The organism is Amycolatopsis sp. NPDC104819 (assembly GCF_055583145.1).
Genome location: NZ_JBVJON010000001.1, coordinates 331,718 through 387,267 on the forward strand (window position 1 = coordinate 331,718; position 55,550 = coordinate 387,267).

The following is a 55,550-nucleotide window of genomic DNA, read 5'->3' on the forward strand; positions in this document are numbered from 1 at the left end:
TCCCACCCTCCGTTTCCAGCCCCCCCCCCCCCCCCCCTCTCCCCCCCCCCCCCCCCCCCCCCCCCCCCCCCCTTTCCCCTCCCCCCCCCCCCCCCCCACAGCGGTGTTTCCGATGCCCTTTCCGGGCCTGCCAGAGGAGTGAAATGGCACTGAGCCGACGCCAGCGACGATCGGCGTTCCGGGGTGCACAGTACGTCCTGCTGCTCGTGATCGTCGTGGTCTTCGCGTTCCTGGCCAACTGGGGTCAGATCGGGCGGGCGTTCTTCGACCTGGACGTCGCCGCGCAGCAGTTCCCCGACGTCATCACGGTCGCGCTCAAGAACACCATCATCTTCACCGCGCTCGGGTTCGCGCTGGGCCTGGGGCTCGGGCTCGTGCTCGCGCTGATGCGGCTGTCCTCGGTGGGGCCGTACCGGTGGTTCGCGCGCGGGTACATCGAGTTCTTCCGCGGGCTGCCCGCGCTGCTGATCTTCCTCGCGGTCGGGGTCGGCGTCCCGATCGCGTTCCCGGACACGCACCTGCCGCGCAACGTCTCCATCATGATCGCGCTCGGCATCGTGTCCTCGGCCTACATGGCGGAGACGATCCGGGCCGGCATCCAGGCGGTGCCGCGCGGGCAGGTCGAGGCCGCCCGGTCGCTGGGCATGTCGCCGACCCGGTCGATGATCACGATCGTCATCCCCCAGGCCTTCCGGATCGTGTTGCCGCCGCTGGCCAACGAGCTGATCATGCTGACGAAGGACTCGTCGCTGGCGTTCCTGCTCGGCACGACGCCGGCGCAGCAGGAGCTCGCGCAGTTCAGCCGCCAGGCCCTGCTGGAGGCGAAGGGGCTCACCCCGATCGTCGTCGCGGGCCTCTGTTATCTCGTCATCACCATCCCGCTGTCGATCCTGCAGCAGCGGCTGGAGAAGAAATACGGCGCCGGGGTGTCCGGCGGAGGTGCCACATGACCGACGTCATCGTCGAAATTTCCGGTTTGCACAAGGCGTTCGGCCCGCTGGAGGTGCTGAAGGGCATCGACCTGCAGGTCGAACGCGGCCAGGTCGTCTGCATCATCGGGCCGTCCGGGTCGGGCAAGTCGACGCTGCTGCGCTGCGTGAACCTCCTGGAGGAGCCGCAGCAGGGCAAGATCGTGGTCAACGGCAACGAGATCACCGACGAGGACGTCGACATCGACGGCGCCCGGCGCAAGATCGGCATGGTCTTCCAGGGCTTCAACCTCTTCGCGCACCTGACCGTGCTGGACAACCTCACCGTCGCGCAGCGGAAGGTCCTCAAGCGCGGCAAGGAGGAGTCCGTCCGGATCGCCCGGGAGAACCTGGAGAAGGTCGGCCTGAGCGAGAAGGAGACGTCGCTGCCGGGACAGCTTTCCGGCGGTCAGCAGCAGCGCGTCGCGATCGCGCGGGCGCTGTCGATGAACCCGGACGTGATGCTGTTCGACGAGCCGACGTCCGCGCTGGACCCGGAGCTCGTCGGCGACGTGCTCGCGGTCATGCGGCAGCTGGCCGAAGAGGGCATGACGATGCTCGTCGTCACGCACGAGATGCAGTTCGCCCGCGAAGTGGCCGACAGCGTGCTGTTCATGGACGGCGGCGTGGTCGTCGAGCAGGGCCCGCCCGGCCAGGTGATCGGCGACCCGCAGCACGACCGCACGAAGTCGTTCCTCAACCGGGTCCTCAACCCGACGCAGAGCCTCGACGGTGAATGAAGCTGCTGCCGGCTCCGCGTCGGCAGCCCGTGCTTGATCGCCCGGCAGGTCCGTGTGGACGTGCCGGGCGATCAAATCGGCGGCTATTCCGCCGTGGTCGTTCTAGTGGTGCGTGTTGTCATACGTGAAGATCCACTTGTCGTTGCCTGTTTCCAGTTGGAAGCAGCCCTGGACAATGGTGTAGTACCGCTGGTATTCCTGCTGCGTCCGGTGGCACGAGTCGTACCAGTCGAACGGGCCGGCGACGACGACCTCATTGGTGCTCGCGGCATCGGCGAACGCCGCCGTTCCGCCGAAAAGGAACGTGCCGCTGGTCGCCAAAGCCGCCGTGACCAGCGCTCCGCGCGCGATTGTGCGCATTTCTCCACCCCTCTGGAAAAGGAAACGGCTCCTCGGGTGCTCATGCGGAGTGGCTGATCACCATGACCGGCACCGGTGCAATACGCACACTGGTCAATGGTTGCCAATTAGCCCCTCCCCCCGGGGATATTGTGAATCGATCACATCACGGATGATCGGCAGCGGCAATAGGCCAGGCCGGTGATCATCCGGTGTTATAGTCGGTGCGGGCAATGGGGTGGGGGAGACGATGACGACCGAAAACGCGCTGCCACCCCTCGACCCGTTCGCGGGCATCCCCGACCGCCGCTACGAGGTCAAGGCGTCCGACCTGCTGAAACCCGGCAACGGCGGCCTGCTGCGCTGGCGGCGTCAAGCCACCAACGCGCCGATCGTCTACGTCGAGGACGCCTACATCACCGGGACGCTCGACCTGCGCGCCGCGGACCTGAAGTACCTGTTCCGGTTCGAGCGCTGCCGGTTCGAGCAGCCGCCGGACGTGCGTGAGGCGAACCTGCTCGGCCTGGTCTTTCGCAAGTGCTGGCTGCCCGGGCTCAAGGCACGCAACCTGCGCAGCCGCAACGACGTCCGGCTCATCCGCTGCGTCGTGCAGGTCGACGGCGCCGACCGCGAGATCGAGGAAACCACCGTGCAGCGCGGCGACGACCGCGAACGCGGGATGCCGAACGCCGCGGTCAACCTCACCGACGCCGTGATCGAGGGGTCGATGGTGCTCACCCGTACCGTCATCTCGCACCCGCACGGCAAGGCGATCCAGGCCGACCGGCTCGTCCTGACCGGCGCGCTGCTGGCCTACCGGATGGTCGCGAACGGCGAAGTCCGGCTCCCGGGCCTGCGCACCGGCGGTAACGTCAACTTCTCGGGCGCCACCCTGAACAACCCGGACGGCTTCGCGCTCAACGGCAACGGCCTGCACATCGGCGGCAGCCTGCTCTGCGAAGTCGACAACTACGGGCCGGCCAGCCAGCGCAAACGCTTCTCCGCGACCGGGATCATGTACCTGCCGAGCGCCACGGTGGACAGCGACATCGTGCTGCGCGAAGCGAAGCTGACGGTGTCGCAGCACGGGCCGATCGCCGTCGACGCGTGGAAGTCCAACGACCCGTACCTCGACCCGCGGCCCGCGCTGGTCGTCGACCGGCTGCGCGTCGACGGCAACCTGGAGCTGTCGGACGGCCTGCAGGCGCTCGGCACGCTGCGCATGGTCAACGCCCGGATCGGCGGCTCGCTGCGGCTGGCCGGCGCGGAGATCACCGTGGTGCGCGGCAAGTCGCAGCCGTACTACGACCGCGCGCTGCACCTCGACGGCACCGAGATCGGCGGTGACATCGAGGCGACGAGCCTGCGGGTGCCCGCCGGGCAGCTGCGCCTGGCCGACGTCACCGTCGGGGGCAACTTCCTGGCCTGGAACTCGATGTTCCGCCACCCCGGCCGGGACGTCTTCTCCGCGCGCCGGTCGAAGATCGCGGGCAACTTCCAGCTCACCGACGCCACGATCCACGGCACGCTGCGGCTGCAGGGTGTCGAGGTCGGCGGCAGCATCAACCTGGCCGGCACCCGGCTCACCGATCCCGGCCGCCGCGCCACCAGCAGTTTCTCCCTCGACGTCCGAACCGGCCGGATCGGGCGTGATCTCACGCTGCGTGACAACAACAGCCGTCCGTTCGTCGCCGAGGGCGGGGTCAACCTCGACGGCGCCCAGGTCGCGCGGCGCGTCGACCTGCGGGGATCACAGCTCGGCTCGCTGCCGCCGTTCGCGGTGGCGCTCGACGCGGGGGACGTCGCCGCGGACGAGTTCACACTGACCCCGAGCGTGCCCCCGGCCGGAAGGGTCGTCCTGCGGCGGGCGCACTGCGGCACGCTGAACGACAACGAGGCGTTCTGGGCCGCGTCCGAAGGCATCGAGCTGGAGGACTTCCGCTACGACGCGCTCGGCAAGGGCATCCCGCTCGCCGACGACAAGGCGCTCGACCACCGCATCGAGCTGCTGCGCAAGGCGATGCGCGGTTACCGGCCGGGCCCGTACGACCAGCTCGCGCACATGCTGCGCGCGGCCGGGAACGAGGAGCACGCCTCGACGGTGGCGCTGCGCAAGCAGCAGTTCCGCTACGAGGCGCTGGCCCAGGGCTTCAAGTTCTTCGGCCCGGGTGTCCGGACGTGGAGCTGGCTGCAGCGTTCGATGGTCGGCTACGGCTACCGCCCGGTGCGCGCGCTCGGCTGGCTGTTCACGCTGCTGGTGCTGGGCAGCCTGTGGTTCGGCCTGGGCACCGACGACTGCGTCAACTGGACGAACCCGGACCCCGCGCACCAGGTCATCGCGAACGGCCGGCGGTGCGTGGTCAACCAGCAGGACACGGGCCTGCAGTGGAACCCGGTGATCTACACGGCCGACCTGCTGGTGCCGATCGTGGACTTCGGCAACAAGAGCCGCTGGTACATGCACGGCACGGACAACTGGGTGGCTGCCGGCTTCACGGCGTCCGGCTGGATCCTGGCGACCACGGTGGCGGCCGGCGTGAGCCGCATGCTGCGTCGAGAATACTGATCTCTGGCCGTTTATCGGGCTGTCTAGTGTCTGGCCAAGATTTGCCGAGAAGCGGCTAGTCGAGAAAGCGGGACCAGAACGGGATGTACCGCGGGCCGTCCGGCGGGGCCGTGCTGATGCCGCCCGTCGAGAACTCGCGGTGCAGGTAGTCCCGCAGGTCACAGCCGTAGACGATGATGTCGGTCTGGTACACCGAGAGCACCGGGTAGCCCATCGACCCGCGGACGCCGGGCAGGTAGCGGTGCCCGCAGACCGGCACCAGCTGCGGCACGTCGGCCAGGCGCCGGCGGGCCTCGCGGACCGCGTCCTCCGGGCCGACCGGGCGGGTGCCCCAGTCGGGCAGCCAGAAGCCGTTGTGCTCGACGTCGTACAGCACGCCGTCGACCGGCCAGGCCAAACGTTTGCGCAGCTGCTCGGGGTTGCCGCAACGCCAGTCGGGCCAGCGGTCGCCGATGGGCACACCGGCGGACAGGAACGTGCGGTGGTCCGCGGCGAAGCTGAAGCCGAACCGGCGCTCGACGTCGTCGAGCTCGGCTTCGCTCAGCCCGGGACGCACCGGTTCCCGGAGGTTCTCCTGCAGGTGCCGTGCCTCCTCCGGGGTGAGGGCGCCGGCCGGCTGGACTGGGGTCATGACCCGAGCCTAAGCGGCGGCTCACCCCGCCGCGCGTTCTTTTCCGCCGTCTTCACGGGCGTGAGTTTGTTCTCTCATCAGCTGGATGGGGGGAACAGAGCGTGAGCGGGTGTAGTTCACTCTTGCCGTGACCTCACCACGACCGCAGAGCCGCGTGCGCGCCCCCGAACTGCGCGGCGACACCTGGCTGAACACCGGCGGCCGCCCGCTCACCCTCGCCGAGCTGCGCGGGCGCGTCGTGCTGCTGGACTTCTGGACCAGCGGCTGCGTCAACTGCCTCCACGTGCTCGACGAGCTGCGTCCCCTCGAAGCCGAGTTCGCGGACGTGCTGGTCACGATCGGCGTCCACTCGCCGAAGTTCCTGCACGAGGGTGAGCCCGCGTCGATCGAGGCCGCGGTCCGTCGTTACGAGGTGCACCATCCCGTCGTCAACGACCCGAAGATGGAGCTGTGGTCGCAGTACGCGGTCCGCGCGTGGCCGACGCTGGCCGTCGTCGACCCCGAGGGGTACGTCGTGCACGTCGCCGCTGGTGAAGGGCACGAAGAGGCGCTTCGCCGCGTCATCGCGGAGCTCGTGACGAAGCACGAAGCGAAGGGGACACTTCGCCGCGGGGGCAGTCTGTACGTGCCGGCCGAGGAGCAGAGCGGCGAGCTGCGGTTCCCGAGCAAGGCCGTCGCCACCGCCGAGGGGCGCGTGCTGGTCGCGGACACCGGGCACCACGCGATCGTCGAGTTCGCTTCGGACGGCGAGACCGTCATCCGCCGCTTCGGCAGCGGCGAGCGCGGCGCCCAGGACGGGCCGTTCGACGTCGCGACCTTCACCGAGCCGTCCGGCATCGCGCTGCTGCCCTACGACGTCGCCGAACGCGCCGGGTACCACGCCGTCGTCGCCGACACCGCCGGGCACCGGCTGCGCGGCCTCGACCTGATCACCGGCGAGGTGACCACGGTCGCCGGCACCGGCGCGCAGTGGCGCAGCGGGCCGGACTCGGGCAAGGGCATCGAGGTCGACCTCACGAGCCCGTGGGACGTCGCCTGGTACGGCCCGGCCGGCGGGATCGTCGTCGCGATGGCGGGCAACCACACCCTGAGCGTGTTCGACCCGATCGGCGGCACGATCCGCCGCTTCGCCGGGACGACCGTCGAAGGCCTCCGAGACGGCGACGTCACCGAAGCGTTCTTCGCGCAGACGTCCGGCCTCGCGGTGGACGGCGAGAAGCTGTGGCTCGCCGACGCGGAGACGTCGGCCCTGCGCTGGATCGAGCCCGACGGCGACTCGTTCACCGTGCACACGGCGATCGGCGTTGACCTCTTCTCCTTCGGCCACACCGACGGCCCGGCGGACCAGGCGCTGCTGCAGCACCCGCTCGGCCTCGCCGTGCTGCCCGGCGACAAGATCGCGATCGCCGACACCTACAACGGCGCCGTACGCCGCTTCGACGTCTTCACGCGCGAAGTGACCACGATCGCGTCCGGGCTCCTGGAGCCGCAGGGGCTGCTGCTGCACGACGGGAACCTGCTGGTCGTCGAGTCCGCGGGCAACCGCGTCGGCCCGCTGCCCACCACCGAGCCGACGGTCGTCAGCGGTGACGCGCACGCGGTCCGCCGTCCGCCGACGGTGCTGGCCCCGGGTGAGATCGACTTTTCGGTGGTCTTCGCGGCGCCGCCCGGCGAGAAGCTGGACGACCGTTTCGGTCCGTCGACCCGGCTGGAGATCAGCGCTTCGCCGCCGTCCCTGCTGGCCGACGGTGTTGGTGCCGGCACGGATCTGACGCGCAAGATCCGGCTGGCTTCGGGTGTCGGCGAAGGTGTGCTGCAGGTGGTGGCGCAGGCCGCGAGCTGCGACGAGGGTGGTGAGCACCCGGCGTGCCGCATCACGCGGCAGGACTGGGGCGTCCCGGTGCGGCTGTCGCCGGACGGGGCGCGGGAGCTGAGCCTGGTCATGGCGGGTGAGCCGCGCTCCGGCGGGTAACATGCTGCCCGTGTCTGCCGGGCCGAAACTCGAGATCCAGATGCTGCACGACCGGGTGCTCGTGCGGCTGTCGCCGGAAGAGGGCGAGCGCCGCAGCAGCGGCGGCATCGTGATCCCCGCGACCGCGCAGGTCGCGCGCCGGCTCGCGTGGGGTGATGTACTGGGCGTGGGGAACAGCGTCCGAAACGTCAAGATCGGCGACCGAGTGCTCTTCAACCCGGACGACCAGCTCGAGGTGGAAATCCAGGGCGACGCCCACCTGGTGATGCGCGAACGCGACATCCACGCGGTGGCGACAGAGCGAACCGAGCACGGCACGGGGCTCTACCTCTAGGGCGAGCCGGCGGAGGGCGGGGGCGTGTCAGACGACGACGTGCGCAAGCGCGCCGACCCGACCAAGGCCGACCGCGAGTCGGCACCGGTCGAGCCCGCGACCACCGGGGAGATCGCGGCGGCCGAGCCTGCCGGGGTGGCGGCCGAGCCGGAGCTGCCCCCCGAGCCCGCTGGGGAAACCGCGACAGCTGAGCCCGCAGGAGCCGCCTCCGAAGCGGTGCCCGCGGAGATGATCGAGCCCGCGGAGCCAGCCGACGTGGCGGGGTCCGCGACGGTGGCCGCAGGGGAAACCGCGGCGGCAGAGTCCGTAGAACCCGAGGTGGCGGAGCCATCGACCGAGCCTGGAGCGGCCGAGCCTGCGCTCGCGCCCGCCGCGGAAGCTTCAGCGGCCGAGGCCGTGGAGCTGCCCGCCGAAACCGCGCAACCGGCCGCGCCTGCCAAAGGGGCCGCGCCGCTTCCCGAGCCGGATGCGCCCGAGTGGCCGGATGAGCCTGCGACCGTCCAAGCCGAGATCGCAGCCGCCGAAGCGCCTCCCGCGGAGGCGACCGCCGTCGGTGGGGCCACTGCCACCACCGATCTCTTTGCCGATGATCTGCTCGGGGAGCTGCTCGAAAACCCCGCGCCGCCCGTTCCCGAGACTCCCGCGCGGAAGCTGCGCAAGGGCGTCGCCCACACCATGATGGCCATCGGGCTCGCTCTCGGGCTCTTCGTCATCCTCTACGCCATCGACCTCATCGCCAGCGCCGGGGACGTTCCGCGGGGTGTCACCGTCGCGGGCATCGATGTCGGCGGCCTTTCCCACGCCGACGCGGAAGCCAAGCTGCGCAAAGAGCTCGAGCCGCGGCTGACTCGGCCTGTTGTCATCCACGGCGGGGATGTCCAGGCCGAGCTCGTTCCCTCGCGCTCCGGGCTGGGGCTCGACTGGCCGAACACCCTCGGCCTCGCCGGGCACCAGCCGCTGAGTCCGATCACGCGGATCATGTCCTTCTTCAGCAGCCGCGAGGTCGGCGTCGCCACGCGGACCGATCCCAACCAGATCAGCCAGGCCGTGCGCGCGCTCGCCGAGGGCAAGCTCAACCACGCCGCCACCGAAGGCGCCGTCGGGTTCATGCCGCTCCAGGACAGCGATGGCGGTGTCACGCCCTACCCGGTCCTGCCCAGGCAGGGCCAGCAGCTGACCGATCTCGACGCCGCCGTGCACACCGTCACCGACCACTGGCTCGACCCCGCCGGGGTCAAGCTGACCATGGCGATCACGCCGGTGAAGGCGACCGCCGCGGGCGTCCAAGCCGCCTTTCGGCAGATCGTGGTGCCCGCGGTGGCGACGCCCGTCGTCGTGCACGGGCAGGGCAAGGACGTCCCGCTCAAGCCGGACGCCATCGCCGCGTCCTTCCAGTTCGCCGCGGTCGAGGGCGGGGCCGTCGAGGTCCGCATCGACCAGGGCAAGCTGCAGGCCGCGCTCACCGACGGGCTCGCGAGCACCGAGACCGACGGCAAGGACGCCCAGATCGTCTTCACCGGCGACCAGCCGAGCGTCGAGCCGTCCGAAGACGCGCGGAAGATCAACTGGGAGAAGACCTTCCTGCCGCTCATCGACGTCCTGAAGAAGACCGGCGGGCGGGACCTCCCGGTCGTCTACAACGCGACGAAGCCCGGCGTCACCACCGAAGCCGCCGGGGCGCTCGGCATCACCGCCGTGATCGGCGAGTTCACCACCGCCGGCCTCGCCGGCCCGGCCGCGACGAACAACCGCACGCTCGCCGACCGCGTGTCCGGCACGATCGTCAAGCCCGGCGAGACGTTCAGCCTCGGCGCCCGCTCCGGCCCGCGCACCGCGGACGCCGGTTACGTGCCCGCCCCGGCCGACGAAGACGGCACCGGCCCGACCGTCGTCGGTGGTGGGGTCTCGCAGCTGGCGTCCACCTTGTACAACGCCGGCTACCTCGCGGGCCTGACCGACGGCGGCCATCTCGAGCACGACCACTACCTCGACCGCTACCCGGCCGCCCGTGACGCCAAGGCCGTCAACGCCGACGGCAGCCCCGTCGAGCTCAAGCTGACCAACGACTCGCCGACCGGGATCGCCGTCCAGGCCACGGTTTCCGGCGACTCCGTGACCGTCCGGATCTGGGGCACCCGCCACTACCGCGTCGAGAGCCAGACCGGCGCCCAGGTCCCCGGCGACCCGCCCCCCGTCCAGTTCGGGGGCGTCAGCCCGTGCCAGGCGTCCATCGGCACACCCGGCTTCAGCATCACCGACACCCGCGTGCTCTACGACGTCGGCAGCGGCGCCGAAGTCCGGCGGACGTCGCACACCGCGACCTACGGTCCGCGTCCGACCATCCTGTGTTGAGTTGTCAGCGAAGGACCATGCACCCCTCCTCTTCAAACGAGCGCAACCACGCCGGCTCGCGGAAGTTCTTGTTCCACCGCAGATCCAGCTTGTCCAATTTGGACAGTTGAGCGACCGAGTCCGGAAGTGAGACCAACGCGTTCTCCCGCAGGTCTAGCTGGCGGATCTCACTCAGCGAGCCGATCGACTCCGGCAGCGAAGTCAGCCCGTTGCCCCGGAGATGCAGCTCCCGCAACGCTCCCAGCGTGCCGATCGACGACGGCAGCTGCGTCAGCTCGTTGCGGTAGAGCCGGAGTTCCCGCAGCGAAGCCAAACCCGAGAGATCCGCGGGCAGCGCACGGATCCGGTTGTCCGTGCAGCCCAGGTACCTCAGCTTCCCCAGCCGGCACCACGCCGCCGGAAACTCGGTCAGCTGGTTGTCGCTGACGTACAGGTACTCCGTGAGCCCGGCCAGATCACCCAGCTCGTCGGGCAGCGACGGGAACCGGTTGTGCCCCAGGTCGAGCGTGTGCACCGACGTCAGCGCCGAGATTCCCGGCGGCAGCGAGGAAAGCCGGTTCGCCGCCAGGTTGAGCACCTCCAGCCCGGTGTGCTCCCACAGCGACGCGGGCACCGCCGTGAGCGAGTTCCGGTAGAGGTCGAGCCGTGTCAGACCCGCAGGCAGCGACGGCACCGAAGCCAGCTCCCGGCCGCTCAGATCCAGTGCCGTCACGACGGCCTCCGCGTCGACGGCAGCAACGCCCACGTGCGCGTGTCTTCCGGTGTGGACACCTGGATCCGCAGCCCCGGCGCCTCCGACACCGCCAGCTCGGTCAGCCGGAAGTCCATCCGCCCGGCCCGCGGGTGGTGCAGCCGCCGCAGCCGCGCCCGCGGTTCGGCGACCTCGTGGCGCGCCCACAGCTCGGTGAACTCCGGGCTCAGCGCCGAAAGCCGCCGGATGTCCTCCTCCCAGGCCGGGTCGCCGAGGTGCCGGCCGTACTCGGCCCGCATCCGCGCGACCATGTGCGGGACCTCCTCGTCGTAGTTCAGCAGGAACCGCCGCGCGCTGGGCTCGGTCACGCAGCACCACAGCAGGTTCTTGTGCAGGCACGGCAGGCTGTGCCACTCCCAGAACAGCTCCTCCTGCGCCGCGTTCGACGCCAGCACGTCGAAGCGGCCGTTGACCACCGTGGCGGGCAACGGATCCAGCGCGCGCAGCACCTCGCGCACCACGTCCGGCACCGCTTCCTCCGACGAAGGCAGCCGCGACGGCGTCAGCTCCGCCAGCCGGTAGAGGTGCTCCCGCTCGGGGTGGTCCATCCGCAGCGTGCGCGCCACGGCGTCGAGCACCTGCGCGCTCGCGTTGATCGGCCGCCCCTGCTCCAGCCACGTGTACCAGGTGACGCCGACCCCGGCGAGCAGCGCCACCTCCTCCCGCCGCAGGCCGCTGAGCCGACGGCGAGGGCCGGGCGCGAGCCCGACCTCGGCCGGGCCGATCCGCGCCCGGCACGCCTTGAGGAACCGGCCGAGCTCCTCCCGGCGGCTCGTGGGGACCTGCGTCTGGGTCATGAGGGCCATAGTGCCCGAGGGGTACGACAGTTTTGGAAGGTTCAGCGGGCGAAGCGGGTGCTCCCAGTACCAGCATCACCAGGCTCTCCCAGGCCCAGCGCCAAAAAACCCAGAGTCGACGGCATGACACTGACCACCCCTGCCCCGGCCTCGGACCGGGAAGCCCGGCCGGACCGGCGGCCGTGGTTCATGCTGGCCGTCCTGCTGCTCGGCCAGTTCATGGCGCTGCTCGACGTCACCGTCGTGAACGTCGCCATGACCGACATCCGCACCGACCTGCACGCGTCCGGCGCCGCGCTGCAGCTGGTCGTCTCCGGTTACACCGTGGGTTACGCGATGCTGCTGATCACCGGCGCCCGCCTCGGCGAGCTGTTCGGACGGCGACGGCTGTTCGTCACCGGCGTCGTCACCTTCACCGTCTGCTCGCTGCTGTGCGGGCTCGCGCCGAACCCCGCCACGCTGATTGTCGCCCGGATCGCGCAGGGCGCCGGCGCCGCGTTGATGATGCCGCAGGTCATCAGCGTCATCCAGGCCCGGTTCACCGGCGCCGCGCGGGCGAAGGCGCTCAGTGCGTACACCGCGGTCATCTCGGTCGCGTTCGTCGCGGGCCAGGTTGCCGGCGGTGTGCTCGTCGGCGCCGACCTGTTCGGCGCGGGCTGGCGGCCGATCTTCCTGGTGAACGTCCCGATCGGGGTGCTCGTGGCCGCGCTCGCGGTCAAGCTGGTGCCCGCCGGAGCGGCGAAAGCGGGCCGACGGCTCGACGTCGGCGGGCTCGCGATCGCCGTGCCGGCGGTGGTGCTCGTCGTGCTGCCGCTGGTGCTCGGGCACGAAACCGGCTGGCCCGCCTGGACGTTCGGCTCGGTCGCCGTCGGCGTGCTGCTGGCCGTGCTGTTCGTCTTGGTGGAACGCCGGGTGCGCGACCCGCTCGTCGATCTGGCCGTGCTCAAGATCCGTGGTGTCGCGCCGGGGCTGGCCACGCTCGGGGCGGGCGTCGCGTCCTACGGCGGGTTCCTCTTCTGCGTGGCCCTGCACCTGCAGTCCGGCCTCGGCAAGACGGCACTGGCCGCCGGCCTGGCGATGGCGCCGGGTGGCGTGGTCTTCGGCCTCTGCGGGTTCTTCTGGAACCGGCTACCGCAGCGGGTGCACAAGTGGCTGACGCCGTGCGGTTACGTCGGTTCGGCGGTCGCGTACGCCCTGCTCGCGGTGGGTGCGGACGGCGGCGCGCTGTTCTTCGTCGCGCTGCTGCTGTTCGGCCTGTCGATGGGACCGGCGTTCGGCTCCCTGATGGTGAACGCGCTGACGCACGTTCCGCTCGACCGCGCGTCGGACGTCAGCGGTCTGCTGACCACCACGCTGCAGCTGGGCCAGGTCGTCGGCGTGGCCACGTTCGGCAGCCTGTTCCTGACGCTCGCCTCGACGTCGTCCGCGCACGCCCTCACCGCGACGATGACCTGCGCCGCCGTGCTGCTGCTCGTCGGCGCAGGTCTCGCCGTCAGGCGCTGGTGCGGCTGCCGCCCTTGACCCTGGCGTAGATCGCCGAGGCCGCGATGACCCCGACGACGGCGGCGGCGATCTGGAAGATGTGCCGGATCCAGTCGATGCCGTTCGTGTCGCGGACGCCGAACACCCCGGCCAGCCAGTTGCCGATGAACGCGGCCACGATGCCGACGACGATGGTCAGCCAGATCGGGATCTTCTGGTCGCCGGGCGCGAACAGCCGGCCGAGCACGCCCAGGATCAGGCCCACGATGATCGTCGAGATGATGCCCCAAAGTCCGCCGAGCACGGTCCCTCCTCGGATCGTCCAATAAGGGCCACCGTGACACCGATCCCCGCAGACCGCCCGCTTTGCCCCTCGATGGGGTGACAGAAAAAGACCCGGTCCGGCGCGCCTCGAGGGCTGCGCCGGACCGGGCCGAGATACGGGGGTGTTACCTGCTCACACCACGGCGTCCGTAAGCGCCGGCGGCGATGCTGACACCGATGGCGGCGAGGACGACCTGCGTCAGGATCTCCAGCCAGTCGATGCCGTTGGTGTCGGCGTACCCGAGACCGCGCGCGATGGCCGTGCCGATGAAGGCGGCGATGATGCCGATCACGATGGTCAGCCAGATCGGGATGCTCTGCTTGCCGGGAGCGACCAGGCGGCCGAGAACACCGATGATCAGCCCGACGATGAGTGCGCTGACGATGCCGGCGACAGTCATCACTTTCTCCTCTCAAGGATCCGCGAACCCGGCCATTCGGGTTCGTCGGACTCGGAGAGCGGAGTGCCCGCATCGGGTGACCCCGAAACGCGAAAAGGGCCCTCCTCACGTGAGGAGAGCCCTTTTCGTGACCATCAGAACGCGGCTTCGTCGAGCTCCATCAGCGCGTTGTCGGCGGCCTCGACGATCGCGCGGCGGGCGGTCAGCTCCGGCAGCACCTGCTTCGAGAAGAACGACGCCACGGCGATCTTGCCCTCGTAGAACGGGACGTCCTTGGCGGACGCGCCCGCGTCGAGCTTGCCGATGGCGACCTCGGCGTGCTTGAGCAGCTGCCAGCCGATGAGCAGGTCGCCGACCGACATCAGCAGGCGGACCGTGTGCTGGCCGACCTTGTTGATGTTCTGCGGGTCTTCCTGCGACGTCGTCAGGTAGCCGATCAGCGAGCCCAGCATGCCCTGGGTGTCCTCGAGGGCCTGCTTGAGCAGCCCGCGCTCGTTCTTGAGCCGGCCGTTGCCCGCCTCGGACTCGATGAACTTCGTGATCTCGCCGGCGACGAAGGCCAGGGACGCGCCCTTGTCGCGGACGATCTTGCGGAAGAAGAAGTCCAGCGACTGGATCGCCGTGGTGCCCTCGTAGAGCGAGTCGATCTTGGCGTCGCGGATGTACTGCTCGATCGGGTAGTCCTGCAGGAAGCCGGATCCGCCGAGGGTCTGCAGCGACTGCACGAGCTGCTCGGTGGCGCGCTCGGAGCCGACACCCTTGACGATCGGCAGCAGCAGGTCGTTGACGCCGTGCGCGACCTTCTGGTCACCCTCGCCGGTCCACAGCTGGTCCTGGAACGACGCCGTGTACAGGTACACCGCGCGGAGGCCCTCGGCGTACGCCTTCTGGAGCATCAGCGAGCGGCGGACGTCCGGGTGGTGGGTGATGGTGACGCGCGGGGCGGCCTTGTTCAGCATGTTCGGCAGGTCGGCGCCCTGGACGCGCTCCTTGGCGTACTCGAGCGCGTTGAGGTAACCGGTCGACAGCGTCGCGATGGCCTTCGTGCCGACCATCATCCGGGCGTATTCGATGACCTGGAACATCTGCGCGATGCCGTCGTGGACCTCGCCGAGCAGCCAGCCCTTGGCCGGGGTGCCGTGCTGGCCGAAGGTCAGCTCGCACGTCGTCGAGGCCTTGATGCCCATCTTGTGCTCGACGTTCGTGACGTAGGCGCCGTTGCGCTCGCCCAGCTCGCCGGTCTTGGAGTCGAAGTGGAACTTCGGCACGAGGAACAGCGACAGGCCCTTGGTGCCCGGCTTGGTCTCGATGCCGGGACCCTCGGGGCGCGCCAGCACGAGGTGCATGATGTTTTCGCTCATGTCGTGCTCGGCCGAGGTGATGAACCGCTTCACGCCGTCGATGTGCCAGGAGCCGTCCTCCTGCTGGACGGCCTTGGTGCGGCCCGCGCCGACGTCGGAGCCGGCGTCCGGCTCGGTCAGCACCATCGTGGCGCCCCAGGCCCGGTCGATCATCAGCTGGGCCCAGTGCTTCTGCTCTTCGGTGCCGTTCTTGTTCACGATCATCGCGAAGTTCGGGCCCGCCAGGTACATGAACAGCGGGGCGTTGGCGCCGAGGATCAGCTCGGACGCGGCCCACTGCACCGTGGGGGGCAGGCCGAAGCCGCCGAGGTCGTTGGTGAGGCCGAGGCGCCACCACTCGCCGTCGAGGAGCTGCTGGTAGCTCTTCTTGAACGACTCGGGGATCTTGACGCTGAAGGTCTTCGGGTCGTACACGGGCGGGTTGCGGTCGGCGTCGGCGAAGGACTCGGCGAGCGGGCCGGTCGCGAGCTTGTTCAGCTCGGACAGCACCCCGCGGGCGGTCTCCTCGTCGGACTCGGCGAGCACACCCTTGCCCAGGCGTTCCTGGACGCCGAGCACCTCGAAGAGGTTGAACTCCAGGTCTCGGACGTTGCTCTTGTAGTGGCCCATGTCGTCACTCCAATGTGTTCGGCTCCCCGGCCGGGCACATGTTCGCCTTACTCGCCGGTAACTTCAGGATATTACCTGCGGGTAACTGGAGCAAGCAGATCCGCACTTCCGAGTAACGGAAATCTACCGAAAAGTGGCCCTCTAGCTGCTTGAGCGGCTCAGCGGCCGCCCGGCAGCGCCGTTGTGTCGGCGGTCACCGGCACGTGGCCGTCCTCGGTGCGGGCAACCAGTATCCCGCCCCGAAAGGCGATGGTCACCGCGTGTGTCCGGTCCCGCGCGGAGAGCTTCCGGAGGATGCTCTTGACGTGCGTCCGGACCGTCTCGACGGACAGGAAGAGCAGCTTCGCGATCGCCGAGTTCTCGAGCCCTTCGGCGACGAGCTGCAGCACCTGGTACTCGCGCCTGGACAGCGGCATCCCGCCGCGCGGCGACGGTGGGCTGTCGTGCGCGAGGTCCCCCTTCGGCACGGTCGAGCGCTTCGGCCGCGCGGTGAGCGCGGCCAGTGCCGGGTCGATGTACCGGCGCTCGCTGTGCGCCCGCCGGATCGCTTCGGCGAGCCGTCGTGAATCGATCGACCGCGGCACGATCGCATGCGAGCCCGCCGCGATGGCGGCCGCGAGGTACTGCTGGGTGCGATTCGCGTCACGGATGAGCGTGACGATGATCAGCGCCGGGTCGCCGGCGTTGAGCAGCTTCGTCAGGTGGCAGTTCGGATCCAGTGCCGAATCGAGCACCACGACGTCCGGTTTGACCTGTTCGCACAGCTGCAAAGCGGCGTGGTGGCTGGCTGCCTGCCCGGCCCAGTGCAGCCCCTGGCTGCGGTGGACGAGCGCGGCGAGGCCGTCTCGGTAGATCGGGACCGGGTCGACGACCGCCACGCCGAGACTGCGGCCGCCGGGTCCGATCGGCCCGCTGGGCCTGCGGGTGGGCTCGATGCCGTGCATCGTGGGCCTCCGTCTCTGCGCCGTCGCTACTGGGACGCCGGACGCGTCCCCTCGGTTCACGCGTTCGGCACCGTCCGGTCCCCCCTGCGGGACCGGCCAGAAGTGACTCCTCCTGCTTGGTACGAGTCGCGATTGCGCAGCTCATGACGCCAGTTCCCCCTCATGGCCCAACCGCCCGGTCACAGCAAACTCTGGGTAGAAAACCCCGTCGCGACAACGGCTCGACGGGCACGGGAATGCCCGGACGGGGCGGTGGGTGCTACTGAGGGTGGCCCGCGCCGACGGGGTGCCGTGCCGTCGGTCCGGACGCCGGAACCGGCCGTGCCTCCCCTTCCTCCCGGCCTCGTTGCGTCTAACGGGTCAGACGCCGGTTGGGTGCGGATCATTACTGGTCAGCGGGTCACAACGGCCTCCCGCAGTGCGGCGAACTCCACCGCGAGTCCGGCCGGCGTCCAGTGCGCGTTGAGCCCGCTCGGGTTCGGCAGCACCCAGACGCCGGTGTCGCCGATCCGGTGTTCCTGCCGCCCCACGCGCGCCTTCGGGAAGCCGAACGCGGTCCGGTACGCCGTGATCCCGACTACGGCCAGCCACCGCGGCCGGAACTGCTCGACTTTGGCCTGGAGGAGCTTCCCGCCTTCGCGCAGTTCGTCGTCGGAGAGCTCGTCGGCGCGAGCGGTGGTCCGGGCGACGACGTTGGTGATGCCGAGCTTGAGATCGAGGAGCTCGTCCTGCTCGCTGGGCTTGAAGAGCCGCGGCGTGAAGCCGCCGTTGTGGAGAGCGGGCCAGAAGCGGTTGCCGGGGCGGGCGAAGTGCCGGCCGAGCGCGCCGGAGTAGAGGCCGGGGTTGATGCCGCAGAAGAGGACGTCGAGGTTGGCGGTGAGGACGTCCGGGATGGTCTTGTCCTGCGCGGCGGCTAGCTGGTCCTTTGTGGGTCGGGTGCTCACTCGGCCCAGTTTCCGGCACGCTCGGGGGATGGTCACCGCGGACGGTTGTCACGTTGAGGTTTATCTGCTGCTGCCGCCGGCTGGGGAGGCGGAGATCGTGCACGCGGCGGTTCCGGCCGGGGCGTCGGTTCTCGAGCTTGGTTGTGGTGTTGGGCGGGTTACGCACGCGCTGTTGGAGCTGGGGCACGAGGTTGTTGCTGTGGACGACTCGGCGGAGATGCTTTCCCACGTGCGGGCCGAGACGGTCTGCGCTCGCATCGGCGATCTGGAGCTCGGCCGCAGGTTTGACGCGGTGCTGCTTGCCAGCCACCTGGTGAACACCGAGCGGGACGCCGACCGCGAGGCGATGCTCGCCGCCGCGCGCCGCCACCTCGCACCGGACGGGCGGCTGATCGTCGAGTGGCACCCGCCGGAGTGGTTCGACACCGCGGCGTCCGGCCAGGGCGGCCGGCTCGGCGAGGTGTCGCTCGAGCTCGCGGACGTGGCCCGGAAGGGGGATCTGCTGTCGGCGACGGTCCGGTATTCGGCTCGGGGGCAGCGGTGGGAGCAGGAGTTCACCTGCCGCCGGTTGGTGCTCGAGGAGGTCCTGACCTCGGCTGGGTTGGTTTTTGATGGCTGGCTTGTGGCCGATCGGAGCTGGTTCGCCGCGCGTGATGTCGCGTCGGTTGTGGCTGGGTAGCGGTCTTCGGCCCGCCGCAGCCGGGGACCGGGAGTTGAACTGCCGCCGCTTGGCGCTTGGTGAGGCCCTGACCTCAGCGAACCTGATCTTCACCTCCCATCCCCGTCGCTGGGGGTAGCGGATTCACCACAAACCTGCGTACCCTGTGTGATCTCCCGCACAGCGCCGTACCGAGGAGGATTTTGTGCAGCTCCCGATCGTCCTCGGGCTGGTCGCGCTGATCCTGGCCGTCGCGGCTTTTGTTGTTGTTCTCGAGGATCGGCGGGCCGCCAAGCGGGCGGCTCTGCAGCGGAAAGCGCGGCTAGCGCGTCTGGGCGAGGTGGATCCGCTCGCGCCGGGCCGGCTGCACCTCGACCGGTGAACGCCGGACCAGAGCCAGCAGCAGCGCGCCGAACACCCAGCCGACTCCGGCGCCGAACGTGTTGTTCATGAGGTCGTCGACGTCGAAGATGCGGTAGACGTACGGTGCCGTCCCGAAGTTGGCCGTGACCTGTGTGATCTCGATGAGCAGTGACGCCGTGAAGCCGATCAGCGCCGTGCCGACGAGGCCGCGCCGCCACAGGATCCGGGCGAACACGCCGAGCGGGACGAACAACAGGACGTTCAGGCACGCCTGCTGGAACGTCTGCGTCATGAACCACTGCGACCCGTGCTTGAGCATTTCCGTGTGGATGTCGGTGATCCACTGGAACGGGTGCAGCTGCACGACCTGGCTCAGCCGGCGCGTGCCCGGCCCGGGCAGCGGCAGGAAGACGACCGCGAGGGTCATGCACCCGTAGAGCAGCACCGCCGCGGTGGTGGCGATGCTCCGCAGCCGGAGACCGCCGTGGCGGGCGAGCTGCGTCAGCAGCTGCGGCACCAGCACCACGGTCCACAGCGCGAGGAAGCCGATGAAGCCGTACTGCAGGGCGGTGACCTGTGCGTTCGTCATGCCCTCGACGTTATGGATCTTGACCGGGGCACGGCTTCGGTCGAAGGGCCGGACGGCCGGGTCGCCCCTCGGCCACTTGGCCGACCCGCGGCCGGGCCGATCGGTCAGTCGTCCTCGGTGTCCTCGGAGCGGTCCGCGCGCGTCGCGCTGACCAGCGTGCCGACGATGAGCAGCACCACTACGGCCAGCACGACGAGGACAACCTCGATGCCCATCTCTTCCCCCACATGTCGTAGTGCCCGGCACATCGTGACCGCGTGAAGCGTTGTTACGGCGGTGATCGATGTCATGCCGGGACGAAGCAGTCGTAACCGGATGCGGCTTGCGCTCACGCGGGAATGCCCACGACGCTCGGCACGTCGAAGTCTTGTGCGGGGCAACGAAAGGAAAGCTCATGGCACCGGTCCGGGTCGGCATCGTCGGGCTCAGCGCGAACGGCGGCTGGGCCGCGACCGCGCACGTGCCCGCGCTGGCCGCGGTGGAGGGCTACGAACTCCGCGCGCTGAGCGCGAGCAGCGCCGAGTCGGCGCGCGTGGCCGGGGAGAAGTACGGCGTGCCACTGACCTTCGGCGACGCCGGGGAGCTGGCCCGGCACCCGGAGGTCGACCTGGTGGTCGTCGCGGTGCGGGTGTCCGAGCACCGGGCGCTGATCGAGCCCGCGCTGGCCGCGGGCAAGCAGGTGCTCAGCGAGTGGCCGCTCGGCGTGAGTCTTGCGGAGAGCCAGGCGCTGGCCGAAGCCGCGAAGAGCGGGCAGACGGCGGTCGGGCTGCAGGGGCGGTCCGCGCCGGCGCTGCGCTACCTGCGTGACCTCATCAAGGACGGCTACGTCGGCCGCGTGCTTTCGACGTCGCTGATCGCCTCCGGCGGGAACTGGGGGCCGTCGGTCCGGGCCGGGCGGGACTACCAGCTGCACCCCGAAGGCGGGGCGACGATGCTGACCATCCCGTTTGCCCACACCGCCGACGCGCTCCACATGGTGCTCGGCGGCTTCACCGAGCTGTCCGCGACCATGGCGACCGTCCGGACGCGGGTGCGCGACGAGGTCACCGGCGAGCCGGTGCCGATGACCGCGCCGGACCAGATCGGCGTCACCGGCGTGCTGGCCGGCGGCGCGGTCGCGTCGCTGCACCTGCGCGGCGGGACGTCCCCCGCGACCGACTTCCTCTGGGAGATCAACGGCACCGAGGGCACGCTGGTCGTCAACGCCGCGGATCCACTGTTCTGGATCGCGAAGCTGACCTTGCGCGGCAGCCGCACCGGCACGCTGGAGCGGCTCTCCGTGCCGACGCGCTACGAGCTGCCGCAGCTGGCCGGGCGCAGCGCCGAGCCGTCGTACAACGTCGCGCACGCCTACGCGCGCCACCTCAAGGGCGACCTGCCGGACTTCGCGCACGCTGTGCGCGTGCACCGGGTGCTGGACGTCGTCCAGCGGTCGGCCGACACCGGGACGCGGGTTCACCCGGACGCAGAGTAACTGTTACCGGCGGTAGTAGATTTTCGCCTGCACCCGACTTACTCTCGGGTAATGGACGACGTTGTCTACGACCGCGCGGGCCGGGGCGAGCCGCTGGTGCTGATCCACGGCATCGGCCACCGCCGGCAGGCCTGGGCGCCGGTGGTTCCGCTGCTCACGCCGCATCGTGACGTCATCACCGTCGACCTGCCCGGCTTCGGGGAGTCACCCGAGCCGGCCGGCGGGTACGGCGTCGAGCCCGCGCTGGTGATGTTCAAGGAGCTCTTCACCGAGCTGGGCCTGGACCGTCCGCACGTCGCGGGGAACTCGCTCGGCGGCCTCCTGTCACTGGCACTCGGCCAGGCCGGGCTCGTCCGCAGCGTCACGGCGTTGTCGCCGGCCGGGCTGTGGAACCGGACGCAGAAGATGTACGCGATCGCCACGCTCAAGGCTCACCGTGCGCTCGCCCAGCGCACACCGCCGCACGTCGTGCGCCGCATCGCCGCGACGGCGGCGGGGCGCAAGGCGCTCGTCGGGATGATCGTCGGGAAGCCGGGCCTGCTGACGGCGGATGCCGTCGTCGAGGACGCCTGCGCGCTCGCGACCGCGCCGGGTTTCGAGCCGACCGCCGCGCAGTCGCGTGGAGACTTCCGGTTCACCGGCCCGGTCACCGGCGTCCCGGTCACGATCGCCTGGGCCGAGCACGACCGGATCCTGGCCCGGCCTCGTGTCGCCGACCTGCGGAAGGTCGCTCCTCATGGGACGTTCCGGCTCCTGCCCGGTTGCGGGCACGTGCCGATGAACGACGACCCGGCGCTCGTCGCGCAGGTGCTGCTTCAGGGAAGCCGTTAGGTGACATTCGCGTTACCAATCCGACCGAAAGCAGGCGGCACGGACTGAAACGAATCCGCTCAACGGACTCGTTCCGCCGTGGCTGCCGGTCGGATTGGTAACGATCGCACAGCACGTCCGTCTTTTGACCCTGGTAGCTGACTGCTTCGCGAGGCAGAATCCTCCGCCGTGCGCCCGTTTGGGGACCTTGGGCGCGAATCGGAGGAAACACGCATGAGGCTTTCAACCCGGCTCGTGGTGCTCGCCGCGGCCGCGCTGGCGACGACCGCGGTCACCACCGCGCCCGCGTCCGCGGGTCAGCGCCCGGACCCCACCACGGACGTCCGGATCATCGGGTTCAACGACCTGCACGGGAACCTGGCGCCCCCGACCGGCTCCAGCGGCCGCGTCACGCAGTCCGACGGGACCACTGTGGACGCCGGCGGTGCCGCTTACCTGGCCACGCACGTGAAGCAGCTGCGGGCGCAGGTGCGCAACTCGTTCGTCGTGTCCAGCGGCGACAACATCGGCGCGTCGCCGCTGACCTCGGCGCTGTTCCACGACGAGCCGACCATCGACTTCCTGAACATGCTGGGCGTCAGCTCGTCCGTCGTCGGGAACCACGAGTTCGACGAGGGCTACAAGGAACTGCAGCGCATGCAGTTCGGCGGCTGCCACCCGACGGACGGTTGCCAGTTCGACAAGAAGTTCAAGGGTGCGGACTTCCCATTCCTCGGGTCCAATGTGTACTTCACCAACGGGCTGCCCGCGCTGTTGCCGTTCACCGTCAAGTTCGAGGGTGGCGTGCCGATCGGGGTCATCGGCGCGACGCTGAAGGACCTGCCGTCGGTCGTCACGCCGGAGGCGATCAAGGGCCTGAAGTTCGGCGACGAGGTCGAGGCGATCAACCGCACCGCGAACCTGCTCGACTTCCTCGGCGTCAAGGCCCAGATCGTGACCATGCACCAGGGTGACAGCACCGAGCTCGAGGGTCCGAACGACTGCCGGGTCCTGCCGGGCCCGGCCACGGCGATCGCGAAGGCGGTGACCCCGAAGGTCGACGCGATCTTCACCGGCCACAGCCACCAGCAGTACAACTGCGTGATCAACGACCCGGCCGGCCAGCCGCGCCCGGTCATCCAGGGCGCGTCGTTCGGCCGCCTGCTGTCCGTCGTGGATCTGAAGATCAACCTGAAGACGCGCGACGTCATCCGGTCGGCGACGCAGGCCCACAACGAGATCGTCACGCGCACGGTCACCCCGGACCCGGCCGTGGCGGCGCTGGTCGCCGACGCGACGGCGAAGTCGGGCCCGATCGCGAACAAGCAGATCGGCACGATCACCCAGGACCTGAAGGCGGCGGGCAACGCGGCCGGCGAGTCGACGCTGGGCGACGTCATCGCGGACGCGCAGCTCGCGGGCACGCAGTCGAACAACGCGGTCATCGCGATGACCAACCCGGGCGGCATTCGCGCCGACCTGACCTACGCGTCGTCCCCGGCGGGCGAAGGCGACGGTGTGGTGACCTACGGCGAAGCGTTCACCGTCCAGCCGTTCTCGAACATCATGCAGACGATCACGCTGACCGGCGCGAACCTCAAGAACGTGCTGGAGCAGCAGTGGGCGCCGGGCGTGAACCCGAAGTTCCTGCAGATCTCGAGCTCGCTGCACTACAGCTACTCGGCGTCCGCGGCGCAGGGCTCGCGGGTCTCGAACATCACGGTGAACGGCACGCCGGTCGACCCGGCGGCGACGTTCCGCGTGTCGGTGAACAACTTCCTCGCCGCCGGCGGGGACGGCTTCACCGAGTTCACCAAGGGCACCAACCTGGCCGGCGGACCGGTGGACCTGGACGCGCTGACCGCGTACCTGGGCGCCCACCCGAACCTGGCCCCGCCCGCGGCCGACCGGATCACGCAGCTGCCGTGATCCGGTTTTTCCAAGACGCCGTGGCGACAATGGAGCCATGACGACTTGGGAAGACGTCGTGCGCCTGGCCTCGGAACTGCCCGAGGTCGAGGCGTCGACCTGGTACCGCACGCCCGCCCTGAAGGTGGCGGGCAAGGGGTTCGCGCGGCTGCGCACCGAGGCCGAGGGCGGCCTGGTAGTGATGTGCGGGCAAGACGAGAAGGCCGCGTTGCTGGATTCCGGCGACGCGGCCTTCTTCACGACCCCGCACTACGACGGGTACGGCTCGATCATCGTCGACCTCGATCGGGTGGACGTCGATCAGCTGCGCGAGCTGCTCGAAGAGGCGTGGCGGCTGAAGGCGCCTCGCCGGCTTCTCACATGAGCTCGCCCTTGAGCATGCTCATCAGGATCATGTCGTGGCGTGTGCCGTCGTCGGCGACGAACGCTTCGCGGTGACGGCCGTCTTCGGAGAACCCGACCTTGCGGTAGACGTGCCGGGCGCGCTCGTTTTCGGCGACGACCCAGAGCGTGATCATGTGCAGCCGCATGGTGTTGAAGCCGTAGCGGCACATCAGGCGCAGTGCCTCGGTGCCGTACCCGCCGCCGCCCCGGTGGTCGCCGTCGCCGATGTAGATGTCCAGCTCGGCGTTGCCGACCTCGGGCTCGGCGTCGCGGAGGTCGACGATGCCGATGAGCTTGCCGTCGGCGACCGTTTCGATGCCCAGGACGACCAGCTCGTAGGAGTTGACCGGGCGTTCCTCGGCGCGCTTGCGGTACTGCGCGAGCGACCGCGGGTAGCCGTTGTTCATCCAGCGGCCGACCTCGGGGTCGTTCCCCCACACGTGGATCTTGTCGGCGTCGTCCGGCTCCAGCGCGCGCAGCCGGACGAGCTCCCCCTCGAGCACTTCTCCCCCTAGTCCCGCTTCAGCAGCAGGAAGTCGTCGACGTTGAGCAGGCCGAGGAACTGCCGGACCGGGGTCGGCATTGCCTGCCGCGACTCATCATGCACGAGCCGCGGTGAGTGCACGGGGTAATTTTTCCGCTGGGTGACGATGGTGCAACTCTCCGCGGCCAGCACGTTCTTCACCCAGTCGGTGTCAGGTCCGTAGGTGAGCGCGACGACAAAGCCGTCGTCCGTGCGGAAGACGTTCAGCGGCGTGCGGTACTCCTTGCCGGACTTGCGTCCTTTGTGGACCAGCAGGCCGAAGCCCGGCGCCCAGTTCACGACGTATTTGTTGATCCGGTTGGTCACCACGCGGTTGAAGCGGGCGAGTCCCTTGGGCAGCACCATGGACCCACGATATCAACAAGCGATGAATTAATCGATCGGGTGACCCCGGCTCCCGGCGCGCACCGCGCCGATGGTGGGATATGGCGCATGTCGACCGAATGGCCGCTGCGCCAGGACCCGGAAGCGCCGGTGATCATCGCCCTGGCCCTGGTCAACGATCCGGCCGCGCTGGGCTTCGTCGTGCTCGACGACGAGGACGACTGGTTCATCAGCGACGGCACCGAGCTGTCCGACGACGTGCTCGTCAACCGCGAAAGCTTCGGCAAGATGTCGGTGCGCGAGGCGTTCGAGCTGCTCCCGCAGCTGGCGGCGCTGGCCGGGCTCCCGACGGGCATGGCCGCCGACTGGGACCCCGAGCGCCGCACGTGGCTGCTCTCGTCGGTGACGGGTTCCGACGACGAGGACGAGGACATCCGGCTGCTCTCGCAGCGCCGCGCGGCCTGGAAGTTCGAGGGCTCTCCGGACGACGAAGCCCAGATCAGCACCGGCCTGACGGAGATCCCGACCGGCTCGGACGCCCCGGCCCGCGCGGTCCGCCAGGTGGTCCGCGAGCAGGACGGCACGTGGCTGTTCGTCGGCTTCGAGGTCCCGGAGGCGGAGGACTTCGAGGTCGAGGGCCTGGAGCTGGAGCACGTCGCGAACCTGTACCCGGACGTCCGCACCGTGCTGAAGGCGGCGCCGGGCCAGGTGTACGACCGCGAGACGCCGGACTCCGAGTGGGAGCTCGTCGAGGGTTAGAGCTCGATCGGCAGGTGGAAGAGCCCGCGCGTGATCGGGCTCGGCCACCAGGTGAGGTCGGTTTCGAAGGCGACGCCAGCCTGCAGTTCCGGGCCAAGGCCGCGCCGCCGATGAGGATGAGGAACGCCGTCGACGTCACCTGGACTTCGACGACCTCGGTGACCAGCCGTTCGAGCACCTTAGGGGCTTCGCGGACCTTGGAGCCGTCGGTGTCGTCCGCCGAGTCGATGACGACCGACCATTTGTCCTCGCGGTAGCGCTCGCGCACGCCGAGTAGGCGAGGTCCCCGCGCCCCGCGTTCCTCGATGATGCCGACCAGCTCATCGGTCATCTGCCAGCCCTCCATCCGGCGCGGGCCGAACGCGCCGGCGCAGGCGCGGCGCAACCGGAGGTGGTCCGGCGGATCGGTGTTGATCATGTTCGAAGCGAGCGACGGCCGGTGGTCGAGCGGCAGGCCCATACCCGAGCGCTGCCACTCCGCGTTGCCGGCGAACGGGCTCTTGACCAGGGCGGGGTGGTTGAGCGCCAGCACGGCGTCCTCGTACCGGGTGACCAGCCAGGCCCACGTGCCGGTCGGGAAGTCGAGCCGGTGCGGCGTCCCACCCTGCCCGGCAAACTTTCCCCGCGACAAGTGTCCTGGCGCGACACCGCCCGTTCGTCCTTACAGTGAGAGCCGGCGATCGGCGCCGGTCAGGACCCGTGAGGAGCAGCAATGCCCAAGTACGCCGCAATCATCTACGCCTCCGACATCGACCCGACCACGCCCGAGGCCACGGACATGATGAAGGACTACGACGAGTTCGGCGCGGCCGCGCAGGCCGTGATCCGCGGCGGCGCGGCCCTGTACCCGACGGCGACCGCGACGACGGTCCGCGTCACCGGCGGCAAGGGCGGCGACGTCGTCACCAGCGACGGCCCGTACGCGGAGACGAAGGAAGCCCTGACCGGCTTCTACCTGCTGGAATGCGCCGACCTCGACGAAGCCGTCAAGGTCGCGTCGCAGATCCCGGGCGCCTGGGACGGCGCGATCGAGGTCCGGCCGGTCGTCGACTTCGGCAAGTGACCGGCGCCGGGGACGCGGTCGCGCGGCTGGTCCGGGACGAGGGCACCCGGGTACTGGCCACGCTGGTCCGCGTCACCGGCAGCGTCGACCTGGCCGAAGACGCGGTCCAGGACGCCGTCGTGCGCGCCTTGGAGACGTGGCCGCGCGACGGCGTCCCCGGCAACCCGCGCGGCTGGCTGCTGGTCGCGGCCCGCCGCCGCGCGGTCGACGTCGTCCGCCGCGAGGCGAAGCGCCTCGGGAAGGAGGCGGACGCGATGCCGGCGGTCGACCCGCGCCCGGACCCGGTCTCGGTCCGCGACGACTTGTTGCGGCTCGTCTTCACGTGCTGTCACCCGGCGTTGTCGCTGGACGCCCAGGTGGCGCTGGCGCTCCGGACGTTGGGCGGCCTGTCGACGGCGGAGGTGGCCCGGGCCCTGCTGGTCCCAGAAGCGACGATGGCGAAGCGCCTGACGCGCGCGAAGCAGAAGATCGCGCAGGCCCGGATCCCGTACCGCGTGCCCTCGGCGGAGGAACTACCCGCGCGGCTGGCCGGCGTCGCGTCGACGGTGTACCTGATCTTCAACGAGGGTTACACGGGCCGCGTTTCCCTGCTGGCGGAGGCGGTCCGCCTGGCCCGGCTGCTGGCGTCGCTGATGCCGGACGAGCCGACGGCGCTGGGGTTGCTGGCGCTGGTGCTGCTGCAGGACGCCCGCCGCGCGGCCCGGTTCTCGTCGGGGACGCCGGTGCTGCTGGCCGACCAGGACCGTTCGGCGTGGGACTTCGAGCTGATCAAGGAAGGTGTGGCGCTGGTGGGCGTCGGCCTGCGCCGGACGCCGTCGGTCCCGAACCCGTACGTGGTCCAGGCGGCGATCGCGGCGTGCCATGACTTGGCCCCGTCGTACCCGGAGACAAACTGGGACGCGGTGATCTCCTGGTACGACGTGTTGTTGTCGATCCAGGACACCCCGGTGGTCCGCCTGAACCGCGCGGCGGCGGTGGCGGAGAGGGATGGGCCTGCGGTGGGGTTGGCTTTGGTGGATGCCTTGCCGGGGCTGGAGGATTATCCGTGGTGGCACGCGTCGCGGGCGGAGTTGTTGCACCGCTTGGGTTCCGCTGAGGCCGTCGACGCGTTGAGGCGTGCGGTGGAAACCGGGTTGCCGGAGGCCCATGCGGACCACCTGCGTCGCCGATTGAGTCCACTTTAGACGTCCACAAGGGACTCGGCGAGGATCCGGCGGGTGCCGTCCAGTAGCCGGGTCACGCTGTACCGGCCGCTCGTTCCGGCCTCGGGTGGCGCGCGGTTGAGCCACCGCTCCTCGAGAGGTCAGAGCCGCACCTGGTAGCTGTCCTGCAGGCGCAGGTGAAGCTGACCGATGATCTCAAACCGGGTAACAGTCGAGCGCAAAGAAAAACCCAGGTCCACAGTAGACACCATGTGACCTGGGCTTTTCGCTGAGAGCGGATGACGGGAATCGAACCCGCGTATTCAGCTTGGGAAGCTGATGTTCTACCATTGAACTACATCCGCAGTGCGTCGCCAGCATACACGGCGGCGTGATCCCCTTGTCCAGGACCCTCCCTCCTTGACGTCGGCGCGTCAAGTGACAACACTTGTTGTCGACCTCGGAGGTGAGTGCCATGGACGAGCCCGAGCTGTTCCGGCAAGGCGGGTTCCGGCTGGCCCAGCGGCTGTTCATCGACGGGGACATCAGGGGTGACGAGCGGCAGGTCGCCCGGCTCCGGGAGTTCGCCCAGGTCGAGGACCGGCTCGCCGACGACGTTGTCGCCTGGATGGCGCAGCAGCCCAAAGGGCAGGGGCGGACACTCTTCGAAGACGCGCTGAAGGGTGGCGCTCCCGCTGAAGGGCCGCTCAAGGCCTTCTTCGACGAGGTCGACGCCAAGCCCTACTGGGTCGACGACGAGCGGATCGAGCGGGGCGCCAAAGCGATCACCCGGGCCGGGTTGCTCGGGCTCTTTCCGCTCGGGGACATGTCGCTCATGGGCGGCTACCTCGCCTCGCGCGCGACAAAATCCCTGGTCGGGACCGGTGAGATCGAGTACAAGGCCACGCGCCGCCTCGTCGAGACCGCTGCCTGGTGGATCGACGTCACCACCCCCGGCGCCCTCAAGCACGGCGCGCAGGGGTACGCCTCCGCGCTGCGGATCCGGCTCGTGCACGCCCACGTGCGCGCCGCGATGAACCGGCGGGACGACTGGGACTACGCCTCCTGGGACAAGCCCGTCAACCAGGTGCAGACCGCCGGCACGCTCCTGCTCTTCTCGCTCGTCTACGTCTTCGGCACGCAGCTGCTCGGCCTCCGCTACTCCGCGCGCGAACGCGGTGACATCCTGCACCTCTGGCGCTACATCGGCTGGCTCATGGGCGTCGACGACGAGCTGCTGCCCACCTCCGAAGAGGACGCCTGGCGGCTGCTCTGGCTGCTCGCCGCCACCGAGTTCATTCCTGACGACGACTCGAAGCGGCTCGCCAAGGCGCTGATCGAGGCCAACGCCGCCGTCGGCGAAGGGCGCGGCGCCGTCGGGAAGGTGCTTTCCCACGTTTCCGTCGCCGTGCACTCGTCGATCAGCCGGCTGGTGCTCGGGAAGACCAACGCGGACTTCCTCGGGCTGCCGAACGATCCCGTCGCGCAGGCCGCGATCGTCGCCGTCGCCGGGGTGAACTTCGCCGCCGAGACCGTGCGGCGGTTCATTCCCGGGGCGACCGCGCTGCAGGAACGGATCGGTGAGGCCGGACGCCGCGGGTACGTGAAGCGGCTCGAGAAGCTCTTCGCGCCCGACACCACCTACGCGCAGCACATGCGGGCCGCCTGAACCCACCGGATAGGCTTCGCGGCGTGCTGCTCAGTGACCGTGACCTCCGCAAAGAGCTCGAAGCCGGCCGGCTCGGCATCGACCCCTTCGACGCCGGCATGGTCCAGCCGTCCAGCGTCGACGTCCGGCTTGACCGGTACTTCCGCGTTTTCAACAACAGCAAGTACACCCACATCGACCCGCAGCTGCAGCAGGACGACCTGACCTCCATGGTCGAGAAGGAGGGCGACGAGCCCTTCGTGCTGCACCCGGGTGAGTTCGTGCTCGGCTCGACCTACGAGCTCGTCACTCTGGCCGACGACCTCGCCGGCCGCCTCGAGGGCAAGTCCTCGCTGGGGCGCCTCGGGCTGCTCACGCACTCGACCGCCGGGTTCATCGACCCCGGCTTCTCCGGGCACATCACCCTGGAACTGTCGAACGTCGCGAACCTGCCGATCACGCTCTGGCCGGGCATGAAGATCGGCCAGCTGTGCATCTTCCGCCTGTCGAGCGCGGCCGAGTTCCCGTACGGTTCGAGTGAGGCCGGGTCCCGCTACCAGGGGCAGCGCGGCCCGACCCCGAGCCGGGCGTACAAGAACTTCCACCGCGTCGACACCTGGCGCTAGGCCGCGATCTTCTCGTCCCAGTCGATCCGGTGCTGCCACATGAAGGCGTTCGGGTCCTCGTCGAACGGCTTCGAGAACGCCCGCTTGATGAAGAAGTCGCGGACGACGCGCCCGACCGGGCCGATCACCTTGTCGTCGCCGTTGCGCTTCCCCGCCGCGACAACGGCCTCGACGCGCTCGCGCCGCAAGCCCTCGTACGTGCTCAGCGCGCGCTCGATGTCCGGCACGTCCCGCAGGCATTTGCCCAGCGTGACGGCGTCTTCGATGGCCATCGACGCACCTTGGCCCGCCGCCGGTGACGTCGCGTGCGCCGCGTCGCCGATGATCACCATGCGGCCGCGGTGCCAGACCGGGACCGACGGGAAGTCGAACGTCGGCCACGCCGGGTAGACCTCGCGGGTCGCGCGGATGATCTCCGCCGCCGGGGTCCGGTCGGGTGCCACCAGGTGCAGCAGCTCGGCGCGCAGCTTCTCGCCGGCGAGCGTGGCCAGCTCGGACGCCGTCGGCTCGGTCTTGCGGGCCGGGTTCGCGAACCACCAGACGCGGCCGTCCATCGGGCTCACGACGTGACAGAAGAACACACGCTTGCCGAAGACCATGTTCAGTACGCCCGGCTCGTCCGGCAGGGACAGGCCTTCGGCGAAGCCGCCGGTGTTGAGCAGCGGCACGTAGCGCGGCGACGGCGCGTCCGGGTCGATGATCGTGCGGACCCGGGAACGGAGGCCGTCGGCGCCGATCAGCAGGTCGCCGTCGGCGTGCGAGCCGTCCGAGAAATCGGCCCTGACCTGCGAAGACGTCTGGCTCGCGCCGATCAGGCGTTTGCCGTACTCGGCGTGGATCCCGCGTCGCGCGGCCTCGTCGCGGAGGGCGACGTAGAGGTCGGAGCGCAGCACGGTCTGGCTCACGGTGCCGTCCGGCAGCGCGCCGCCGAGCGGGAACTCGGCCAGCCGGGTGCCGTTGCCGAGGCCGATCGACATGCGTGGCGAGTCGAAGCCGGTGCTCTTGACGACGTCCTTCAGGCCGAGCGGCAGCAGCGCGTCCAGGCCGTTGACCGCCAGCGTGAGGAACGCGCCGACACCCTCGGCCCCGCGGTCGTACGCCTCGAACAGCACCGGCTCGTGCCCGGCCTCGTGCAGCGCGATGGCCGTGATCGTGCCCGCGATGCCGCCCCCGATGATCAGCGCCTTGGTCATCTCGTTCATCCCCTCGAAACTCTTAGAAACTAATTCGTTCTGTCGAACTAAAGAGTGGGCTAGGCTGGGCGCTGTGTCAAGTGAGCGAGCGCACCTGGTCGAAGAAGTCCTGCTCAGGTCCCGTGAGCTGTCGACGGAGACGGTCATGTTCCACACCGCGATCTCCGAGACGCGGGGCCTGTCGGCGGTCGACAGCAAGGTGCTGGACTACCTCGCGCGGTTCGGGCCGCAGACGCCGAAGGAGCTGACGCGGCTCTCCGGCCTGGCGCCGGCGTCGGTGACGGCGATGATCGACCGGCTGGAGCGCAAGGGCATCGTCAACCGCCGTCCGCACCCGGACGACCGCCGCCGGGTCCTGATCGCGCTGGACGAACAGGCCATCGCGAGCGGCATCCACCTGTGGGACCACCTCGTCAAGCGCATGTACGAGCTCTGCGACCGCTACAGCGACGACGAGCTCCGCACGGTGATCGGGTTCGTCGAGACGGCCACGGCCATCACCCACGAGTCGACGGCGAGGCTGACCGGCTCCACGGACGGGTGAAGGTAGAGGCGCCCGGCCCGCTCTCGTGCCAGGCTCCGGAAGGTCGTCTCGGCCCCGGAGGTGGCAAGGAGTGCTGTTGCCCGCAAGACCGCTTCGCCTGGTTCTCGTGCTGGCACTGGTCTTCTTGGCCTCGGCCCTCGTGCCGTCGGCGGGAGCGGCCGCCGATCCGCCGTTCAAGGTGGGCTACGACGGCGTCGTCTACGGAGACTTCCTGTACGCGGGCAACGGCGTCCTGCGCTGCCCGGTCGCGGCGGACGGCGCGCCGGCGGGCGCCGCGGTGGCCACGCCGGCCGCGTGCGCGAACACCGCGGACCGCAAGGACACCCTGGCCAACGACGACTTCTTCATGCAGTGGGCGGACGTCGACACGGACGCGGCGACGTTCGACTCGGCCAGCGCGTCGGTGCGCATCCCGCCCGGCGCGAAGATCGTGTTCGCCCGGCTGAACTGGGCGGGCAACACCACCGCGAAGACGTGCGGCTCACGCGAGGGCGCGCCCGCGGTGCTGCCGCCGGGGACACCCGCCACGCAGAACGTCCGGCTTTCGGTCGGCAGCGGAAAACCCGTCGACGTCGCGCCGACGGGGTTCGCCGAGGAACCGGGGCAGTACTACTCCGCGCACGCCGACGTGACCGGGCAGTTCGCCGCCGCGCCGACCGGGGCGGCGCTCGCCGTGACGGTCGGCAATGTCTGGGCCCCCAAGGGTTTCGACTGCGCTGGCGGCTGGTCGCTCGCGCTCGTCTACGCGTACCCGGAACGCAACGCCGACTTCGCGCCGAACAAGCGCAAGGTGGTCGTCTACGACGGGCACGTCCAGCCCACCGACGTCCCCACCGAAACGACGGTCACCGGCTTCCGCGCCGCGGCCGCCGACGCGCACATCGGCGTCACCGCGTACGACGGCGACTGGGGCGGCTCCGGCGACCAGTTCCTCGTCGACGGTGTCCCGGCCGCCGAGCCGGCGACCGGCGGGACGTCGAACTTCTTCGTCTCGAACGCCGACAACGCCGCGGCGCCGGGCGTGAAGAACAACTTCAGCGTGGACGCGAAGGCGTTCAACGTCGACACCATCCCCGCCGGCGCGACGAGCGCGAAGCTCGGCTTCGTGACCAGCGGCGACACGTATCTTGCGCAGAACCTGGCGTTCTCCGTGCCGGTGCCCGAGCTCCAGATCGCGTTGCACACGAAGCAGCCGAAGGCGCACGCCGGCGACCCGGTGACCTTCGCCGTCACCGTGGCGAACCCCGCGGGTGTCCCGGCGTCCGACGTGCGGGTGGCCGACGACGCCGTCCCCGGGTGTGCGAAGCCGCTCGGGACGCTCGCCCCGGGCCAGACGGTCGACTACACCTGCACCGGCCCCGCGCCCGCCGACGACTTCACGAACACCGCGACGGTCACCGGCACGAGCGGCCCCGGCGAGCCGCTCGACGGCGTCGCGTCGGCGCACGTCGACGTCATCCACCCGGCGCTCGGCCTCACGAAGACGGCCGACAAGCCCGCCTACCGCGCGGGCGACACCGCGACGTTCACCATCAAGGCCACGAACACCGGCGACACCGGTCTCGGCGGCCTCCAGGTGACCGACACGAAGACGCCGTCGTGCGCGCAGCCGCTGGCCGGATCGCTTGCGCCCGGCGAAAGCCGCACGCTGACGTGCACCGCGCGCGCCCCGATCGCCGACGGTGTCAACACCGCCGGCGTCGCGGGCACCGACGAGCTCGGCAAGCAGGTGAGCGCCACCGCGGACGCGCCGGCGCCGACGATCGCGCCCGCGATCGAGGTCACCAAGACCGCGGCGCCGCCGGTGGTCCACGCGGGTGACGCCGTCACGTTCACCGTCGCGGTGAAGAACACCGGCGACAGCCCGCTCGCGCCGGTCAAGGTCACCGACGACACGACAACGTCGTGCTCGCGCACGTTCGACGGCCTGGTCGCGGGCGCGACGCAGACGTACACGTGCACGTCGAACCCGTCGTCGACAACGACGTCCCGCGTGACCGCGACCGGCACCGACCTGGCCGGCCAGCCCGTGAACGCGAGCGCGTCGGCGACCGTCACGGTGATCACCCCGGCGCTGACGCTCACGAAGGACGCCACGCCCGGCGTCGTGCGCGCCGGCGACCTGATCACGTTCACGATCACGGTCGCCAACGCCGGTGACGCGCCGCTGACGGAGGTCGCGGTCACGGACGACCACACGCCGGCGTGCGCCAAGACGCTCGGCGCGCTGCCGCCGCAGGGCAGGCAGACGTACACCTGCACCATGCCCGCCCCGGCCGACGACTTCACCAACACCGCGGTGGCCTCGGGCCAGGACCAGCTCGGCCGGACGGTGAAGGTGACCGACGACGCCGTGGTCGACGTGATCCACCCGGGGGTGGCGCTCGCCGCGCAGGCTTCGCCCGCGCAGGTCCGCGAAGGCGACACGGTGACCTGGACGATCACCGCGACCAACACGGGCGACGTGCCGCTGACCGGGGTGGCGGTCGCGGACGAGGTCGCTGGGTGCGCGAAGCCGCTGGGTGTGCTGGCGCCGCAGGCGACGCAGGCGTACACGTGCACGACTGTCGCGGGCGCGGCCGGGCTGACGAACCGTCCGGTGGTGACCGGGACTGATCCGACCGACCGGCCGGTGACGGCGACCGCGGAGGCCGCGTTCGTGGTGCAGCACCCGGCGGTGGCGATCACGGCCACGGTGACGGGTGGCCCGTTCCGCGAGGGCGATGTGGTGCCGCTGCGGATTGCGGTGCGCAATGCCGGTGATGTGCCGTTGACGGGGTTGCGGGTCGCGGACGTGGCTCCGGTGGCGGGGTCGCGGGCCGCCGAGGGGCAGGTCGCCGACGGGTCGGCGGTGGGCGCGCCGGCCGACAGCACGGTTGCTCCCGGTGCGGGCACTCCCGGAACCACTGGGCGGGCTGCGGGCAGGCCAGCCGCTGATGGGGCGGCGGTGCGCGGGCCTGCCGATGGCGGGCAGGGTCCCGGTGCGGGAACCTCGGGCACTCCGACCACCGGTGGGCAGGCAGCGGGCAGGCCGGCGGAAGGCACGGTTGCCCGCGGTGCGGGAACCCTGGGCACTCCGGCCACCGGCGGGCGGGCCGCGGGCATGCCAACCGCCGACGGGTCGGCGGTGCGCGGGCCTGCCGATGGCGGGGAGGTTCCCGGTGCGGGAACCTCGAGCACTCCGGCCACCGGCGAACTGGCATCAAGCCTGCAGACCGCCGGGCAGCGGGCGCCGGGCACTCCGGCCACCGGTGGGCAGGCCGCGAGCACGCCAGCCACCAACGGGTCGGCACCCGCCCTCAGCGTCCAGGCCCCAGGCGCGGGAGGCTCAAACCCACGAGCCACCGGTCCGCAGGCACGAGCCACCGGCTGCGCCCAGCTCCTCGACGGCTCCCTCGAGCCCGGCGCCATCAAGGACTTCGCCTGCAGCCTCACCGCTCCCGCCGACGACGTCACCGCCGCCGTGCAAGCCACCGCCACTCCGCCCGTCGGACCTGCGGTAGCCGCCACGGGGACCGCCGGCATTGACGTCATCCATCCCGCCGTCACGATCGGCAGGACCGTTGACCGCGCGATGGTGCGCGAGGGCGACACCGTCACCTCGACGATCACCGTCACCAACACCGGTGACAGCCCGCTCCGCGACGTCTCCGTTGCCGACCAAGGCGCACCGGCATGCGCCAAAGCTCTCGGCACCTTCGAACCGCACGCAAAGCAGACCTACACCTGCACCCAGACCGCCGGCGGAGCCGACTTCGCCGCCGTCGCGACGGTCACCGGTACTGACGCCACGAACCGGACGGTGACCAACGCTGCACAGGTGCCCGTGGACGTCATCCACCCGGCAATCGCCGTCACGGACGACGCCGCGCCCGCTCAGGTGCGGGTCGGCGACACCGTCACCTTCAGCCTCGTCGTCACCAACACCGGGGACGTCCCACTGACCGATGTGTCCCTTGTGGACAGCCGCACTCCGGCGTGCGCTCTGACCATCGGCACCCTCCCTCCCGGCGCCCTCCAGCGCCACTCCTGCACGGTAAACGCCGGCACCGACAATTTCGTGAGCTCGGCCACCGCAACCGGCACCGATCCGACAAAACGCCAGGTCAGCGCGACCGACGACGCCGTCTTCACCGTCCAGCACCCGAGCCTCGGGATCACCAAGGACGCGAAGCCCGGCACAGTCCGTGAAGGCGACGAAGTCACCTTCACGATCACCGTCACCAACACCGGTGACGTCCCCCTGACCGCCGTCAAGATCGCCGACGAGCCCGCCTGCGCCAAGACCTTCGACAAACTCGAAGTCCGGGAATCCCAGAAGTACGACTGCAAGACCACCGCCCCGAAGGACGACGTCACCAGCACCGCCGAAGCAACCGCGGAAGCGCCGATCGGGCCGCCGGTCACCGCGAAAGGTGACGCGAAAATCGACGTCATCCACCCGAATGTAGAAATAACGAAGGATGCGAAGCCCGCTACAGTCCGCGTAGGCGACGAAGTCACCTTCACCATCACCGTCACGAACAGCGGCGACGTCCCTCTGACCGCCGTCCAGGTCACCGACGAGCCCGCCTGCGCGAAGACCTTCGACAAACTCGAAACCCGCCAAGCGCAGACCTACACTTGCACCCGCAAAGCGCCGGACGACGATTTCTCGGCCACCGCCGAAGTGACCGGAATGGATCCGACCGGTCGCTCAGTGCAATCGACCGTCGTCGCCAAAATCGACGTTGTCCACCCCGAGATCGCGGTCATGAAGGACGCGACTCCCTTCGAAGTGCGCCCGGGCGAAACCGTCACCTTCAGCGTTCTGGTCAAGAACACCGGCGACGTGCCGCTCACCGCCGTGTCCGTCGTGGACGACCGCACGCCGTCCTGTGGGCGCACCACGCCCGAGCTGGCCGCGGACGGGGAAATCACCTACACCTGCACGATGATCGCCGGTCAGGAAGGCTTCACGAGCAGGGCGACCGTCACCGGTCAAGATCCGACTGGGCGCCCCGTGAGCGCGTCCGGCGAGGCGACCTTCAAAGTCCGGAGCGGCTGAATGGAGTAACGCTGGAGCGTCCGATTGCCGCGGGTTCCGTGTCCGTCGGCGAACGGCGGGCCGAAGAATGTGACCAGTGCGTTCGTAGGGTTCTCGCTGTAATCGTTCCGTGATACGTTCTCGCGCCGTGTCCCCCATTGGTGAACGTGCTCGCGTGGTGATGGTGTCACTCAGTGTGCTGCTCGGCGTTTTCTCCGCCGCGACAGGCACCTGGATGGCCACCGCCGAAGGAAACACCGCTGAGCTCGGCGCCGCGGCCCTGGTGCTCCCCGACGCGCCCGGCGCCTCCGGTGGCGGCAGCGGCACCGACCTCGCCGGTGGCCAGGCCTCCACGACGAAGCAGCCCTCGGCCGAAACGCCGGCGCCGTCGTCCAGCGCGACGCCGACGCCGACCCCGACCGAGACCTCCGCGCCCCCGCCGACGACTTCCGAGGCCGCGCCGCCGCCGAGCACCAAGGCCGCCGCGCGGGTTGCCTCTTCGGTCGCCGAGCAGGTCATCAACCTCGTCAACGACGAGCGCGCCCAGGCGGGCTGCAAGGCGCTGGCCGAGGAGTCGCACCTGACGAAGGCCGCGCAGGACTACAGCGACGACATGTCGGCGCGCAACTTCTTCTCCCACACCAACCCCGAGGGTGTCACCTTCGACCAGCGCATCAAGAACGCCGGCAACCCGAAGCCGGGCGCGGAGAACATCGCGAAGGGCCAGACGTCCGCGGCGCAGGTCATGGACTCCTGGATGAACTCCGAGGGCCACCGCGCGAACATCCTGAACTGCTCGCTCACGAAGATCGGCGTCGGCTTCACCAAGGCGGGCAACTACTGGGTGCAGGACTTCGGGTACTGAGGCGCCTAAGCCGGGTTGTTCCACCGCTCCGCGATGTCGCCGTACCGCGCCAGCACGGTCGCCCGCAGGTCGGGATCCGTCCGCGGCACCGGCTCGATGAACACCTCGGTGACGTCGTTGAACGTCCGGGTCAGCTCGGCCGCGATCCGGACGCAGGCGCGTTCGACGTCGGCGGCGCCCAGCGAGTCGTCGAAGTCGACGCGCGTGCAGACCAGGACCTGGTCGGTGCCCATCAGCATCGTCTGCAGGTCGACGACGGCCTCGATCTCCGGCGCGGACGAGAGGTGGTCACGCACGCCGCGGACGATCTCCGGGTTGGCCTGGCGGCCGATGAGCAGGCCGCGGTTGGTCCGCCCGAGCAGGTAGGCGACGAAGGCGAGCAGCACGCCGATGATGATCGACGCGAGGCCGTCCCAGACCTCCGAGCCGGTGAGCTGGTGCAGGCCGATGCCGGCGAACGCGACGATGAGGCCGATCAGCGCCGCGGAGTCCTCGAAGAGCACGGTCTTCGGTGTCGGGTCGTCGATCAGGCGGAGATACGCCCAGAATGACCGGTTTTCCGCTTTGGACTCCCGCACGGTCTGGCGCACCGCCTGCACCCACGACGTGCCTTCGAGCAGGAACGCCACGGCCAGCACGATGTAGCTGAGGATCGACGTGCTCTGCGCCTCACCGTGCCCGAACAGTGTCGAAACGCCCTCGTAGAGCGCGAACATCGAACCCGACGCGAAGATCGACACCGCGGCGAGCAGCGACCAGAAGTACCGCTCCTTGCCGTACCCGAAGGGGTGCACGCGGTCGGCCGGGCGGTCGGAGCGCTTCAACGCCGTCAGCAGCAGGACTTCGGTGAAGGTGTCCGCCACGGAGTGGGCCGCTTCCGACAGCATCGCGCCCGAGCCGGTGATGATGCCCGCGATCAGCTTCATGATCGCGATCGCCAGGTTCACCCCGCCGGCGAGCAGGACGGTCAGCGTGCTTTCGCCACCGGGCTTTTCGGGTTCCTCGCTCACGGTGGTGAGCGTAATGGTCAGAGGCGGCGCAGGCCGTGCAGCACGCGCTCCATGAGCGCCACGGCCGGGCGGCCGTCGGTGTTCACGCGCGTGTCGTGGATCGTCACCAGGCCCTGGTCGGCCATGTCGTCGAGCAGCACCCGGGCGACGCCGAGCGGGACGCTGAGCCGCGCGGCGACCTCGGCGACCGAGCGCGGGTGGTGGCAGATCGAGCGGACCGAGCGGAACTCACCGCTCAGCCGGGCGCCGTTCCAGTGGGCGCCGGCCCGTGTCGAAACCATGGCTTCGATCGCCAGGTGGCGCCGCGACTGCGTGCGGCCGCGCGTCAGCACGTAGGGACGCACGAGCGTCCGCTGGCTGGGAACGTGATCGAGGGCTGGGGTGCCGCGAAGGGCGTGCCGGCCGGTGGCGGGGCGGGAATCTTCCCCGGTCCGCAGGTCCTCGCCCATCCTCGCTGCCCCCTGATTCCGTGATCGCCGAATTTGCCTCGCTGGCAGCGTTGGCGGCGAGGAAAGGCCAGGATACGCCCGTTGTCCAGTCTTCAGGCCACTGTTTGTCCTTTGCCTGATAGGCCATTTCAGTGAATATCGCGGACATTGTGGCAGTAATCGATTGCCGCTACGAATTCCCAGCTAGTGGACGCCTTGATCGACTGGTGACAACCAGTAGTGCCACGGCTACGAGAATGAGGACCGACTGCTCGACAATGGCGATCGTGCCGTAGGGAATGGTCGTTTTCATGCCCAGCCAGCAATAGGTCACGACGGCTCCCGCGGCCAGCGGAAACGCGGGTGGGCGCAGCCGCAGGACCACGACGGCGGTGATCGCTTCGAGCGCCAAGAGCAGTCCGACGAGCAGCCACGGGTCGACGTCCAGGCTGCGCAGGATCTGGAACGCGCTGCTCGCGCCGGCGCCCAGGGCGAGCGCGACCCAGGGGTTCCCCGGCGTCGACGTCCAGACCGGAGAGCGGAACCGGAACGCCGCGACGACCAGCACGATGGCGACCACGGCGGCCCCGGCGAGCTGCGCGACGGGTGCGACGAAGCGCGCGAAGGAGTAGGTGATGGCGAAGGTGGCGGCGGCGCCGACGACCAGCGACACGCTCCAGAGGCTCAGGCCGACCTTCTTCAGCCACGGTTCACGGCCGAAGAGCGCCTCGGCGACCGCGATCGGCGCGCCGATGCTCCACACGACGTGCAGGGTCAGCACGTAGACCGTCCACGGCGCGCCGATGCCGAGCCAGGCGATGTGCCCGGGCGTCAGCAGGTCCAGGCCGAGGTAGTGCGGGTTGAAGAGCGTCTGCGTCAGCAGGCCTTCTTCGAAGACGCCGAACGCGAGGGCGAGCGTGAGGATCGTGGGCCAGCCGCGGCCCCGGCGCCGGGCGGCTTCGCGGATCAGCAGCGCCGCCGCGCCGTAGAAGGCGACGTAGAGGGCGAACATGCCGAGCTGCTGCCCCAGCTCGGGCGGACCGGCGAGGTACTGGTCGGCGAGCAGGAACTCGGCCGTGAACGGGGCGAGGAGCGCCAGGGTGAGGGCCGCGGACTTTCGCATTCCCTCATCGTCGGGCGGACGGCGGGGCGGTGCCTGGGCCGTCGATCACGACCCGGCCAGGACGAATGTCATGGCCGGGCCGCGGGTCGTCAGGCTTCTTCGACGGGCTCCGCCGCGAGCGACGGCGCCCCGAGGGCGATCGGCTTCGGCTCCGGCTTGCGCTTGACCGACTCCAGCAGCATCTGCGCGACGTCGACGATCTCGACCTTCTCGCTCGCGCTGCCGTCGCTCTGGCGGGCCGTCAGGCCGTCGTTCAGCATCACCTTGCAGAACGGGCAGCCGGTCGCGATCTTCGACGGCGCGGTGCCGAGCGCCTCGTCGACGCGCTCGACGTTGATCCGCTTGCCGATCTTCTCTTCCATCCACATGCGGGCGCCGCCGGCGCCGCAGCACATCGACTTGTCGCCGTGCCGCGGCATCTCGCGCAGCCGCGCGCCGGTCGCGCCGACCAGCTCGCGCGGCGCCTCGTAGACCTTGTTGTGGCGGCCGAGGTAACACGGGTCGTGGTAGGTGACGTCTTCGGCGACCGGCGCCACCGGGACCAGCTGCTTCTCCCGCACCAGGCGGTTCAGCAGCTGCGTGTGGTGCACGACGTCGAACTGGCCGCCCAGCTCCGGGTACTCGTTGGCGAGGGTGTTGAAGCAGTGCGCGCAGGTCACGACGACCTTGCGGGCCTTGCGCTCGCGGCCCTCGAACACCGTGTTCAGGACCTCGACGTTCTGCTGCGCCAGCATCTGGAACAGGAACTCGTTGCCCGCGCGGCGGGCCGGGTCACCGGTGCAGGACTCTTCCGAGCCGAGCACCTTGTACTTGACGTCGGCCATGTGCAGCAGCTCGGCGACCGCGCGGGTCGTCTTCTTCGCGCGGTCCTCGAACGCGCCGGCGCAGCCGACCCAGAAGAGGTACTCGGCGTCGCCCATGTCGCCGTCGAACACCGGGACCTCGAAGTCCAGGTCCTCGGTCCAGGCGAGCCGGTCCTTGGCGTTCTGGCCCCAGGGGTTGCCCTTGTTCTCCAGGTTCTTGAACATGCCGTTCAGCTCGCTGGGGAACGACGACTCGATCATCACCTGGTAACGCCGCATGTCGACGATGTGGTCGACGTGCTCGATGTCGACCGGGCACTGCTCGACGCAGGCGCCGCAGCTGGTGCAGGACCAGAGGACGTCGGGGTCGATGACACCGCCGTCGTCGCCGATCAGGGCCTTCTGGGACTCGGCGATGGCGAGGACGTCGATGCCCGCGTACATGTTGTCGCCGGACAGGCCGACCTCGTCGCCGGCCATGTCGCGCTTGCCGCCGGCCATCAGGTACGGCGCCTTCGCGTACGCGTGGTCACGCAGCTGCGTGATGACGAGCTTCGGCGACAGCGGCTTGCCGGTGTTCCACGCGGGGCACTGTTCCTGGCAGCGGCCGCACTCGGTGCACGTCGAGAAGTCCAGCCAGCCCTTCCAGCTGAAGTCCTCGATCTTGCCGACGCCGAAGGTGTCCTCGTCCGGGTCGGCTTCCTCGAGGTCGAGGACCTTGCCGCCGCTCATCATCGGCTTGAGCGCGCCGAGGGCGACGCCGCCGTCGGCCTCGCGCTTGAAGTAGATGTTGAAGAACGCGCTGAAGCGGTGCCAGGCGATGCCCATGGTCATCGTGCGCGCGACGACGATCAGCCAGACAGTGGCGCTCATCAGCTTGACGAACGCGAACACCGTGACCAGGTTCGGGCTGGCCGGCAGCAGCTCGCCGAGCGGGTTCGAGACGAAGGCGGCCCAGGTCGGCGTCTCGTGTGCGCCGAGCGCGGCCTTCGCGGCGCGGACGCCGATGATGCCGATGCCCTCGATCAGGACGACGGCCTCGATGAAGTAGGCCCACTTGAAGTTGGAGCCCTGGAAGCGCGACTGGCGGTCGGCGCGGCGCGGGTGGTTGCGCTGGCGGATCGCCATCAGCACCAGGATGCCGACGATCGTGCCGACCCCGAGCAGCTCCATGAGCAGCTGGAACGGCGGGAAGTCGTCGAGGATCGGCCAGCCCCAGTGCGGGACGAAGACTTCGCCGTACGCCTCGAACAGCGCGAGCGAGCCGAGCAGGAAGCCCCACATGACCAGCCAGTGGGCCGGTCCGACGCTGCGCTTCCGGTTCATCCGGGTGTGGGCCGCGAACTCCTTGATCAGCGTCTTCATGCGCGGCATGAAGGGGCCGTTGCGGGTCGCGTCGGGCTGCCCGAGGCGGATGACCCGCACAAAACGGGCGATCGTCGCGGCGAACATGCCCCAGGCGACGAGGCCGAGCACGACGGAGATCCCGCCGAGCGTCAGTTGCAGAGCGCCCATCGTTCGGGTGCCTTTCGTCCGGATGGATCAGTGGTGGTGCCGGGAGACTAACCGTCCTTACTGATGAGTAACCCGTTGAGTGGGCCTAAGTCCCACCGATGTGGTGTACGTCGCTCTTTGTTTCGGGACGATCGTTCAGGTAGTTTTCACCCTATGGGTGCGTACCTTCTGCTTGCGCTGGCGATCGCCGCCGAGGTCTCCGCGACGGTCTCGCTAAAGCTCTCCGAAGGCTTCTCCAAGCTCGGGCCGTCGATCGTCGTGGTGATCGGGTACGCGATCGCGTTCTTCGCGCTTTCGCAGGTGCTGAAGCTGGGGCTGTCCGTCGGCGTCGCGTACGCGATCTGGGCCGCGGCCGGGGTCGCGCTGGTCGCGATCATCGGCGTGGTGTTCCTCAAGGAGCCGGTCAACGCCGCCATGATCGCCGGGCTGGCGCTGGTGATCGGCGGGGTGGTGCTGATCGAGCTGGGGAGTGCGTCGTCGTGAAACTGCAGGTCGACGGCCGGAAGGCCCGCGGCGAGAAGCGGCGCGCGGAGATCATCGCGGCCGCGCTGCGCGTGATCGAGCGAGACGGCGTCGCGGGCGTGACGCACCGGACGGTCGCGGCCGAGGCCGGCGTGCCCACGACGTCCACGACGTACCACTTCTCGTCGCTGGACGACCTGCTGATCGCGACGCTCATCTCGTGCGCCCGCGACATGGCGACCGAGGTCTACTGGATGATCGACCGCGCCCGCTCGCGCGGCTCCCGCGGCGCCGAGGAGGTCGCGGGCCTGCTCGCGGAGGCGCTCGGGCCGCGGCGCGGCCGGACGATGGCCGAGTACGAGCTGTACCTGCTGGCCGCGCGGAAGCCGGAGCTGCGCCCGGCCGCGCGGCGCTGGCTGGACGTCCTGACGTCGATGGTCCGGCACGACGACGAAGTGGCGTTCCGGGTGTTCCTCGCGGGCATTGACGGGCTGCTGATCCAGGGTTTGATCGACGACGGCCCGCCGTCCGCGGACGAGCTGCGGCCGGTGGTGGACTACCTGCTCAAACCGCGTTGACGCGCCGGTTAGCTTCGGATCATGCGGACTTTCGGTGCCTACGAGCTCGACGACGACCGGACGCGGCTGGACCTCGAAGTGGTGTGGAAGTTCCTCTCCACCGAGGCCTACTGGGGCCGCTGGCGCACGCGCGAACAGGTCGAAGCCGCCATCGAGGGCTCGTGGCGGGTCGTCGGCGCGTACCGCGATGGGGAGATGGTCGGCTTCGCGCGCGCCTTCTCGGATGGCGTCAGCAGCGCCTATCTCGCCGACGTCTTCGTGGTGGACTCCGCGCGCGGCAGCGGGCTCGGCAAGGAGATCGTGCGCGAGATGATCGACAACGGGCCCGGCGCCGGCTTCCGCTGGATGCTGCACACCGCCGACGCGCACGGGCTCTACCGGCAGTTCGGCTTCGGTGAGCACACCAAGGGCCGCTACCTCGAACGCGAAGGCGTCAACAAGGAAGCCCTGCGCTGAAGGGCGAAGTACAGCGCGCCCGGGACGGCCAGGCCGATCAGCCACGAGATGTCGGCACCGCCGAGCAGGGGGGCCATCGGGCCGACGAAGATGCCTTCGACGTTCGAAAACGGGATCTGCACGGCGATCCCGACGAAGTACGCGATCAGCGCCGGCGCCGCCCAGCGGCCGTAGCGGCCGTTCGGGTCGTACATCGCTTCGAGGTCGTAGGACTCCTTGCGCACCAGGTAGAAGTCGACCAGGTTGATCGAGCTCCACGGCGTCAGGAAGTACAGCAGGAAGTCCAGGAACAGCACGAAGTTCCCGAGGAACTCGCCGCGCCCGAGCACTGCGATGATCCCGCCGAGCACCCCGACGATCGCGATGTACCCGACGCGGGCCTGCTGCGACAGCGCGGCTTTGCGGCTGAACGCGGTGAGCGCGGTCGCGACCGTCATGTAGCCGCCGTAGATGTTCAGGACGTTTACCGTGAACTTGCCGAGCGCGATCGCCAGCAGCAGCGGGATGAGCAGCGCCTCGCCGCCGAGGCCGACGACGTAAGCGACTTCGTGGCCCTTGAACGCCTTCCCGGCGACGGCGTACGCGAGCGCGCCGAACGACATCGCCCACGTGGCGCCGAGGACCGTGCCGCCGTAGGTCCACCAGAAGGTCGCGCGCACCGACGTCGCCGACGGGAGGTAGCGCGAGGTGTCCGCGACGTACGGGCCGAACGTCAGCTGCCACGACGCCGTCAGGGAGAGGGCGAGCAGGAACTTCGGGAAGTCGAGCGTCGGCGTGCTGAGGACGGCGCCGAGGTCGTGGCCGCCGACCAGGCGGATCGTGAGGTACACGAAGACGACGACCGACAGCGCGGACGCCACCCAGCCGAACCGGTGGATCAGCCGGTACCCGACGATCGCGATCAGCGCGGAAAGGGCGGCGTACACGCCGATCGCGGCGTCGGTCGGGAGGCCGGTGATCTCCGCGACGGCCTGTCCGCCCAGGACGTTCCCGCTGGCGAAGTACCCGAGGTACATCACGACGACCAGGACCAGCGGCAGGACCGCGCCGTACACGCCGAACTGCGCGCGCGACTGGATCATCTGCGGGATGCCCAGCTTCGGGCCCTGGGCGGCGTGCAGCGCCATCGGGATGCCGCCGAGGACGTTCCCGCCCAGGACGGCGACCAGCGCCCACAGCGGGTGCACCCCGACGAGCACGGTCAGCGCCCCCGTGACGGCCGACGTGATCTGCATGTTCGCCGCGAACCAGAGCGTGAAGAGGCTGCGCGGGTGGCCGTGCCGTTCGGTCTCCGGGACCGGGTCGATGGACCTGCGTTCGAGCGTCGCCGCCACGGTGTGCCTCCTGCTGATCGTGCTTCGGGAGGTATTAACCGTCGCCCGGCGGGCTGGTCCTAGGCCTGTCGGGGCGATTTCGTCTGGTATTCCAGACGGCGGTCGCCGGTGAAGCCGAGACGCCGGTAGAGCGCGACGGCGGCGGTGTTGCCCTCGGCGACCTGCAGCGTCACGCGCTTGCCGACCGCCCAGCCGATGACCGCGCGCACCAGCGCCTCGCCCACGCCTCGGCGACGCGCTCGCGGGGCGACCCACATCGTGCCCAGCTCGACGTGGTCGTCACGCGGGAAGCCGGTCGCCATCCCCGCGGGCTCGTGGTCGAGGTCCGCGAGCACGTTGAAGGTGCCGTCGAGACGCGCTCGCCAGCGGTGCTCGGGGGCGTTCTCCCAGTCGGCGAGGGTCGCGCTGAAGGCTTCGGGGGTGTCGCGCAGGGCAGCCAGGCGGAGGTCGCGCCACTCCCGCCAGTCGTCGGGGGTGACGGGCCGGATCACCGCGTGAGGTCGGTGCGGAGTGCTTCCCACGATCGGGTGGAAATCCGGAGGGTGCCGCCCGGGCGGTCCTTGGTGTCGCGGATCTGCACCACTTCCGCGAGCGCCACTTCGACGCAGTCCGCATCCGCGCTGTGGCTGGACTTCTGCCAGTGCATGTCAGGCCTCCACTTCGGCGATCACCTCCCGGAGGAGCTGCGCGGAGTCGGGCTCGCTCAGCGCGAGGGAGGTCATGGACTCGGCGGCGGCGCGGTAGGCCGCCACCTGATCGTCATCGTAGAGGTAGGCGCTGCCGTGGTACTGCTCGATGAAGACGATCGACGGCAGCGCCGGGAACTCGAGAACGGTGAAGGAGCCCCACACCCCGGGGTGGGCGTGGTCGGTGGCCGGGACGATCCGGAGGCTGATGTTGGGGCGGTCCATCGAGGCGAGGAGGCGGTGGAGCTGCTCGGCCATGACCGCCGGGCCGCCGAAACCGCGCCGCAGCGCGGTTTCGGCGAGGAGGGCCGCGTACGGGAGCGGATCGCGGCCGTGGAGCCGCTCCTGGCGGGCGAGCTTGACCTCGGTCAGGTGCTGGACCTCGGCCCTGGTGCGCTGGGGAAGGGTGGCGACCGCGCGGATGTAGTCCTCGGTCTGGAGGAGGCCGGGCACGAGGATCGGCTGCCACGTGAACAGCGCGGTCGCCGTGCGCTCGTACTCGGCGTAGGCGGCGACTTCGGGGCCCACCTTGGGTTCGAGCCAGTTGGGCTCGCGGGCGTTCTCCGCCAGCTCGAGCAGCCGCGTCCGCTCCTCGACACTGACCTGCATCCGCCCGAGCAGGAGCGCGACCTCCTCGACCTTGGGCACCCGCAGGCCGAGCTCCCAGTTGGACAGGTCGCCCGGGCGGACGTCCGCGCCGCGGGCCAGTTCGCGCAGGCCGATGCCGCGCGCCTGGCGCGCCTTCCTCAGCCCGAACCCCAGTGCTCGCGACCGGGGTGTCGCTATCGGTGGTGACATGACCGCAGTGTGTCATCGGCCACCGACAAAAAAGTGCCCGGCACTGTCGCCGATCCGCGACAGTGCCGGGCCCTGAAACCTGACCCGGGAAACCTAACCCTTGTTCTCGTACACCGGCGTGATCACCGCGCGCGCCAGCGTGTGGCCGAACATGTTGAAGCCCAGGAATGCCGGGGTCGCTTCACCATCGACCTCGAGCTTGTCGACGTCGAGCGCGTGCACCGCGAAGTAGTACCGGTGCGGGCCGTGGCCGGGCGGGGGCGCCGCGCCGAGGAACTGCTTGACGCCGCCGTCGCCCTTCAACGTCACCGCTCCGTCGGGGAGGCCGGAGCCGTCGCCCGCGCCCGAAGCCAGCTCCGTCACCGACGCCGGGACGTTGAACACCGCCCAGTGCCAGAAGCCGCTGCCGGTGGGGGCGTCCGGGTCGTAACACGTGATGGCGAAGCTCTTGGTCTCCGCGGGGAAGCCTTCCCAAGCCAGGTGTGGCGAGCGGTCTTCGCCGCCGGCGCCGAAGATGCCGGACAAGTGGGGCGTGGCCAGGGTTTCGCCGTCGGCGACGTCGGTGCTCCGGACGGTGAACGACGGCACGTCGGGCAGGGATTCGTACGGGCCGGGTGCGTGCGGCATGGATCCTCCTGATCATGGAACTGGAGTCTTGCGCCAGGTTAGGCCCCTCCGTCCACCCCCGCGTGTCAGGGACGGATCTCAGGGTCTTTCGGGGGGTTACCCCCATGTGCCGGCCATCCCGTCGCCAATACCGTTTTCGCAGCAGAGGAAACAACTGAGGGGACCAACGACCATGGCGCGCCCGCTTCTTGCCGTAGGTGGCATCGTCCTGATCGGCGTCGGCCTGGCGACCGCGTTCGGCTGGGGCTGGGGATCGGACTTCGAGAACACCAAGACGCTTTCGGAGTCGATCCGCAGCGTGAAGCTGGAAGGCGACTCGGGCTCGGTGAAGATCCGCGCGGGGTCGGGGCCCGCGACGGTCCACCAAGAGGTGAACTACCACTGGCGCGGCAACCCCGGTGACACCTTCTACCGCGTCGAGGGCGACCAGCTCGTGCTCACCGACTGCGGGACGAACTGCTCGGTCGACTTCGAGGTCGTCGTGCCGGCGAACATCCCCGTCACCGGGAAGGTCGACTCCGGCGGCCTCGACATCGCCGGGATGGCGAGCGTGGACGTCCAGGCCGACTCCGGGCACGCCCGGGTCGAGGACGTGCCCGGCCTGGTGAAGCTGCGGCTCGACAGCGGGGGCATCGACCTGCGGAACGTCGGGGAGGTCCAGCTGCACGCCGACTCCGGCAGCATCAGCGGCACCGACGTGCGCGGCCCGGTCGACGTGACGTCGTCGAGCGGGAGCGTCGAGTTCACCCTCGCCGAGCCGAACAACGTCAAGGTGAAGGCCGACAGCGGCAGCGTCGAGGTCGCCGTGCCGGGCGGGCCCTATCGCGTCCTCGGGGACAGCGACAGCGGGCACCGCGAGATCGACGTCCCGACCGACGGCTCCGCGCCGCACACCCTGGACCTCACGACCGACAGCGGCAGCGTGACCGTCCGCGCCGCCTGACCTTCTCTCACCACTGGAGCTTCCTTCACCATGGGCAAGATCGAACGGCGGGTCCTGGCCGCCGCACTGGCCGGCGCCATCACGATGTTCGGGGTCGTCGGCTTCCTTCGCAGCGAACCGGAACGTCCCGCTCCCGCGCAGGGCGTTCCGGTCAGCGTCACGTCCCCGCACCTGGCGAAACTGGCCGTCGTGCACGTCCGGTGAAACCCCGTGAGCGGGGTCACACCCGTTCGGGGCGAGTTCGGGCGCCGAGGCCGGGAACAAGAACCCGGAGCCGGTCGTTAGGCTGGACGTAGAGGTTGAGCGCAGTCGACTCAAGTCCAGCTTGACGCGACACGCGAAGGCCCGATAGAACTTGCCAAGGCCCCGCTCAAGGCAGGGGCGAACGTGCAGGTCACGAACGAAGCAGGCTTACACAGGAGGAAAGCACCATGGCGCGAGCGGTCGGCATCGACCTCGGCACGACCAACTCGGTCGTCGCCGTCCTTGAGGGCGGCGAGCCGACGGTCATCGCCAACTCTGAAGGGTCCCGGACCACCCCCTCGATCGTCGCCTTCGCCAAGAACGGCGAAGTGCTGACGGGCCAGCCGGCCAAGAACCAGGCCGTGACGAACGTCGACCGGACGATCCGGTCCGTGAAGCGGCACATCGGCACCGACTGGAAGACCGAGATCGACGGGAAGAACTACACGTCGCAGGAGATCAGCGCGCGAGTGCTGATGAAGCTGAAGCGCGACGCCGAGGCGTACCTGGGCGAGACGATCACCGACGCGGTGATCACCGTCCCGGCGTACTTCGAGGACGCGCAGCGGCAGGCCACCAAGGAAGCCGGCCAGATCGCCGGCCTGAACGTGCTCCGCATCGTCAACGAGCCGACCGCCGCCGCGCTGGCGTACGGCCTGGACAAGGGCGAGAAGGAACAGACCATCCTGGTCTTCGACCTCGGTGGCGGCACGTTCGACGTCTCGCTGCTGGAGATCGGCGAGGGCGTCGTCGAGGTCCGCGCGACCTCGGGTGACAACCACCTCGGTGGCGACGACTGGGACGAGCGCATCGTCAAGTGGCTGGTCGACAAGTTCAAGGCCACGAACGGCATCGACCTGACCAAGGACAAGATGGCGCTGCAGCGCATCCGCGAGGCGGCGGAGAAGGCGAAGATCGAGCTGTCCAGCTCGAACTCGGCCGGCATCAACCTGCCCTACATCACGGTCGACGCCGACAAGAACCCGCTGTTCCTCGACGAGCAGCTCTCGCGCGCCGAGTTCCAGAAGATCACCTCGGACCTGCTCGAGCGCACCCGGAACCCGTTCAACAACGTGATCCGCGACGCGAACATCGCCGTCGGCGACATCGACCACGTCGTGCTCGTCGGTGGTTCCACCCGCATGCCGGCCGTGTCCGAGCTGGTCAAGGAGCTGACCGGCGGCCGCGAGCCGAACAAGGGCGTGAACCCGGACGAGGTCGTCGCGGTCGGCGCGGCGCTGCAGGCCGGTGTGCTGAAGGGCGAGGTCAAGGACGTCCTGCTGCTGGACGTCACGCCGCTGTCGCTGGGCATCGAGACCAAGGGTGGCGTGTTCACCAAGCTCATCGAGCGCAACACCACGATCCCGACCAAGCGCTCGGAGATCTTCTCCACCGCGGACGACAACCAGCCGTCGGTGCAGATCCAGGTGTTCCAGGGTGAGCGTGAGATCGCGGCGCACAACAAGAAGCTCGGCATGTTCGAGCTGACCGGTCTCCCGCCCGCCCCGCGTGGCGTGCCGCAGATCGAGGTCACCTTCGACATCGACGCGAACGGCATCGTGCACGTCCTGGCCAAGGACCTCGGCACGAACAAGGAGCAGTCGATGACGATCACCGGTGGCTCCGCGCTGCCGAAGGACGACATCGAGCGGATGGTCAAGGACGCCGAGGCGCACGCCGAGGAAGACAAGACCCGCCGCGAAGAGGCCGAGACGCGCAACCAGGCCGAGACGCTGGTCTACCAGACCGAGAAGTTCCTCAAGGACAACGACGACAAGCTGCCCGAGGACCTCAAGGGCAAGGTCAAGTCCGCGATCGACGAGTCGAACGAGGCGCTCAAGGGCACCGACTCGGCGAAGATCCGCGAGTCGATCGAGAAGCTGAACACCGCTTCGCAGGAGCTGGGCACCGCCCTGTACGCCAACGCGAACGCCGACGCCGCCGCGGGTGCGGCCGGTGCTTCGGGCGCGGCCGGTGGCGACGCCGGTGCGGCCGGCGCGACGGGTGCCAAGGCCGATGACGTGGTGGACGCCGAGATCGTCGAAGAGGACGAAAAGAAGTGACCCACAGCTACGACGAATCCGAGAACCAGGGCCGCGGCCCCGAGGAGCCGGTGGTCGTGCGGGACCGGCGCCGGGTGGACCCCCAGACCGGGCAGGTCCGCCCGCCCGGTCCGGCCCACGCCGCGCCGGACCCCGACGAGGAGCCCGTGGAGCACGCGGGCCCCTCGCTGGGCGAGTCCATTGTGGACGACTCGGTCGCGGTGGTCTCCGGCGTGGAGAAGGAGCTGGCCGAGCGCACCGCCGACCTCCAGCGCCTGCAGGCCGAGTACGCCAACTACCGCAAGCGCGTCGAGCGTGACCGCGAGGCGGTCGTCCTCGGCGCGAAGGCGACGGTGGTGAACGACCTGCTGCCGCTGCTCGACGACCTCGAGCGGGCCGAGCAGCACGGTGACCTCACCGGGGCGTTCAAGGCCGTCGGCGACAAGCTGATCAGCGGGCTGCAGCGCGCGGGGCTCGAGTCGTTCGGCGCCGAGGGCGAGGCCTTCGACCCGAGCGTGCACGAAGCCGTGCAGCACAACACCTCGCCGGACGTGGCGGGCCCGACGGTCACCGTGGTCATGCGCCGCGGGTACCGCTTCGGGGACCGCGTGCTGCGGGCGGCGCTGGTCGGCGTGACCGACCACGAGCCCGGCGCGGCCCCGGTGGACCCGTCCGTCGGTGGCGAGCTGCCACTCGACGGGCGCCTCGATGACCAGCAGCAGTAAGCAGTATCCGGTTCCAGTGGGAGGAGGAGACGCCCGATGAGTGCGCGGGAATGGATCGGCAAGGACTTCTACCGTGAACTGGGCGTCTCCTCCGACGCCACAGCCGACGAGATCAAGAAGGCCTACCGGAAGCTGGCCAAGGAGAACCACCCGGACGCGAACGCCGGCAACGCGGAGGCGGAGCAGAAGTTCAAGGCCGTCTCCGAGGCGTACGGCGTGCTGTCCGACACGGCCAAGCGCAAGGAGTACGACGAGGCGCGGCGGCTGTTCGGCGGCGGCGGGGGCGGGGGCGGGTTCAACTTCCCCGGTGGCGGCGGCACCGGCAGCTTCGATGTCGGGGACATCTTCGGCCAGGCCGGCGCCGGCCAGCAGGGCGGTTTCGGCGGGCTCGGCGACATCCTCGGCGGGCTGTTCGGCCGCGGCCGGACGACGGCGGGCGCGACGGCGAACCGGCCCCAGCGCGGGGCCGACGTCGAAACGGACGTCCGGATCGACTTCACCGAGGCGGTCAAGGGCGCGACCCTGCCGCTGCGGCTGTCGAGCCCGGCGACCTGTTCGACGTGCGGCGGCAACGGCGCGAAGCCGGGCACCTCGCCGCGGACCTGTCCGACCTGTTCCGGGTCGGGGCTGGTCAGCCGCAGCCAGGGCGCGTTCGCGTTCTCGGAGCCGTGCCGCGACTGCCGTGGCCGCGGGCAGATCATCGACGACCCGTGCCCCGAGTGCGGCGGCGAAGGTGTCAGCACGCGGACCCGCACGCTGACCGTCCGGATCCCGTCGGGCGTCGACGACGACCAGCGGATCCGGCTGGCCGGCCAGGGCGAGCCGGGCCGGGGTGGCGCGCAGGCGGGCGACCTCTACGTCCGGGTGCACGTGGCTCCGCACGCGCTGTTCGGGCGCAAGGGGCTCGACCTGACGATCTCCGTGCCGGTGGACTTCACCGAGCTCACGCTCGGCACCACGATCACGGTGCCGACCCTCGAAGGCAAGGTCTCGCTCAAGGTGCCGCCGGGCACCGCGAGCGGGCGGGTGCTGCGCGTGCGCGGCAAGGGCATCGCCAAGCGTGACGGCGCGCAGGGTGACCTGCTCGTCACCCTCACCGCGGCGATTCCCGCCAAACTGGACGACAAGGCGCGCGAAGCTCTGCAGGCGTACGCCGAGGCGATGGCCGGGCACGACCCCCGGCCCGAGATCACTGAGCTGCTCGAAGGCAGGTGAGTGGGATGTTCGGCGGGATTCCCCAGGAGGGGGACGAAGAGACCCCGGTGTTCGTCATCTCGGTGGCGGCCCAGCTGGCGGGGATGCACGCGCAGACGTTGCGCACCTACGACCGGCAGGGCCTGGTGTCACCGGGCCGCACGTCCGGTGGCGGGCGGCGCTACTCGATGCGGGACATCGCGCTGCTGCGCGAAGTCCAGCGCCTGTCGCAGGAAGACGGCGTCAACCTGGCCGGCATCAAGCGCATCATCGAGCTGGAGAACCAGGTCGACGCGCTGCGGGCCCGCCTGCAGGAGCTGACCGAAGAACTGGCGGCGGCGTACGCGGCTGGGGAACAGGCCGCGGCGGCGGCGCACGCGTCCTACCGCCGGGACCTGGTTCCGCTGAACCCGCAGACCGCGATGGTGGTCTGGCGGCCGAAGCGCCGCTGACGTCCTGAGCACGCAAAGCCCTCCCCGGGTCTCCCAGGGGCCCGGCAAAGTCGGGGCGACGTGACCGGCGGGCCGCTGCGATGTCGTGAATGACTCATTCACCTCGTCAGAGGTCATGAATGAGTCATTCACGACCTTCCCGGGCCGCTACCGCAACGTCCGGTGTGGTGTACCTGGCCGTCCGCGCTGCGAGCTGACCGGCGAATCCGACTTCGCCGGAACCCTCCCCGGGTCTCCGGGGAGGGTTTTCGCGTTTCAGGCCTTGAAATTCAGCAGTTGCTGGACCTCGGCGGTCCGCGACTCGATGACGCGGCGGGCCAGGTCCCGGGCGTCGGCGTTGATCCCGCCGGCGGTGCCGTTCTCGGTCTGGGCCAGCTCGACCGCGCCCTGCTGCTGGCCGGTCAGCACGTCCAGGTACTTACGCGTGAAGTCCGTGTCGTTCGTGGACTTCAACGTGCCGACGAGGTCGGGCGCGGTCATCTTCATGCCGCCGTGGCCGGCGTGGACGTGCGGGTTCATGTCCATGCTTTCGGGCCGGTTCCAGGTGCGCAGCCAGCTCTTCATGTTGTCGACTTCGGTCTGCTGCGTCACCTCGATCGCCGCCGACAGCTCCTTCACCGGCGCCGGGAGCGGGCGCTGCTTCGCCAGCCGGACGATGTCGATGCCCTGCTGGTTCTGGGTGATCAGCATCTGCAGGAACATCACGTCGGCGTCGTTGAACTTCGCCGGGGTCCACGTCGCGCCGCTGCCGCAACCGGCCAGCAGCAGCGCGACGACGACCAGGACCAGCCTCACTGACGCTGCCAGAGGGCCGGGGTGCTCGGCGGCTCCCAGCCCGCGATCGCCGTGTGCGGCTGGAGGCAGCGGTAGCTCACGCCGTTGTACGTCACGACGTCACCGGCCTTGTACGCCGTGCCGGCCTTCCACGTTCCGCTCGACGGCGGGGTCGTCGTCGGGGGCGGGGTCGTGGTGGGCGGCGGGGTCGTGGTCGGGGGCGGCGTGGTGGTGGGCGGCGGGGTGCCGCCGCCACCGACCTGCAGGTCGATGCAGCTGTAGAAGGCGTTGGCCGTGTCGGAGATGTTCCAGATCGCCAGCACCTTCACCCGGCCGGAATACCCGGACAGGTTCACGGTGTGCTGCACAGTCGCGGGCGGCTGCTGGCCGTTGCCGTTGAACGACGCGACGAGCGTGTTGCCGACGTAGTACTCGTAGCTCTTCGTGGCGTGCCGGGCGGTGAACACCCAGTTGAACGTCACCGAAGAACCGACCGACTTGGCCGGCCACGGCTTCGACTCGTCGGCCAGCTCGGCGAACTGCGCCAGGCCGGCGTTGCAGCTGCGCAGGCCCTTGGGACCTTCGACGCTCTGCGGTTCGTAGACGATCTGCCCGCAGTTCGGCACCTTCCCGGCCGCGCAGTTGGCCTGGCGGCTGGGCGGGTCGGAGACGTACCCGTGGGCACTCGCGGAGGTGGCGGGGAGGACGACGACCAGCACCGGCGCGAGGATCGCACCGGCGGCGGCCGCGAAGAGCTTTCGCTTCAGGGTCATTTCGGCTCCTCGTGGGGGAACGGCGGTGTTCCGGAGGGAGGACGAACGAGCACGTCCGGGGAAGACGTGGTCTAGACCATAAGATGATTCGGGCACAACGGTCAATCAACTACCGCCATCCGGCGACTTCGGTAGCCCGCTCGGCTCAGTGCGAAGGTCGGGCCGGTTGCTGCAGGTGTTCGCCGAAGAAAGACGTCACTCGGCGCCATGCGTCCTCGGCTGCCTCGTGGTGGTAGGTGAATCCGACGACCTTGAGCAGCAGGTTCAGCGGCGGCTTGACCTCGAGCTTGTTGGCGAACCCGTGGCTGGCGCCGTCGTACTCCTTGACGTCGTGCGGGATCTCCCGCTCGGTCAGCGCGGTCTCCAGCTTGGCCGCGGCGCCGCGCAGCGAGAAGTCCTTCTTGCCGAAGCTGGCGACGATCGGGCAGGCGTCGTCGAGCACCGAGAGGTTCTTCGGGAGCTGCCCGTAGTACGGCGCCGACGCCTCGAAGCCGCGCGACGCCGCGACGAGCGCGAAGCCGCCGCCCATGCAGAACCCGGCGATGCCGATCCGGCCCGAAGAGTCCGGGCGCGCGGCCAGGAGCGCGCGCGACGCCTCGATGTCGTCGAACGTCCGGCCCTGGTTCGCGAACATGTCCGAGAACACCCGGCGCACGCACCGGCGGAAGCCGCCCCGCGCGTACAGATCCGGGCTGAGCGCCAGGTACCCCTCGCCGGCGAAGCGGTCGGTGATGTTCTTCGTGTCCTGGCTCAGCCCGAACGCGTCGTGGATGAGCACCACGCCCGGGTGCGGGCCCTCACCACCGGGCTCCGCCAGGTAACCGCGGATGGTGCCGTCCGAAACCGGAATAGTCGTCTCCATATAGCGACGATAGCGCGTTCAGTCCAAGGTGAACGGGTCGTAGGAGATGCGCTCGAGGTCGATCCCGGCGGTCAGCAGCTTCGCGATCGTCGCCTGGATCATCGGCGGTGACCCCGACACGAGGACGTCGTGGTTCTTCCACTTCCCGCGCTGGGTCACCGCGTGCGCGAGCGTGCCGCGGTCACCGCCGGTCACCGCGCCCTCCTCGGTGACCGGGGTGACGGTCAGCCACTTCGACACCGCGGAGATGCGCCGCAGGTCGTCCA

General features: G+C 69.8%; 56 protein-coding genes and 1 tRNA gene (1 of these 57 cut by a window edge). 30 read left to right on the forward strand and 27 right to left on the reverse strand.

The features are described 5' to 3' along the window. Window positions 1-143: 143 nt before the first annotated feature. Window positions 144-950 carry an amino acid ABC transporter permease gene (locus ACZ63E_RS01595; RefSeq protein WP_465333464.1) on the forward strand — a complete coding sequence of 269 codons (807 nt, stop codon included), beginning with the start codon at window positions 144-146 and terminating at the stop codon, window positions 948-950. Further along, a complete protein-coding gene (locus ACZ63E_RS01600) occupies window positions 947-1,708 on the forward strand; it encodes an amino acid ABC transporter ATP-binding protein (RefSeq protein ID WP_465306789.1) in 762 nt (253 codons plus the stop codon). Before ACZ63E_RS01595 ends, ACZ63E_RS01600 begins: the two co-directional genes overlap by 4 nt. Window positions 1,709-1,810: 102 nt before the next feature. Here ACZ63E_RS01600 and ACZ63E_RS01605 read toward each other — a convergent pair whose 3' ends face one another. Beyond that, window positions 1,811-2,068, reverse strand: coding sequence for a hypothetical protein (locus ACZ63E_RS01605; RefSeq protein ID WP_465333465.1), 258 nt, complete (start codon window positions 2,066-2,068; stop codon window positions 1,811-1,813). Between the two features lie 229 nt (window positions 2,069-2,297). On the opposite strand from ACZ63E_RS01605, the gene ACZ63E_RS01610 reads away from it, so the two are divergent. Continuing rightward, window positions 2,298-4,613 carry an oxidoreductase gene (locus ACZ63E_RS01610; RefSeq protein WP_465333466.1) on the forward strand — a complete coding sequence of 772 codons (2,316 nt, stop codon included), beginning with the start codon at window positions 2,298-2,300 and terminating at the stop codon, window positions 4,611-4,613. A 55-nt stretch (window positions 4,614-4,668) separates the two neighbouring features. Here the strand turns inward: ACZ63E_RS01610 and ACZ63E_RS01615 are convergent, their stop codons facing one another. After that, window positions 4,669-5,244: a hypothetical protein gene (locus tag ACZ63E_RS01615; RefSeq protein ID WP_465333468.1), complete on the reverse strand. Its 576-nt coding sequence runs from the start codon at window positions 5,242-5,244 to the stop codon at window positions 4,669-4,671. 154 nt (window positions 5,245-5,398) lie between these two features. Between ACZ63E_RS01615 and ACZ63E_RS01620 the strand changes: the two genes are divergently transcribed. From ACZ63E_RS01620 to ACZ63E_RS01630, 3 genes are all read left to right on the forward strand, one after another. Then, on the forward strand, window positions 5,399-7,216 hold the full coding sequence (locus ACZ63E_RS01620; RefSeq protein ID WP_465334339.1) for an NHL domain-containing thioredoxin family protein: 1,818 nt from the start codon (window positions 5,399-5,401) through the stop codon (window positions 7,214-7,216). Between the two features lies 1 nt (window position 7,217). Then, window positions 7,218-7,550 (forward strand): GroES family chaperonin, encoded by a 333-nt coding sequence (locus ACZ63E_RS01625; RefSeq protein WP_465306795.1) that lies wholly within the window; start codon window positions 7,218-7,220, stop codon window positions 7,548-7,550. Between the two features lie 318 nt (window positions 7,551-7,868). Continuing rightward, window positions 7,869-9,902, forward strand: coding sequence for a VanW family protein (locus ACZ63E_RS01630; RefSeq protein WP_465334341.1), 2,034 nt, complete (start codon window positions 7,869-7,871; stop codon window positions 9,900-9,902). Between the two features lie 4 nt (window positions 9,903-9,906). On the opposite strand, the gene ACZ63E_RS01635 is transcribed toward ACZ63E_RS01630, so the two are convergent. Beyond that, window positions 9,907-10,614 (reverse strand): leucine-rich repeat domain-containing protein, encoded by a 708-nt coding sequence (locus ACZ63E_RS01635; RefSeq protein WP_465333470.1) that lies wholly within the window; start codon window positions 10,612-10,614, stop codon window positions 9,907-9,909. Further along, entirely contained in the window at window positions 10,611-11,450 is an 840-nt protein-coding gene (locus tag ACZ63E_RS01640) for a helix-turn-helix transcriptional regulator (RefSeq protein WP_465333472.1), read from the reverse strand. The genes ACZ63E_RS01635 and ACZ63E_RS01640 overlap by 4 nt, the downstream gene beginning before the upstream one ends. Before the next feature lie 123 nt (window positions 11,451-11,573). On the opposite strand from ACZ63E_RS01640, the gene ACZ63E_RS01645 reads away from it, so the two are divergent. Continuing rightward, window positions 11,574-12,971: an MFS transporter gene (locus tag ACZ63E_RS01645; RefSeq protein WP_465333474.1), complete on the forward strand. Its 1,398-nt coding sequence runs from the start codon at window positions 11,574-11,576 to the stop codon at window positions 12,969-12,971. Here ACZ63E_RS01645 and ACZ63E_RS01650 read toward each other — a convergent pair. From ACZ63E_RS01650 to mug, 5 genes are all read right to left on the reverse strand, one after another. Beyond that, window positions 12,943-13,236 (reverse strand): GlsB/YeaQ/YmgE family stress response membrane protein, encoded by a 294-nt coding sequence (locus tag ACZ63E_RS01650; protein WP_370969631.1) that lies wholly within the window; start codon window positions 13,234-13,236, stop codon window positions 12,943-12,945. The two genes, ACZ63E_RS01645 and ACZ63E_RS01650, sit on opposite strands and share 29 nt — an antisense overlap. 145 nt (window positions 13,237-13,381) lie before the next feature. Further along, window positions 13,382-13,657, reverse strand: coding sequence for a GlsB/YeaQ/YmgE family stress response membrane protein (locus ACZ63E_RS01655; protein WP_465306806.1), 276 nt, complete (start codon window positions 13,655-13,657; stop codon window positions 13,382-13,384). A gap of 134 nt (window positions 13,658-13,791) precedes the next feature. Continuing rightward, entirely contained in the window at window positions 13,792-15,627 is a 1,836-nt protein-coding gene (locus ACZ63E_RS01660; protein ID WP_465306808.1) for an acyl-CoA dehydrogenase, read from the reverse strand. Window positions 15,628-15,785: 158 nt separating this feature from the next. Further along, window positions 15,786-16,571 (reverse strand): response regulator transcription factor, encoded by a 786-nt coding sequence (locus tag ACZ63E_RS01665; RefSeq protein WP_465333476.1) that lies wholly within the window; start codon window positions 16,569-16,571, stop codon window positions 15,786-15,788. A gap of 392 nt (window positions 16,572-16,963) precedes the next feature. Beyond that, entirely contained in the window at window positions 16,964-17,515 is a 552-nt protein-coding gene (mug, locus tag ACZ63E_RS01670) for a G/U mismatch-specific DNA glycosylase (protein ID WP_465333478.1), read from the reverse strand. Between the two features lie 28 nt (window positions 17,516-17,543). On the opposite strand from mug, the gene ACZ63E_RS01675 reads away from it, so the two are divergent. Together ACZ63E_RS01675 and ACZ63E_RS01680 are read left to right on the forward strand one after the other, a co-directional pair. Then, window positions 17,544-18,194 carry a class I SAM-dependent methyltransferase gene (locus ACZ63E_RS01675; protein WP_465333480.1) on the forward strand — a complete coding sequence of 217 codons (651 nt, stop codon included), beginning with the start codon at window positions 17,544-17,546 and terminating at the stop codon, window positions 18,192-18,194. Window positions 18,195-18,378: 184 nt separating this feature from the next. Next, a complete protein-coding gene (locus tag ACZ63E_RS01680; RefSeq protein ID WP_465306816.1) occupies window positions 18,379-18,555 on the forward strand; it encodes a hypothetical protein in 177 nt (58 codons plus the stop codon). Here ACZ63E_RS01680 and ACZ63E_RS01685 read toward each other — a convergent pair. Then, a complete protein-coding gene (locus ACZ63E_RS01685) occupies window positions 18,496-19,125 on the reverse strand; it encodes a VanZ family protein (RefSeq protein ID WP_465333481.1) in 630 nt (209 codons plus the stop codon). The genes ACZ63E_RS01680 and ACZ63E_RS01685 overlap by 60 nt on opposite strands. A gap of 394 nt (window positions 19,126-19,519) precedes the next feature. On the opposite strand from ACZ63E_RS01685, the gene ACZ63E_RS01690 reads away from it, so the two are divergent. From ACZ63E_RS01690 to ACZ63E_RS01705, 4 genes are all read left to right on the forward strand, one after another. Next, window positions 19,520-20,599 carry a Gfo/Idh/MocA family protein gene (locus tag ACZ63E_RS01690; protein WP_465333483.1) on the forward strand — a complete coding sequence of 360 codons (1,080 nt, stop codon included), beginning with the start codon at window positions 19,520-19,522 and terminating at the stop codon, window positions 20,597-20,599. A gap of 51 nt (window positions 20,600-20,650) precedes the next feature. Further along, entirely contained in the window at window positions 20,651-21,430 is a 780-nt protein-coding gene (locus ACZ63E_RS01695) for an alpha/beta fold hydrolase (RefSeq protein ID WP_465333484.1), read from the forward strand. Window positions 21,431-21,643: 213 nt separating this feature from the next. Then, complete coding sequence (locus tag ACZ63E_RS01700) at window positions 21,644-23,338, forward strand: bifunctional metallophosphatase/5'-nucleotidase (protein ID WP_465333486.1); 1,695 nt, start codon at window positions 21,644-21,646, stop codon at window positions 23,336-23,338. A gap of 37 nt (window positions 23,339-23,375) precedes the next feature. Continuing rightward, window positions 23,376-23,702 carry an MmcQ/YjbR family DNA-binding protein gene (locus ACZ63E_RS01705; RefSeq protein WP_465333487.1) on the forward strand — a complete coding sequence of 109 codons (327 nt, stop codon included), beginning with the start codon at window positions 23,376-23,378 and terminating at the stop codon, window positions 23,700-23,702. Here ACZ63E_RS01705 and ACZ63E_RS01710 read toward each other — a convergent pair. After that, entirely contained in the window at window positions 23,695-24,225 is a 531-nt protein-coding gene (locus ACZ63E_RS01710) for a GNAT family N-acetyltransferase (protein ID WP_465333488.1), read from the reverse strand. The genes ACZ63E_RS01705 and ACZ63E_RS01710 overlap by 8 nt on opposite strands. Window positions 24,226-24,233: 8 nt before the next feature. Further along, window positions 24,234-24,611 carry a nitroreductase family deazaflavin-dependent oxidoreductase gene (locus ACZ63E_RS01715; RefSeq protein ID WP_465333490.1) on the reverse strand — a complete coding sequence of 126 codons (378 nt, stop codon included), beginning with the start codon at window positions 24,609-24,611 and terminating at the stop codon, window positions 24,234-24,236. An 87-nt stretch (window positions 24,612-24,698) separates the two neighbouring features. On the opposite strand from ACZ63E_RS01715, the gene ACZ63E_RS01720 reads away from it, so the two are divergent. The 3 genes from ACZ63E_RS01720 (at window position 24,699) to ACZ63E_RS01730 (ending at window position 27,596) form a co-directional block, all read left to right on the forward strand. Next, window positions 24,699-25,349, forward strand: coding sequence for a hypothetical protein (locus ACZ63E_RS01720; RefSeq protein ID WP_465333492.1), 651 nt, complete (start codon window positions 24,699-24,701; stop codon window positions 25,347-25,349). A 712-nt stretch (window positions 25,350-26,061) separates the two neighbouring features. Further along, complete coding sequence (locus ACZ63E_RS01725) at window positions 26,062-26,412, forward strand: YciI family protein (RefSeq protein WP_465333494.1); 351 nt, start codon at window positions 26,062-26,064, stop codon at window positions 26,410-26,412. After that, window positions 26,409-27,596 (forward strand): RNA polymerase sigma factor, encoded by a 1,188-nt coding sequence (locus ACZ63E_RS01730; RefSeq protein WP_465333496.1) that lies wholly within the window; start codon window positions 26,409-26,411, stop codon window positions 27,594-27,596. The genes ACZ63E_RS01725 and ACZ63E_RS01730 overlap by 4 nt, the downstream gene beginning before the upstream one ends. A gap of 252 nt (window positions 27,597-27,848) precedes the next feature. On the opposite strand, the gene ACZ63E_RS01735 is transcribed toward ACZ63E_RS01730, so the two are convergent. Continuing rightward, a tRNA-Gly gene (locus tag ACZ63E_RS01735) sits at window positions 27,849-27,919 on the reverse strand. 110 nt (window positions 27,920-28,029) lie between these two features. Here ACZ63E_RS01735 and ACZ63E_RS01740 point away from each other — a divergent pair. Beyond that, on the forward strand, window positions 28,030-29,223 hold the full coding sequence (locus ACZ63E_RS01740) for an oxygenase MpaB family protein (RefSeq protein WP_465333498.1): 1,194 nt from the start codon (window positions 28,030-28,032) through the stop codon (window positions 29,221-29,223). A gap of 23 nt (window positions 29,224-29,246) precedes the next feature. Next, window positions 29,247-29,828 (forward strand): dCTP deaminase, encoded by a 582-nt coding sequence (gene dcd / locus ACZ63E_RS01745; RefSeq protein ID WP_465333499.1) that lies wholly within the window; start codon window positions 29,247-29,249, stop codon window positions 29,826-29,828. Here the strand turns inward: dcd and ACZ63E_RS01750 are convergent. Then, complete coding sequence (locus tag ACZ63E_RS01750; protein ID WP_465334343.1) at window positions 29,825-31,021, reverse strand: FAD-dependent oxidoreductase; 1,197 nt, start codon at window positions 31,019-31,021, stop codon at window positions 29,825-29,827. The genes dcd and ACZ63E_RS01750 overlap by 4 nt on opposite strands. Before the next feature lie 73 nt (window positions 31,022-31,094). On the opposite strand from ACZ63E_RS01750, the gene ACZ63E_RS01755 reads away from it, so the two are divergent. The 3 genes from ACZ63E_RS01755 to ACZ63E_RS01765 all read left to right on the forward strand — a co-directional run bounded on the left by ACZ63E_RS01755 (window position 31,095) and on the right by ACZ63E_RS01765 (window position 37,456). Next, window positions 31,095-31,565 carry a MarR family transcriptional regulator gene (locus ACZ63E_RS01755; RefSeq protein ID WP_465306844.1) on the forward strand — a complete coding sequence of 157 codons (471 nt, stop codon included), beginning with the start codon at window positions 31,095-31,097 and terminating at the stop codon, window positions 31,563-31,565. Window positions 31,566-31,671: 106 nt separating this feature from the next. Further along, on the forward strand, window positions 31,672-36,612 hold the full coding sequence (locus ACZ63E_RS01760; RefSeq protein WP_465334345.1) for a DUF7507 domain-containing protein: 4,941 nt from the start codon (window positions 31,672-31,674) through the stop codon (window positions 36,610-36,612). Between the two features lie 154 nt (window positions 36,613-36,766). Continuing rightward, window positions 36,767-37,456, forward strand: coding sequence for a CAP domain-containing protein (locus tag ACZ63E_RS01765; protein ID WP_465333501.1), 690 nt, complete (start codon window positions 36,767-36,769; stop codon window positions 37,454-37,456). Between the two features lie 5 nt (window positions 37,457-37,461). Here ACZ63E_RS01765 and ACZ63E_RS01770 read toward each other — a convergent pair whose 3' ends face one another. The 4 genes from ACZ63E_RS01770 to ACZ63E_RS01785 form a co-directional block, all read right to left on the reverse strand. Beyond that, the gene (locus tag ACZ63E_RS01770) at window positions 37,462-38,466 is read right to left on the reverse strand and encodes a cation diffusion facilitator family transporter (protein ID WP_465333502.1); all 1,005 of its coding nucleotides are present in this window, start codon (window positions 38,464-38,466) and stop codon (window positions 37,462-37,464) included. Window positions 38,467-38,483: 17 nt separating this feature from the next. Next, entirely contained in the window at window positions 38,484-38,810 is a 327-nt protein-coding gene (locus tag ACZ63E_RS01775) for a DUF742 domain-containing protein (RefSeq protein ID WP_465333503.1), read from the reverse strand. 274 nt (window positions 38,811-39,084) lie between these two features. Further along, window positions 39,085-40,017, reverse strand: coding sequence for a hypothetical protein (locus tag ACZ63E_RS01780; RefSeq protein ID WP_465333505.1), 933 nt, complete (start codon window positions 40,015-40,017; stop codon window positions 39,085-39,087). 89 nt (window positions 40,018-40,106) lie between these two features. Beyond that, entirely contained in the window at window positions 40,107-42,335 is a 2,229-nt protein-coding gene (locus ACZ63E_RS01785) for a (Fe-S)-binding protein (protein ID WP_465333506.1), read from the reverse strand. Between the two features lie 153 nt (window positions 42,336-42,488). Between ACZ63E_RS01785 and ACZ63E_RS01790 the strand changes: the two genes are divergently transcribed. Genes ACZ63E_RS01790 through ACZ63E_RS01800 form a run of 3 tightly spaced genes read left to right on the forward strand, consistent with a single transcriptional unit; the run spans window position 42,489 to window position 43,831 of the window. Continuing rightward, the gene (locus ACZ63E_RS01790; protein WP_465333508.1) at window positions 42,489-42,818 is read left to right on the forward strand and encodes a DMT family transporter; all 330 of its coding nucleotides are present in this window, start codon (window positions 42,489-42,491) and stop codon (window positions 42,816-42,818) included. Then, on the forward strand, window positions 42,815-43,375 hold the full coding sequence (locus ACZ63E_RS01795) for a TetR/AcrR family transcriptional regulator (protein WP_465333509.1): 561 nt from the start codon (window positions 42,815-42,817) through the stop codon (window positions 43,373-43,375). The genes ACZ63E_RS01790 and ACZ63E_RS01795 overlap by 4 nt, the downstream gene beginning before the upstream one ends. Before the next feature lie 21 nt (window positions 43,376-43,396). After that, window positions 43,397-43,831 carry a GNAT family N-acetyltransferase gene (locus ACZ63E_RS01800; RefSeq protein ID WP_465333511.1) on the forward strand — a complete coding sequence of 145 codons (435 nt, stop codon included), beginning with the start codon at window positions 43,397-43,399 and terminating at the stop codon, window positions 43,829-43,831. On the opposite strand, the gene ACZ63E_RS01805 is transcribed toward ACZ63E_RS01800, so the two are convergent. The 5 genes from ACZ63E_RS01805 to ACZ63E_RS01825 all read right to left on the reverse strand — a co-directional run bounded on the left by ACZ63E_RS01805 (window position 43,789) and on the right by ACZ63E_RS01825 (window position 47,276). Next, window positions 43,789-45,165 carry a purine-cytosine permease family protein gene (locus ACZ63E_RS01805; protein WP_465333512.1) on the reverse strand — a complete coding sequence of 459 codons (1,377 nt, stop codon included), beginning with the start codon at window positions 45,163-45,165 and terminating at the stop codon, window positions 43,789-43,791. The genes ACZ63E_RS01800 and ACZ63E_RS01805 overlap by 43 nt on opposite strands. 59 nt (window positions 45,166-45,224) lie before the next feature. Further along, entirely contained in the window at window positions 45,225-45,656 is a 432-nt protein-coding gene (locus ACZ63E_RS01810) for a GNAT family N-acetyltransferase (RefSeq protein ID WP_465333513.1), read from the reverse strand. After that, on the reverse strand, window positions 45,653-45,811 hold the full coding sequence (locus ACZ63E_RS01815) for a DUF397 domain-containing protein (protein WP_465333515.1): 159 nt from the start codon (window positions 45,809-45,811) through the stop codon (window positions 45,653-45,655). Before ACZ63E_RS01815 ends, ACZ63E_RS01810 begins: the two co-directional genes overlap by 4 nt. A 1-nt stretch (window position 45,812) precedes the next feature. After that, a complete protein-coding gene (locus tag ACZ63E_RS01820) occupies window positions 45,813-46,649 on the reverse strand; it encodes a helix-turn-helix domain-containing protein (RefSeq protein ID WP_465333517.1) in 837 nt (278 codons plus the stop codon). 93 nt (window positions 46,650-46,742) lie between these two features. Then, entirely contained in the window at window positions 46,743-47,276 is a 534-nt protein-coding gene (locus tag ACZ63E_RS01825; RefSeq protein WP_465333519.1) for a YbhB/YbcL family Raf kinase inhibitor-like protein, read from the reverse strand. 172 nt (window positions 47,277-47,448) lie between these two features. On the opposite strand from ACZ63E_RS01825, the gene ACZ63E_RS01830 reads away from it, so the two are divergent. The 6 genes from ACZ63E_RS01830 (at window position 47,449) to ACZ63E_RS01855 (ending at window position 52,875) form a co-directional block, all read left to right on the forward strand. After that, window positions 47,449-48,219, forward strand: a complete 771-nt coding sequence (locus ACZ63E_RS01830; RefSeq protein WP_465306871.1) for a DUF4097 family beta strand repeat-containing protein — start codon at window positions 47,449-47,451, stop codon at window positions 48,217-48,219. Between the two features lie 30 nt (window positions 48,220-48,249). Continuing rightward, window positions 48,250-48,423, forward strand: coding sequence for a hypothetical protein (locus ACZ63E_RS01835; protein ID WP_465306873.1), 174 nt, complete (start codon window positions 48,250-48,252; stop codon window positions 48,421-48,423). Between the two features lie 227 nt (window positions 48,424-48,650). Continuing rightward, window positions 48,651-50,525: a molecular chaperone DnaK gene (gene dnaK / locus ACZ63E_RS01840; RefSeq protein ID WP_465333521.1), complete on the forward strand. Its 1,875-nt coding sequence runs from the start codon at window positions 48,651-48,653 to the stop codon at window positions 50,523-50,525. After that, window positions 50,522-51,229 carry a nucleotide exchange factor GrpE gene (gene grpE / locus ACZ63E_RS01845; protein WP_465333523.1) on the forward strand — a complete coding sequence of 236 codons (708 nt, stop codon included), beginning with the start codon at window positions 50,522-50,524 and terminating at the stop codon, window positions 51,227-51,229. The genes dnaK and grpE overlap by 4 nt, the downstream gene beginning before the upstream one ends. A 36-nt stretch (window positions 51,230-51,265) precedes the next feature. After that, window positions 51,266-52,444 carry a molecular chaperone DnaJ gene (gene dnaJ, locus ACZ63E_RS01850; RefSeq protein WP_465333525.1) on the forward strand — a complete coding sequence of 393 codons (1,179 nt, stop codon included), beginning with the start codon at window positions 51,266-51,268 and terminating at the stop codon, window positions 52,442-52,444. Between the two features lie 5 nt (window positions 52,445-52,449). Next, on the forward strand, window positions 52,450-52,875 hold the full coding sequence (locus ACZ63E_RS01855; RefSeq protein WP_465306881.1) for a heat shock protein transcriptional repressor HspR: 426 nt from the start codon (window positions 52,450-52,452) through the stop codon (window positions 52,873-52,875). 255 nt (window positions 52,876-53,130) lie between these two features. On the opposite strand, the gene ACZ63E_RS01860 is transcribed toward ACZ63E_RS01855, so the two are convergent. The 4 genes from ACZ63E_RS01860 to ACZ63E_RS01875 all read right to left on the reverse strand — a co-directional run. Next, window positions 53,131-53,670 (reverse strand): DUF305 domain-containing protein, encoded by a 540-nt coding sequence (locus ACZ63E_RS01860; protein ID WP_465333526.1) that lies wholly within the window; start codon window positions 53,668-53,670, stop codon window positions 53,131-53,133. Then, window positions 53,667-54,422 carry a lytic polysaccharide monooxygenase gene (locus ACZ63E_RS01865; protein ID WP_465306886.1) on the reverse strand — a complete coding sequence of 252 codons (756 nt, stop codon included), beginning with the start codon at window positions 54,420-54,422 and terminating at the stop codon, window positions 53,667-53,669. The genes ACZ63E_RS01860 and ACZ63E_RS01865 overlap by 4 nt, the downstream gene beginning before the upstream one ends. 145 nt (window positions 54,423-54,567) lie before the next feature. Then, entirely contained in the window at window positions 54,568-55,284 is a 717-nt protein-coding gene (locus tag ACZ63E_RS01870) for a dienelactone hydrolase family protein (RefSeq protein WP_465333528.1), read from the reverse strand. An 18-nt stretch (window positions 55,285-55,302) separates the two neighbouring features. Then, window positions 55,303-55,550, reverse strand: partial view of a globin domain-containing protein gene (locus ACZ63E_RS01875; RefSeq protein ID WP_465334347.1) — the 3' portion only. It continues 856 nt past the right edge of the window; 248 of the gene's 1,104 nt are visible here — the last part of the coding sequence; its start codon lies off the right edge, out of view; its stop codon occupies window positions 55,303-55,305.

Bases quoted from the DNA above. Each gene is read 5' to 3' on its own strand.
- ACZ63E_RS01640 (WP_465333472.1), bottom strand. From the start codon at position 11,450: ATGACCCAGACGCAGGTCCCCACGAGCCGCCGGGAGGAGCTCGGCCGG.
- ACZ63E_RS01815 (WP_465333515.1), bottom strand. From the start codon at position 45,811: ATGCACTGGCAGAAGTCCAGCCACAGCGCGGATGCGGACTGCGTCGAA.
- ACZ63E_RS01780 (WP_465333505.1), bottom strand. From the start codon at position 40,017: ATGCGAAAGTCCGCGGCCCTCACCCTGGCGCTCCTCGCCCCGTTCACG.
- ACZ63E_RS01595 (WP_465333464.1), top strand. From the start codon at position 144: ATGGCACTGAGCCGACGCCAGCGACGATCGGCGTTCCGGGGTGCACAG.
- ACZ63E_RS01835 (WP_465306873.1), top strand. From the start codon at position 48,250: ATGGGCAAGATCGAACGGCGGGTCCTGGCCGCCGCACTGGCCGGCGCC.
- ACZ63E_RS01615 (WP_465333468.1), bottom strand. From the start codon at position 5,244: ATGACCCCAGTCCAGCCGGCCGGCGCCCTCACCCCGGAGGAGGCACGG.
- ACZ63E_RS01665 (WP_465333476.1), bottom strand. From the start codon at position 16,571: ATGCACGGCATCGAGCCCACCCGCAGGCCCAGCGGGCCGATCGGACCC.
- ACZ63E_RS01855 (WP_465306881.1), top strand. From the start codon at position 52,450: ATGTTCGGCGGGATTCCCCAGGAGGGGGACGAAGAGACCCCGGTGTTC.
- ACZ63E_RS01700 (WP_465333486.1), top strand. From the start codon at position 21,644: ATGAGGCTTTCAACCCGGCTCGTGGTGCTCGCCGCGGCCGCGCTGGCG.
- ACZ63E_RS01790 (WP_465333508.1), top strand. From the start codon at position 42,489: ATGGGTGCGTACCTTCTGCTTGCGCTGGCGATCGCCGCCGAGGTCTCC.
- ACZ63E_RS01825 (WP_465333519.1), bottom strand. From the start codon at position 47,276: ATGCCGCACGCACCCGGCCCGTACGAATCCCTGCCCGACGTGCCGTCG.
- ACZ63E_RS01675 (WP_465333480.1), top strand. From the start codon at position 17,544: ATGGTCACCGCGGACGGTTGTCACGTTGAGGTTTATCTGCTGCTGCCG.
- ACZ63E_RS01705 (WP_465333487.1), top strand. From the start codon at position 23,376: ATGACGACTTGGGAAGACGTCGTGCGCCTGGCCTCGGAACTGCCCGAG.
- ACZ63E_RS01695 (WP_465333484.1), top strand. From the start codon at position 20,651: ATGGACGACGTTGTCTACGACCGCGCGGGCCGGGGCGAGCCGCTGGTG.
- ACZ63E_RS01820 (WP_465333517.1), bottom strand. From the start codon at position 46,649: ATGTCACCACCGATAGCGACACCCCGGTCGCGAGCACTGGGGTTCGGG.
- ACZ63E_RS01690 (WP_465333483.1), top strand. From the start codon at position 19,520: ATGGCACCGGTCCGGGTCGGCATCGTCGGGCTCAGCGCGAACGGCGGC.
- ACZ63E_RS01625 (WP_465306795.1), top strand. From the start codon at position 7,218: ATGCTGCCCGTGTCTGCCGGGCCGAAACTCGAGATCCAGATGCTGCAC.
- ACZ63E_RS01870 (WP_465333528.1), bottom strand. From the start codon at position 55,284: ATGGAGACGACTATTCCGGTTTCGGACGGCACCATCCGCGGTTACCTG.
- ACZ63E_RS01655 (WP_465306806.1), bottom strand. From the start codon at position 13,657: ATGACTGTCGCCGGCATCGTCAGCGCACTCATCGTCGGGCTGATCATC.
- ACZ63E_RS01685 (WP_465333481.1), bottom strand. From the start codon at position 19,125: ATGACGAACGCACAGGTCACCGCCCTGCAGTACGGCTTCATCGGCTTC.
- dnaJ (WP_465333525.1), top strand. From the start codon at position 51,266: ATGAGTGCGCGGGAATGGATCGGCAAGGACTTCTACCGTGAACTGGGC.
- ACZ63E_RS01740 (WP_465333498.1), top strand. From the start codon at position 28,030: ATGGACGAGCCCGAGCTGTTCCGGCAAGGCGGGTTCCGGCTGGCCCAG.
- ACZ63E_RS01610 (WP_465333466.1), top strand. From the start codon at position 2,298: ATGACGACCGAAAACGCGCTGCCACCCCTCGACCCGTTCGCGGGCATC.
- ACZ63E_RS01660 (WP_465306808.1), bottom strand. From the start codon at position 15,627: ATGGGCCACTACAAGAGCAACGTCCGAGACCTGGAGTTCAACCTCTTC.
- ACZ63E_RS01725 (WP_465333494.1), top strand. From the start codon at position 26,062: ATGCCCAAGTACGCCGCAATCATCTACGCCTCCGACATCGACCCGACC.
- ACZ63E_RS01720 (WP_465333492.1), top strand. From the start codon at position 24,699: ATGTCGACCGAATGGCCGCTGCGCCAGGACCCGGAAGCGCCGGTGATC.
- ACZ63E_RS01750 (WP_465334343.1), bottom strand. From the start codon at position 31,021: ATGACCAAGGCGCTGATCATCGGGGGCGGCATCGCGGGCACGATCACG.
- ACZ63E_RS01600 (WP_465306789.1), top strand. From the start codon at position 947: ATGACCGACGTCATCGTCGAAATTTCCGGTTTGCACAAGGCGTTCGGC.
- ACZ63E_RS01865 (WP_465306886.1), bottom strand. From the start codon at position 54,422: ATGACCCTGAAGCGAAAGCTCTTCGCGGCCGCCGCCGGTGCGATCCTC.
- ACZ63E_RS01605 (WP_465333465.1), bottom strand. From the start codon at position 2,068: ATGCGCACAATCGCGCGCGGAGCGCTGGTCACGGCGGCTTTGGCGACC.
- ACZ63E_RS01715 (WP_465333490.1), bottom strand. From the start codon at position 24,611: ATGGTGCTGCCCAAGGGACTCGCCCGCTTCAACCGCGTGGTGACCAAC.
- ACZ63E_RS01645 (WP_465333474.1), top strand. From the start codon at position 11,574: ATGACACTGACCACCCCTGCCCCGGCCTCGGACCGGGAAGCCCGGCCG.
- ACZ63E_RS01830 (WP_465306871.1), top strand. From the start codon at position 47,449: ATGGCGCGCCCGCTTCTTGCCGTAGGTGGCATCGTCCTGATCGGCGTC.
- ACZ63E_RS01785 (WP_465333506.1), bottom strand. From the start codon at position 42,335: ATGGGCGCTCTGCAACTGACGCTCGGCGGGATCTCCGTCGTGCTCGGC.
- dnaK (WP_465333521.1), top strand. From the start codon at position 48,651: ATGGCGCGAGCGGTCGGCATCGACCTCGGCACGACCAACTCGGTCGTC.
- ACZ63E_RS01800 (WP_465333511.1), top strand. From the start codon at position 43,397: ATGCGGACTTTCGGTGCCTACGAGCTCGACGACGACCGGACGCGGCTG.